The organism is Streptomyces sp. WAC06614 (assembly GCF_003949795.1).
GTDB lineage: Bacteria > Actinomycetota > Actinomycetes > Streptomycetales > Streptomycetaceae > Streptomyces.
Genome location: NZ_RPRY01000012.1, coordinates 1 through 50,860, shown reverse-complemented (window position 1 = coordinate 50,860; position 50,860 = coordinate 1). Strand labels below are relative to the sequence as shown.

Here is a 50,860-nt window from a genome sequence, read left to right as displayed (position 1 = left end):
CCTTCGCGCCGGGTGGGGGCGGCGGAGGAGGAGGGGGAGGAAGCAGTTTCGCGTCGGGCACCGGCACCAGCTTCGCGTCGTCGCCGATCGGGACGGCGAACCACAACGGCCAGGTGACCATCTCCTACGCCGTGCCCTCCCCCGCCTTGACCATCGCCAAGACGCACACCGGGCGTTTCGTCCAAGGCCGGCGGGGTGTCTACACCATCACGGTGGGCAACAGCGGGCCCGGCGCGACGGACGGTTCCCCCGTCACGGTCCACGACAGGCTTCCCCGCGCTCTGAAGGCACGTGACATCACCGGCCGGGGGTGGACGTGCGCCCTGGCCACTCTCACCTGCCACCGCAGCGACGCCCTCCTCCCCAACCGCAGCTACCCGCCCATCACCCTGACCGTCGAAGTCCTCTGCAGCGGCAAGGACCACGACTTCGGCCGGAGTTCCCCCTCCGTCACCCCCGGCGGCGAGAGAGGCGACCGGCGCCGCGTCGTCAACACCGCCGACGTCACCGGGGGCGGCGACAAGGCCACCCACACCGCCGGCGATCCCACCGTCATCAAGCCCGGCCGACACCACTGCGCCGACCCCCGGGCTTGACCCGACACCCTGATGCGGGTGCGGCAGATGGGTCCTAGCGTCTTGAGTGAGGCGGAGCGGCCCCCATACGCCGGTGGCCGACCACCACGCGCTGGGATGGCAGACCTATGGAGGATCGATCTTCCACACCGGGGATCTGCCGGGGACCAACTCCTTCATGGCCCGCACCGCAGACGGCTATGGCCTGGCGGTGCTGACGAACACGCGGAGGAAGGCACCGACCGACCCCGGCAACGTGGAGGAGAACTCCCTCCTCGGCCTGGGTCATCCGATGTGGTCCCTACGCGACCAGGTCGACGCCTGGACCTGAGGGCCGCCGGCCGGCGGGACGCACCGGCCGCACCCGTCCCGCTACATCCCGGGGGCCGGCTTCAGGAGCGCGAACACGGCGCCGGCCGGGTCGGAGGCCCACGCGATCCGGCCGACGTCGGGCACGTCCACCGCCGGCATCAGCACCCCGCCACCGTTCCCCTCGACCACCGAGACGGTCGCGTCCACGTCCGTCACGTGGAAGTACGGCACCCAGCGCGTCACCATCGACGATCCGCCGCCCGCGCCCTCACCCTGCGGCGCCACCCCGCCGAAGGATCCCTCCTCCTGGTCCCCCTCGCCGATGCTCAGCACCCGGTACGTCATCCCGGGAACCTCCCTCTCGATGTACCGCCACCCGAACACCCCGGCGTAGAAGCGGATCGCGGCGACGGGGTCCGGTACGTGGAGCTCCACCCACACCAGGGTGTTCTCCTCGGAGGCCGCCTCCAGCCCACCGGTCCGCGCGGGCTGCCAGGAGGCGAACTGCGCACCCTGCGGATCGGTGAACTGGGCCAGCCAGCCCTCGCCCATGACGTCCATGGGCTCCATCCGCACGCTCCCGCCCCCGGCCCGCACCGCCTCGGTGGTGGCCTGGATGTCGGGGCTCTGGAAGTGCACCATCCACGCCGAGTACGCGCCCTCCTCGGTGAGCGGGCCGAGAGCGGCAACGGTCTTCCCGCCGAGCCGGAAGAAGCCGTACCCGCCCGCCTCGGGGCCTGCGGAGACGAACTCCCAACCGAAGACCGCCCCGTAGAAGGCAGCAGCCGCGCCGGTGTCGGGGCTGCCGAGGTCGAGCCAGTTGGGCGAGCCGGTACGGAAGGCGGTGCCGAGCATGGGTCCTCCAGCGGGTGCGGCGACACGGTCGCTGGTCACCTTGCCCAGTCCCCGCGCGCCTGACGGCCTCCGGTCGCCGGAACCCGGGCGGGTTCACCCGTCCGGGTGCCATGAGTGTCGGCCCGACCGAAAGGTCGCCCATCCGTCTGCCCGTCGGGCACTGCCGAGGCCGGGCTCCGGCCGGTGTGATGGTGTGCGGCATACCGCGTTCGGCGTAATGGGACGGTCCGGGTCGTCCGGCCGTCACGCTGTGCTGCGGGAAACGAAGGGCCACCGCGGATGAACAGACTCGACGGATGAACGGACCCGGCGTACTCACGCCGATCTTCGGCCGGGCCCGGGACGTCCTCGTCACCGAGGGACCGGCCGCTGCACGGATCGTCGTCACCGTGGTCGTCGCCTGGCAGGCGGCCCTGTGGCTGGGGGCCGACCAGCCGCCCGTCTACGCCGCGATCGTCCCGCTCGTCGCCCTGCGTGGCGATCCGCTGAACGCCCTGGCCACCTCCCTCCAGCGCGTGCTGGGCGTCGTCGCGGGCGTGGCGATCGGCATCGCCGTGCTGAACGTCCTGCACCCCTCGACCGCCGCGCTCGCGCTGGTCGTGGCCCTGGGTCTGGTCGTCGGATTGTTCCTGCCGGCCGGCGGCGGTGTGAACGTCCAGGTCCCGGCCTCCTCCCTGCTGGTCTTCGCCAGCACTTCCCCCGACGCCTACGCCCTCCACCGCCTCTGGGAGACCGCAGCCGGCGCGGTCGTGACGATCCTGCTGGCGCCGCTGCTGTGGCCCCCCGACCCCCGGCACGCCCTCACCGTCCTCGTCGAGGAGTCCCGGGCCCACCTCACCCAGGCCCTCATCGGCACCGCCGCGGTCCTCGGCACCGACCCCGGGGCGGCCCGTGACAACCTCACCGCCGTCAGCGGTCACGTCGAAGCCGTTCACGGCCACGCCGTCCTGGCCCGCAAGGCCGAACGCGCCATGCGGTTCAACCCCCTGCGCCGCCGGCAACGCGACACGGTCGCACGCCTGGCCCGCAATGTCGCCACCGCAGACGGACTCACCCCGCACCTGACGACCCTGGCCAGGGAGACCGCCGCGTTCACCGGCCGGGAGGACCTCACCGAGGTGCTCACCGACGCCCGCCACCGGCTGCCCGCACTTGCCGCGTCGACCGCCGAGGCGATCGCGGACACCCTGGACGGGGACCGCCCCTGGCAGGCCCGGACCGCGGCCCGCGAACAGCTCATGGCCTACGCCCGCGCCGACGGCCGCCCCGCGGCCACGGCCCTCCGCCGGCCGTTCCAGCAGATCCTCGACGACCTGGAGCGGCACTCCACGCCGTGAACGGGGCCGTGTCTCCGGGGCGGGACGGGCGGGGTGGGAACGGGCAGGGCGGGTCGCCGCCGACTCAGATGTCGACGTGCGGGTAGGACTCGGTGTACGAGTCGCCCAGCGCGCCGTAGTAGGTGCAGGTGCGGGCCGCGAGGTCGACCTCGTAGTGGAGGACGCCGGCGTTCCAGCAGGCGCTCACGAACTCCGGGTAGCCGGTCCGGCCCGCCTGGTCGGCGCGGATGGCCGCGACGAGGGCTGCCTCGTCCCAGGGGGCGACGTCCACCGCGCCGTCCACAATCGGCGCGGTCTGCGTGGCCACCGGGCCGGCGTCGGTGACGTAGAGGCTCGCACCGGCGGGCACGGTGCAGCGGTACGTGCGCACGCCGGCCTGCCGCAGGGCCTCGGCGAGGTAGGGGAATCCGCCGACCTTCGGCCGGACGGTCGCCGCCCGTTCCTGGGCCGCCCTCAGGTTCTCGATCGCGGTGCTCATCGCATGCTCCTCGGGTGGGATGTGCCTCCCGGCATCTTCGGTAAGATGACACCAGAGTTCCATCTAGACATCATGTTGTCAATCTGGAGGGTGTGGACATGTCCGACGAGATGGCCCTGCTGGTCGCCGACGTCTTCGAGGCCGCCGGGGCGCTGCGCCGGTCCGGGGAGGCCATCGCGGCTGCCGAGGGCCAGACCCAGGCGCGCTGGCAGGTCCTCAGCGTGGTCTCCGAGCAACCCATGACCGTCCCCAGCGCGGCCCGCCGGCTGGGCGTGGCCCGCCAGAACGTCCAGCGCATCGCCAACGACCTCACCCACGACGGCCTGGCCGCCTTCGCCCCCAACCCCGACCACCGCACCTCGCCCCTGCTCAGCTTGACCCCCGAGGGCCACCAGGTCCTGCGGGCCATCACGGCACGGGCAGAGGCGTCCCACCGGCGCATCACCGCCCGGATCGACGAGGCCGACATCACCGCGGCACGAGCCCTGCTGCGCGACCTCACCCGAGCGGTCCGACAGCTCGAACAGGACGGCCCCGCACCGGCCGGGGCGTAGGCGGGCCACGGGGCGGGATTGCCCGCCTCCGGGGGCGGCCGGATACTGGGGCGTGAGGTCACCATGACGCCCTCCCTCACGGACCGGGTGCTCGCCGACTACGCGGACCGCATCCAGCGGCTGCGCAGCGCGTTGCGGCTCGTCTTCGCGGCCCTTCTCGCCGCGGCAGTCTGCGCCGGGGTTCCCCGCAGCCAGTGGCCGCCCCTGCTCGGCATCCTCGCCGTCTACGTCCTGATCGCCCTGGGGAGCATGCTGCTCTGGGTGCGGCGGCCCCCTGTGCGCCACTTCGTCCTCGTGGCCGCGCTGGGAGGGGTCCTGGACGTGGTGACCACGTTCCTGCTCCTGGAGCTGACCAGCCCCGCCTACCTGCTGCTGCTGCTCCTGTTCATCCTCCCGGTGTTCTCCGCCTTCAACCTGCGCCGCACCAACACCCTGGTGGCACTGGGCTGCAACGTGGTCGCCTTCACGCTCGCCGTCGTGTCCGACCCGGTCATGACGCGGACGCTGCCGGCGGCCACGCTCACGGTCCTGATCCTGTGCCACGTGGCGCTGTGCCTGCTGGTCCTGACCATCACGGACATGCAGAGGGCACGGACGTACCGCATCGGCGAGCTGCTGGACAGCCGCTCCCTGTTGCTGCGCCAGGTGATGACCGCGGAGGACGACCAGCGGCGGCGGCTCGCCGAGGCCCTTCACGAGGAGGCCCTGCAGTCCCTGCTCGCGGCCCGGCAGGACCTGCAGGACTTCGGCACGACGGCGGCCGCCGAAGACCTGCGGCGCGCGGACGAGACGCTCCAGGACGTCTCCCTGGCACTGCGCCGGATGACCTCGGAGATGCACCCCGACGTGCTGGAGTCCGCAGGCCTCGCCACCGCCCTGCGCCGACTGCTCGCGTCGGCCGAGGGGCGAGGCCTGACGGTGTCCCATGACGTCGACGAGCACCCCACCGGCTACGACAGGCTGCTGTTCACGGTGGCCCGCGAGCTGGTGGCCAACGTCATGAAGCACGCGGGGGCCTCGCACCTGCACCTGGCTCTGCGGCAGTCACCGCAGCAGGTCACGCTGGAGGTCGTCGACGACGGTTCCGGGTTCGATCCGTCCGTCCTGGAGCAGCGGCTCGCCCAGGGCCACATCGGCGTCGCCTCGCTGCGCGCCCGCGTCGAGGCGGCCGGCGGCACGCTCACCTACCTCCCCACCGAGCGCGGCACCGCGGTGCGGGTGACGCTCCCCGCAGCGACCGGCCCGCAGCAGTGACCCGGGGACGGGTGGTCCACGGCCCGTCCCGGTTCCCGGCGGGGGTCATTCCAGCAGCCCTCGCCGCATGGCCTCGGCGACGGCGGCGGCCCGGTCCGAGACGCCGAGCTTCTCGTACAGGCGCTGGGTGTGCGTCTTGACCGTGCTGGCGCCGATGAAGAGCTCCCCGGCGGTCTGCGGGATGCTCAGGCCGCGCGCGAAGGCCTGGAGGACCTGGCGTTCCCGCTCGGAGAGCACCGGGGCGTCGTGGTCGGCCCGCAGGCGGATCTCCCCGGCCAGGTCGCCCGCCAGCTCGGGCGGGATCACGGTGCGCCCCCGGGCCACGGCGATGACCGCGTCGACGATCTCCGAACGGTTGGCGTCCTTGGGCAGATAGCCCGCGGCGCCCTCCTCGACGGCCTTGAACACCACCGAGCTGTCCGTGTTGGCGGAGAGCATCAGCAGCCGGGTGGGCAGGTGGTCGCGTACGGCGGCGTGCACGACGCCGATGCCGTCGAGCCCGGTGCCCAGGTAGTAGTCGATGACGGTGACGTCGGGAGCGTGCGTGCGGATCATTTCGAGGGCCTCCACGCCGTTCTCCGCCTCGGCCACCACCTCGGCCCTGCCGCTGACGGTGAGGGCACGGACGATCCCGTCGCGATACACGGGGTGATCGTCCACCACCAGCACCCGGACCCTTCCGGAGGTCTCGTCCATGGCCAGTCCTCGCTGCTCGAACCGCCCCCCGGGGCGACCCGGACGTGCCGCAGCCGGCCCGTCCCGCGTCCTCCCTCCCTCCAGGATCGCCCTTCCCCACCGTGTGCGCCTCGGGGTGCGCTGTCCCCCGACGGGTGGCCCGTTCAGGGGACAGACCGACCCTCCGAATGGCCACAAACTCGACATACGGCCGGAACGGCCCGAACTACCTCGAACACCACGTACCAGCACGAAATGCGAGTGGGCCCATGAGCACCAGCACCCAGTGGACCATGAACGCCGTCAAGGAGTTCACGTACGAGATCGTCGAGACGTCGGACCTGTTCGACCCGGCCAACCCGGAGCTCGGCCGGCTGCCGGACGGCGGGGAGTGCCCCGGCACCCGCCTGGTCGTCATGGACGAGACGGTCGCGGAGATCTTCGGCGAACGGATCCGGACCTACTTCGAGCGCAGGCACCTCTCGGTCGAGTACCTCACCCTCCAGGGCGGGGACGCCCACAAGACCTTCGACCAGATGCTGCGCGTCGCCTCCCGCCTCACCGAGATCGGCACCGACCGGGTCCACACCCCGCCCATCGTGATCGGCGGGGGCGTCGTCCAGGACGTCGTCGGCATGGCAGCCAGCCTCTACCGCCGCGGCATCCCCTACGTCCGGGTGCCCACCACCCTGCTGGGCCAGATCGACGGCAGCGTCTCGGCCAAGACGGGAGTGAACTACGAGGGCTGCCGCAACCGGCTCGGCACCTTCGCCCCGCCCCCGAGGACCCTGATCGACTCCACCCTGATCGCCACCCTGCCCGCCCGCCAAATCCGCAGCGGCCTCGGCGAGGCCCTGAAGATGGCGCTGATCAAGGACCGCACGCTGTTCGAGGTGCTGGAGCGGTACGGCGACCACCTCGTCGAGGACCGGCTCCAGGACAGCGGCACCTACCCCGGCGACCAGGGCCCCGGCGAGACCGTCATCCACCGGGCGATCTCGGGCATGGCCGAGGAGCTCCAGAAGAACCTGTGGGAGACCGAGCTGCGCCGGATCGTGGACTACGGGCACACCTTCTCCCCGATCGTGGAGATGAGCGCGCTGCCCGAGCTCTACCACGGGGAAGCCGTGGCCATGGACTGCGTCTTCAGCGCCGTCCTGGCGGCCCGCCGCGGGCTGCTGCCGATGGAGGAGCTGGAGCGGATCGTGGCCACCGTCAACCGGATCGGGCTGGCCCCCTCCCACCCGATGTTCGGGGACGCCCCCACCATGCTGCGCGCCCTGGCGGACACCATGCGCCACCGTGACGGCCACCAGTTCCTGACCCTGCTGGACGGGATCGGCAGGACCGAGTTCGTCGACGACGTCAGCGAGGAGGAGATCACCGAGGCCTCCCGCGTGATGGCCGTACTCGCTCGGGACCCGTACGCGCCCGTGGCCGAGCTGTGCGGTGCCCGCAGCGGCGCCGTTCCCGCCGGGGCCGCCGCCTGAGCCGTGCGGACCGGCACGACGCGACCACCCCGTGCGGCGGCGCACGTCGCCGGCGACGAGCTCCCCTGGGGATCCCCGGGGGAGCTCGTCGCCGTTCCCGGCAGCCGTACGCGCACCGGCGCGCGGGCGCCGCACGGCCGGAGTAGCGTGAAGAGGACCACCGGCCGTGGATCATCCTGCAGAGCCCGGGCGGAAAGGCACAGGTGCCGACATGGCCCCCACCCAGCGGATACACCACATCGGTCTGCTCGTCGCCGACCTGGAGCTGGCGATCGAGCGCTGGTCCCTGGCGACCGGCTACACCTTCAGCGAGATCGGCCGCTACCGGACCGACTTCTACGTGGACCGGAGCAACGAGCAGCCGCACCACCACGACGCGCGGATCGCCTTCTCCAAGGAAGGGCCCCCGCACATCGAACTCATGGAGTTCCACGGCGAGGGCACCCACTCCGCCCGGAACGGCGAAGGCATCCACCACCTGGGGTTCATGGACCATCCCGCGGTCGAGGAGCGCAAACGCGAACTCGCCGGGTCCGGCATGGGGTGCGACGGCATGGCCCTCGACGAGGACGGGAACATCCTGCTCTGGTTCACGCAGAAGGAGGACCTCCACGGCATCCGGCTGGAGTTCGTCAGCCCGGTGCCCCAGCCCATCGTGATGGACGACGGCCGCCCCGCCTACACCGACGGACGCGGCTTCCCCAGCCTGTGGCCGCCCGAGGAGCAGCCGTGAACGCCGCCCGAGGAGCACCCGTGGACGCCCGCCGCACCCTCCGGCCCCACCGTCGCGGGCGGTGAGCGGCCATGGAGTCGACGGGCGCACAGGTGTGGACCGGCCGGAACCAGCTCGAAGCCATGTCGCTGCCGCTGCCGCAGCCCGCCCCCGCAGGCCTGCTCTTGCAGGTCACGGCCAACGGCATCTGCGGGACCGATGTGCACTTCCTGAACCGGGCCCCCACTGCGCCCCTCGTCCTCGGGCACGAGATCGTCGGCCGGATCATCGCCTTCGGTCCCGCCCACGAGCGCCACGACGCGGACGGGATCCCGCTCGCGGAGGGCGACCGGGTGGCCCTGTTCCCGTGGCTGCCCTGCGGCCGGTGCTGGGGCTGCCGACGGTTCGGGCCCGGCGCCACCACCTGCACGGACGCCTTCGTCTACGGGATTCCCCCGGAGGCCATCGGCCTGCCGCCGCTCGCCCCCGCGCCCGCCGGCTCGGACCCGGGGCCGACGCTGACGGGCGGGTTCGGCCGGCACGTGGACGTCCGCCCGGGCACGTACCTGTGGCGGGTCCCGGAGGACATGCCCGACACCGTCGCCTCGTTGCTGGACCCCCTGGCGGTCGCGGTGCGCACGGTGGACGTGACCCGCACGCCCACGGGTACCTGGGACGAGGTGCTCACCCCCGACTCCACCGCGGTCGTCCTCGGGCTGGGGGCGGTGGGCCTGCTCACCGCCATCGTGCTGAGGCAGACCGGGGTCGGCACGATCATCGCCTCGGGCAGCCGTCCGGCCCGGCTGGCAGCCGCCCGAGCCGTGGGCATCGATGTGGTCCTGGACACCCACGCACAGGACGCGGCGGACCGGCGACGGGCGGTGCTCGACCTCACCCGGGGCCGCGGCGCGGACCTGGCGGTCGACGCCACGAACAGCGCGGCGGCGCTCGCCGAGGCCATGGCGCTGGTCCGCCGGCTGGGCACGGTCGTGGAGGTGGGCAACATCGTCCCGGACGGCACCACCGTCCAGGTCGACCCGGCGAGTGACGTGTGTCAGCGCAACCTTCGCCTGCTCGGCATGAGTTTCAACCCGCCGAGGTCGTACGCGGAGGGGATGGCCCTGCTGGCACGCCACGACCTGCCGTTCGACCGCCTGATCTCCGGTACCCGGCCGTTCGACGAGGCCGACGCGGCACTGCGCGACCTGACCGGGGACGTGGTCAAGATCGTCCTCACGGGGTCCTGAGACATGGGCCGCACCGGGCGGGCGGCGCCGGCCGATCGCACGGGCCGCGCGGCTCGTGGATCGGCCGCCCGGCTCCTCATGCTGGCCTCCGCGTGCGGCGCGTTCTTCGGTTTCTCCATCTCCTCGATGAACCAGAGCATCAGCCGGGTCGGTACGGAGATGGCGCTGTCCAGCCTCCATCAGGGGATCGTGGTCAGCGCTCTGGTCGTGGGAGCGGTCGCCGGATGCGTGGCGGCGGGCGCGCTCACCGACCGGCTCGGCCGGCGTCGCGTGCTCGTGCTGTCCGGGGTGCTCGGGGCCGCCGCCTGTGCGGTCTGCGCCGTCGCACCCGACGAGGCGTCCCTGGTCGCGGGCCGTTTCCTCAACGGCATGGCCGTCGGCGCCACCTCGGCGGTCGCACCCGTGCTCCTCGCGGAACTGGCGCCGGCGCGCTCCCGGGGTTCCGTGATCACCACCTATCAGCTGGTCCTGACCGTGGGCGTGCTCGCGGCGCTCGCCCTCGGGGTGGCCTGGGACCCGGGGGGCCACTGGCGGCTGCTGCTCGCCGCGAACGCGGTCCTCCCCGCGGTGCAGGCGGTCTCGGCGGCGCTGGTCCCGCAGGCTCCGGGCGACCTCCTGGCCTCGGGACGGGACACGGCCGCCCGCGCGGTCCTGCGGGCCACCCGGGACGAGGCCGAGGCCGAGGCCGAGTACGCACGTCTCGTCCGGGTGCGCGAGCTGCCCACCGTCGGGGTCCTGCACAGCCTGCACGTACCCGGTACGCGGCTGCCGGTCGCGATCGCGCTCGGCTCCGCTCTGATGAACGCCCTCGTCGGCATCGGTGCCGTCGTCTACTACTCCACCCTGGTCTTCACCGCGGCAGGGGTCGGCGGCTCCTCGGGCGCCCAGGTCGCGAGCATGTCGATCGGTGTCGTCAACGTCGCCATGTCGGTGGTGGCCCTGGGGCTGGTCCGACGCTACGGCAGGCGCTCGCTGCTCACCGTGGGCCTGGTGGGCATGGCCGGGGCGCTGTGCGTGGCCGGGTGGGGCCTGCTGGCGGCGGGCGGCTCGGCGACCGGTGCCGTCACGGTCACCGCGATCCTGCTCTACGTGGCCTGCTTCGCCTTCTCGGCCGGTCCGGTGGCCTGGGTGCTGATGGCGGAGGTGTTGCCGGAGGAGGCCGCAGCCCGAGTCGCCGGAGCGGCCCTCGCGTTGAACTGGGGCGCCAACCTCCTGGTGGCCCTGCTGTTCCCGGTGATCGTGGGGACGCCCGCGGTTCCCGCCCGGGTGGGACTGGTGTTCTTGTTCTTCGCCCTGCTCTGCCTCGCCTTCCTGCTGCTCCTGCGGCGGTTCGTCCCCGAGACCAAGGACCGCTCGCTGGCCGAGGTCCAGGAGGAGCTCCTCCTGCGGGCGCGGCGGTAGGTCAGCCGGGTCGGCCGCCGTCGCCCGGCAGGGGCGCCGACGGGCTGATGAGGCCCGATTCCCTCAGCCGGTCCCACAGGGCGGCCGGAACCCGCTCGTGCAGGGCTGCGGCGTCCTCGGCGACCCGGTCGGGGCGCGAGGCTCCCGGAATGACCGCGACGGCGAGGGGATGGGCGAGCACGAACTGAAGGGCGAGCGCCTTGGTGGTCACGCCGTACTCAGCGGCCGCTTCTCCGATGAGCTGCACACGCTCCAGGACCCGGGGCGGAGCCTCCCGGTACTGGAAGTGGGTCCCTCCCGCGAGGATCCCCGAGTTGTAGGGCGCACCGACCACCATCTGGACCCCTTGTTCCTGAGCCATGGGCAGCAGGCGTTGGAGGGCGTGCGCGTGGTCGAGCAGGGTGTAACACCCTCCCAGGAGGAAGCCGTCCGGCCGGGGCTCTTCGAGCGTGAGCGCGATCTCGATCGGTTCCGTGCGGTTCACGCCGATGCCCCACGCCCCGATGACGCCTTCGTCGCGGAGCCCGTCGAGAACGCGGAACGCCCCGGTCCGCGCCTCTTCCAACTTCTGCAGCCACAGGTCCCCGTAGGCGTCCTGGGCGATGTCGTGCACCCAGACGATGTCTATGCGGTCCACGCGCAGGCGTCTGAGGCTGTCCTCCAGCGACCGCTTCGTGGCGTCGGCCGACCAGTCGTCCACGATCTTGTTCGGGCGGCCGTGCTCGTACGGACCCGTCCGGCGGTGCGCCGCCGGTTCCTCCTCGTCCAACACGACCCGGCCCACCTTGGTGGACAGGACGAAGGAGTCTCGTGGGCGGCCCGAGAGGGCCTCTCCGAGACGGATCTCGGAGAGCCCTGCCCCGTAGAGAGGAGCCGAGTCGTAGTAGCGAATTCCCGTGTCCCACGCCGCCTGCAGGGTGTCCTGCGCATCCTCTTCCGAGATTTTTCGAAAGAGGTTGCCCAGCGGTCCGGTGCCGAAGCCCAAGGGAGTGCGGATGATATTGGCGAGGCTCATGATTGTTCCTCAATTGCCGAACCCGAGCAGAAGGAAAATCAGCGCGCCGACCGGTCCTTTCCCATGCTAGGCCCCTCACGCCCGGATGCGCGGCGCGCTCACGCTCCGGCGATCATCCGGTCCGCGGCCCGCAGGGCCATGGCCATGCTGGTCAACGTCGGATTGCTGGCGGTTGCCGTGGGGATCACGCCGTTTCCGCCGAGGTAGAGGTTCCCGAAACCCCACACCCGGCAGTCCGTGTCGACGACGCTGGTCTGCGGGTCCTCACCCATGCGCACCGTCCCGGCGATGTGCAGGGGCAGGCCGGGGGTGGGGAAGCGCGGCTCCGCTCCTGGGAGGAAGCCCCCCAGGGCCAGAGCGGCACGGAGCATCTCCGCCATCATCAGGTGCAGGCGGGCGCCGTCCTCGCTGCTGTAGGCGAAGTCGAAGGTCGGCTGCGGCATGTCGTGCACGTCCGTGTAGGTGTCCGAGAAGGTCACGCGGTTCTCGGGCCGGGGGCCGACCAGTCCGAACCACCTCAGGTCCACGATCAGGCGTCCGTCCACGTGCGGCGGGATGTCGCCGTACTGGAAGGAGTCCCGGTTGATCTGAGCGTGCCACGGGCGGTCCTCGGTGAGGGGGATCCACACGTTCGGGTCCGGGTCGTCCTCCGGGATGGGCAGTGCGTCGTCGGGGAAGCGTTCGCGGTAGGCGCGCAGGAGGCCGCTGAACTGCTCCGCGGTGGCCGCCCGGTCGATCAGCTTCTGAAGCAACATCACCTGGCAGAAGGTCGTGGGATGTTCGGTGAGGTACCGGCCCAGCGCCGGCGGACGGATCCCCGAGGCCCACAGCAGTTGGGGGGTGAGCACGGCACCCGCCGCCACCACGTACGTGTCGGCCTCCACGCGCACCTCCCGGGTGCGGGCCAGGTCACGGACCTCGGCGTGGGCGATGCGCGATCCGGTGCTGTCCTGGACGAGCCGGGTGCACAGGTGGTGCGGCAGCAGGGTGAACCGCTCCTCCCCACCGTCCGCGAGGCTGCCGAGCACGGTGTCGGTACCGGCCCAGCGGACCATCCGCGGGTTGTCCGCGCGGCGCTTCACGGCCAGCGGCAGGCCTTGCACCTCGTACCCCTCCGGAAGCTCCGGGAACACCTCGCGCAGTGCGTCGATGATCAGGCGCTGGCGCATCGACCCGTCGAACTCGTGCCGGCTCACCCCGAGGATCTCCTCACCCTCCGCGTAGTACCGCTCCCAGTCCGCGTCGGGTATGCCCCGGTAGCGCTCCACCACGGGGTGGTGACGCGGGCAGGAACAGGTCCAGTGGGTGGCCATCCCCCCGACGGCGTAGCAGGCCGCGGCGGCCGGGATGTTGCGATAGGGATCCTGATCCGGATTCTCGGCGTTGCGGGCACTGCTCCTGTTGGTCCCGAGTTCGGCGACGGCCGACGGGTCGACGCCGAGCTCCGCCCGTCCGCTGGAAGGGACCGACAACAGGTGCAGGTGTCCCCGGATGACCGGCGCGAACAGGTTGGGGTCACGTTGGTAGATGTACGCGTTCTTCAGGTTCTCCCCGGGGCGCGCCGAGAGCTGCGCGCCCGTTTCCACCATGAGGACGGTGCGGCCCGCGGCCACGAGCCTGCGGGCGAACGTCGCACCCAAAGGACCTGATCCCACTATCAGAACATCGGCTCGATACGTCTCCGGCATGGTGCCTCATTCGTCAGGCCGCGGGTCCCCGGGCCCGCACGAACGCTGCTGTGCAATCGATCGACCCGTCCATCGTAGTCCGCGACGGCCCGGTACGCCGGGCCGCGCCCTTCCCGAGGGACGACGGTGGCGGGACGGTGAGGGCCGCCGTGGTGGCAAAGCTCGCGATCTCCCGGCGTAGAGGGACACTGGGAAGAGTCCTGGGGGCGGACCCAGCACGTACCGGAGGTACCGGGATGAACCCGCACACGGCCGCAGCGGCAGCCGGGGCAGCAGGCAGCGGCGGGGACAGGACGACCTGGCAGGCGGGGAAGGCCCGGAACTGGGCCGGTAACGTCTCGTTCTCGGCCTCCACCGTGCACCGGCCGCAGAGCGTCGCCGAGCTCTCCACCGTCGTCGCCGGTCACCGGCGGGTCAAGGCGGTCGGTTCCGGCTACTCGTTCAGTACCGTCGCCGACACCGAGGGCGCGCTGGTCCGCCTCGACCGCATGCCGAAGGTGATCGAGATCGACGCCGACCGCAGCCGGGTGCGCGTGGCCGCCGGCATCACCTTCGCCGAGCTCGCCCCGGAGCTCCACCGACTGGGGTTCGCCCTGCAGAACCTCGGTTCCCTGCCCCACATCACCGTCGCGGGAGCCTGCGCCACCGGTACGCACGGCTCGGGGAACGCGAACCCGTCGATCGCGGCCGGCGTGCGCGAGGTGGAACTCGTGACCGCCGACGGGTCGCTCGCCCGGCTCGACCGTTCCTCACCCGGATTCGGCGGCGCGGTGGTCTCGCTCGGCGCCCTGGGCGTGGCCACCCACCTGACGCTGGACCTCGTACCGGCCTACGACGTGGAGCAGTACGTCTGGGAGGGGCTTCAGTGGGAGGACCTCCTGCGCGAGGTCGAGGCCGTCACGGCGTGCGCCCACAGCGTCAGCGTGTTCACCGACTGGCACCGTGGGCACAGCGTCTGGGTCAAGCGCCGGGTCCACGATCCGCTGCCGGACCTGGCCTTCACCGGGGCCCGGCCGGCGAGCGGACCGCGGCACCCCCTCGCGGGCCTGCCCGCGGAGAACTGCTCGCCGCAGGAGGGCGTGCCCGGGCCCTGGTGGGAACGGCTTCCCCACTTCCGCGCGGACCGGCTGCCCAGCACGGGGAACGAGCTCCAGTCCGAGTACTTCGTGCCCCTCGGCCGAGCCCGTGAGGCCCTGAGCGCCGTCCACGCGTTGCGCGACCGGATCGGGCCCGTGCTCCAGCTGTCCGAGCTGCGGACCCAGGCTGCGGACGAGGCCTGGATCGGCCCGGGACACGGTCGCGACAGCCTCGCCGTCCACTTCACCTGGCGGCTCGACGTGCCGGGCGTCCTCCAGGTGCTCCCCGCCGTCGAAGCCGCTCTCGCGCCCTTCGCGCCACGCCCCCACTGGGGCAAACTCTTCACCGTCGCGCCGGAGGCGCTCGCGGCCCGCTACCCCCGGTGGGAGGACTTCCGGGCCCTGCGCACCGCCCTCGACCCCGAAGGCACCTTCCGCAATCCGCTCACCGACCGCTACTTCGGGTGACCGCCCCGTGGCCCCCTGAAGGGGGCCGGGCGGGGTGCAGCGGGCGGCCGAGGGGGCGAGGGGCCGCACCCCATGGGCAGCCTCAAGAGGCACCTTTCCCCTGCCGGTTCATGTTGGGATCAATCTGACGTTACAGGTCGGAAGGATCACACATGACAGCAGATGGCAAAAACCTCATATGCGGCCCGGCGGCCCACCACGTCCCGAGGGTGGGCGGCGCATGACCGTCGACCCGTTGATCGAGCTGCGTGACGTCAACAAGCACTACGGGGACCTGCACGTCCTGCAGGACGTCAACCTCACCGTCGGCCGCGGCGAGGTCGTGGTGATCATCGGCCCGTCCGGCTCCGGGAAGTCGACGCTGTGCCGGACGATCAACCGGCTGGAGACCGTCGAGTCGGGCACCATCCTCCTCGACGGCAAGCCCCTGCCCGCCGAGGGCAAGGAGCTGGCCCGGCTGCGCGCCGAGGTCGGGATGGTCTTCCAGTCCTTCAACCTCTTCGCGCACAGGACCGTCCTCGCCAACGTCTCGCTCGCCCAGGTCAAGGTGCGCGGTCGGGGGCGCGAGGAGGCGGACGGGCGTTCCCGGGAACTCCTGGAGCGGGTCGGCCTCGCCCGCCACGCGGACAAGTTCCCCGCCCAGCTCTCCGGTGGCCAGCAGCAGCGCGTGGCCATCGCCCGCGCCCTGGCCATGAACCCCAAGGCGCTGCTCTTCGACGAGCCCACCTCCGCCCTCGACCCCGAGATGATCAACGAGGTGCTGGAGGTCATGCGGCAACTCGCCGCCGAGGGGATGACCATGGTGGTGGTCACCCACGAGATGGGCTTCGCCCGCTCCGCCGCGAACCGCGTCGTGTTCATGGCGGACGGCAGGATCGTCGAGGACCGCACGCCGGAAGAGTTCTTCACTGCGCCCGAGAGCACCCGGGCGAAGGACTTCCTCTCCAAGATCCTGAAGCACTGAGGGCCGGCCGATGAAGCAACCCCGCGTCGTACTCCTCGTCCTCACGCTCACCCTCGCACTCGCCGCCACCGCCGTCACCGCCGTCACCACCGGCTTCGGCAGGTCCGGGAGCCCGCCGGTCAAGGGCCCGCAACCCGAGGACCTGCCCGTCTACCAGGTCGCCACCGATTTCCACCTGCCCGACTCCCCCACCTGGGAGGAGGCGAAGCGCCGCGGCCACCTGGTGGTCGGCGTCAAGGAGGACCAGCCGTACCTGGGCGAGAAGGACCCCGCCAGCGGCCGGTACTCCGGTTTCGACATCGAGATCGCCAAGATGATGGCCGCCTCGCTCGGCTTCGGCCCCACGGCGGTCGAGTTCCGCACGATCGCCTCCGCCAACCGCGAGACGGCTCTGCAGAACGGCCAGATCGACTACTACGTCGGCACCTACACCATCAACGACAACCGCAAGAAGCAGGTCGGCTTCGCCGGGCCGTACTTCATGGCCGGACAGTCCCTGCTCGTCCGCAAGGGCGAGAAGGACATCGAGGGGCCCGGCGACCTGGCCGGCAAGAAGGTCTGCTCCGCCGCCGGCTCCACCCCCTACCAGCGGCTCCAGAAGGAGTTCCCGAAGGCCGTCCTCGTCGCCTACGACACGTACTCGATCTGCGTGGACAACCTGCTCACGTACCAGGTCGACGCCGTCTCCACCGACGATCCGATCCTGCTCGGCTACGCGGCCAAGGTCCCCGAAGAACTCAAGGTCGTGGGCGCACCGTTCTCCGAGGAGCCCTACGGCATCGGCGTGCCCCGCGGGGACACCGCCCTGCGCCTCGCCCTCGACGACGCCCTCGCCGCGCACGAGAAGAACGGCGACTGGAAGAAGGCCTACGACGCCACGCTCGGGCTGTCCGGCAACCCGGCCCCGCAACCGCCCGCCATCGACCGCTACCCGGCGAACTGAGGGGAGGCACACCGTCATGGACGTACTCACCCACAACTTCTCGCTCTACGGCGCGGGATTCCTCGGCACCGTCGAGCTCACGGTCTACGCCTCGGCCCTCGCCCTGGTCCTCGGATTCCTGATGGCCGCCTTCCGCGTCGCCCCCATCGGCTCCCTCCGCGTCCTCGGCACGGTCTGGGTCACGGTGCTGCGCAACACCCCGCTCACCCTGCTCTTCTTCGCCGTCCTGCTGGGCCTGCCCCGCTTCGGAGTGGTCCTGCCCTTCCAGGTGTTCGCGGTCCTCGCCCTGGGCTGCTACACCTCCGCCTTCATCTGCGAGGCCCTGCGCGCGGGCATCAACACCGTGCCCAAGGGCCAGGGCGAGGCGGCGCGCAGCCTCGGCATGACCTTCACCCAGACCCTCGGCTCGGTGGTCCTGCCGCAGGCCTTCCGCTCCGTCATCCCGCCCGTCGGGTCCACGCTGATCGCCCTCGCGAAGAACTCCGCCATCGCGGGCGCCTTCAGCGTCACCGAGCTGCTGGGCACCTACAAGACCCTCAACGAGCTCGGCCACGACATCGTCTGGACCTTCGTCTGGATCGCGGTCGGCTACCTGATCATCACCCTGTCCATCAGCGCGCTGTTCCACGCGCTGGAGAAGCGTTACGGAGTCGCCCGATGACCGCACACGCGCTCCACGGGGACCCGGAGTCCACCGTCCTGTACGACCTGCCCGGCCCGCGGGCCCGGCGCCGCCACCTCCTCTACGGGCTCGTCTCCACGGCGCTGCTCCTCGGGCTGCTCGGCTGGGGAATCCACCTCCTCGTCGCCACCGGCCAGTTCAGCGCGGCCAAGTGGAGCCGTTCACCTACCAGGGCATCCAGGAGCTGCTGCTCAAGGGACTGGGCAACACCCTCAAGGCCTTCCTCTACGCCGCGGTGCTCTCGCTGGCGCTCGGCGCGGTCCTGGCCACGGGCAGGCTCTCGGTGCACCGGCCGGTGCGCCGGCTGGCGACGGCGTGCGTGGAGTTCTTCCGTGCCATGCCGGTGCTGGTGATGATCTTCTTCATCTTCGTGGCCCTCAAGGTGCAGCCGCTGCCCGCCCTGGTCGCGGGCCTGACCCTGTACAACGGCTCGGTGCTGGCAGAGGTCTTCCGCACCGGCATCAACGCCGTGGACCGGGGCCAGCGCGAGGCCGCGTACGCGCTCGGCATGCGCAAGACCCAGGTGATGACGTTCGTACTGGCCCCGCAGGCGGTCCGGGCGATGCTGCCCACGATCATCAGCCAGCTGGTGGTCGCCCTGAAGGACACCTCACTGGGCTACCTGATCACGTACGAGGAGTTCCTGCACGCGGGCAAACTGATCGCCTCGAACCTCGACTACGACCTGCCGTTCATCCCGGTCGTCATGATCATCGCCCCGATCTACATCGGCCTGTGCATGCTGCTCTCCTGGTTCGCCGCCTGGGTGGCCAGGCGGGAGCGGCGCAGCGTCAAGACCGGGGCGGTGGACGTGGGGCCGCCCGAGCCGGGAGTCGTGCTGCCAGGACGGAGGTGACGACGACGTACGGATCACACCCGAGGAACGATTGAGGAACGGGCGGAAATTCAACGCCCGACCGCCCGGCCTCTTGGGGCATACGAAAGTCTGCACCGCGGCGAGCCGGAAGAGGCTGGACCGGCCCGATGGTGGAGCGCATCCTTGTCCGAAACCGGCACAAGGCTTTCGGGCAGGAGGGCCCCATGGCTTTCACATGGATATCAGAAGGCACCGATCTTGCGTTCCTGCGAGTCTCGGATCCCCCGGTGGACGACCTGGAGACGTTTCTCAACGCCGATCGAGCGACATGGATCGACCTCTTCGAGAGGTGGCACGGGCACACGTACAAGAAGCCGCCGCTCGACGATGTCAAGCGGTGGAACGATCTGATCAAAAACAAAACGTACGGCGTCGCCGATGACAAGGTCGACGAGCTGTCCCATCGCCTCACCCTCGGCTTCCATACGACCGTCGTGGAACTCCGAAATTGGCTGGAGAAGGAAGAGGGTGAGGCGCGCAAAGAACTGGCGGCCGAAGAGAAGCTGCGCCATGAGCAGGGGGCGAGGACCGACACCGCCCAAGGGGCCACGGGCGTGACGGAAGAACAGGTGAAGGAAAGGCTGCGGATCCGCGCGGGCGTGGCCATCGCCAGAGACCGCTCAAGGGAATGGGAGAGCGAGGGTCCCCGGGGGCTCCGGGAGGACATGTCCGATGTGACTCCGGCCCGCATGGAAGCGGTGATGACCGCCTTCACGACATCGGTCAAACCTCAGTGCGCGGAGGCCTACAAGCATTATCGGACGGAGGAAACGGCGAAGCTTCCCTGCGTCGTGGAGTTCGAGGCGGCCTACTCGGAGCTCCACAGCGCCGAGGGCTGGCTTCGGGAAGCCTGTCACCGCATGCGCCGGCCGTTGGGCGAGCAGCAGCCCGGAGCGGCACTCCGGGTGAAACAGGCCGCGGAAGAGGAGTTGTTCAAGGCCTGGGTGGCCTACACGGAGGCGTGCAGCGGCGTCGGAGCGGCCCTGGTCGGACTCGCGGAGGGCTTCATCCAGTGGGCGAAGGACGACACGGAGAACAAGATCCGGGCGAACTTCGCCACCGAGCACCGCAAGACCACGACGGCGATGGTCGGGGCCAAGCTCGCGCTGGCCACGACGGCCGCGTTGGTCGGATGCCTCAGTCTGGCGAGCGGCCCGGCGGTCCTGACCGCTCTCGCCGCGCTGGGGGTGGGCATGGAGTACCTCGACGGCCTCGTCACCGGGGCGGTCACCAAGGCCGACGCTGCGGACGACTCGACGGTGGACCGGCTCGCGGGGCGGAAGTTCGAGGGCGCGGGATCCGAGGGGAACCTGGACGCGATCACCACGACCGCCAATGCCGCCCGGCAGGCCCAAACGGTGGCAGGACCAGGGCTGCGCTGGCTCGAGGCGGCCACGGGTTTCCCGACCGCCCCTGAGTCGGCACTGGTCGGGGACTTCGCTCAGGTGGGGAAGCTCTTGGTCGACGTGCACCGGATCGTCAACCCCCAGATCCTCAAGGACACGCCCGAGCGCGCGGCACTCCTGGAAGCGCTGCACCGCGCGCGCACGAGCCTCGAGGGTGCCGCACCCGCAGGGGGAAAGGTGGACGTCTTCACCTTCGATCTCGCGACCGGCATCGCGACGATCACGGTGAACGGTGTGCGCGGAACCCTCCAGAACGGCCGTTTCAGCCCGGACGACCGGGCACGCCGGAGTTTCGAAGCGGCGCTGGCCGACTGGACACGCACGATCACCGGCCCCGTCAACGTGCCCGCCCCCAGGGGCACGAAATTCGGCGGCCAGCGGGTCGTGCGGTTCACCCTGCAACCCGTGGACGGCGAAGGTCCCGTGGACGCCGCGAACGTGGCGTCGTCCATCCACTCCCACACGGAGGAGGAGCTCGGGTTCCGGTGCCGGGCGATCGCATCGGGCTTCGGCCTGCCCAAGCAGTGGGGCACGGACCGCTGGGAAATCGAATTCTTCCTCAGCCATGAAGGGGACATCAACCTCGAAGAACCCAAGTTCGAATTCAAATACATGATCCACTATCCGGACCATGACCAGGGCTCGGGAATCATCGCGCGCACCGGAGCAGACATTGAACGGCTGTACCGACTGCGCCAGGAGGACAGCGAACTCAATTTCATCCCACTCCTCCGGGAATGCCTCGGTGGGCCTGCGAGGAATTTCGTCCTGGATGCCTCCCAGGGTCTCCTGGAATGCGACGGGAGCATCGTTCTGGAGATGGGCCTTGCGTTTCAGGACGTACTGGCGAACCAGAAGGAGGTGTGGGACACCCTTCAGCGTTTCGAGTCCGGAGTGGCCGGCCCCGACGCGTGGGAAGAGCGCTCGCCGGCCGTTCATTTCCTGCTCTGGTCCTGGGAAGAGGCCGTACGGGCCTATCACGACGTCCTTGAATGCGGCGCGTTCGAAGTCGAGGCATTTCGTCGCTTCCTCACGTACACCCGGAGCCTCACCGGAGAAAGCAGCAGCCGATTTACCTGTTTTGTGACGGCCGACGCCGAATTGCACGACCGGCTGATGAAGATGATGGATCTGTATTGGGTCGCGCTGCGGGGAGACAATGTGGACGACGAAGGCGCCCAACTGCGGGTGCAGCAGATCCGCACTCTCCTGGAGAGTGGCCACATGCCTGCCTTCTGACCTCCGTACCCCGCGCCGCCTCGCCCCCCGGACCAGACCTTCGTCCGGGCCTAGGAGGGGACCGCCCGTCGGTCGGGCAGGTGCCAGCGGTACGGCGCCACGAGGGTGTCGATGCTGTCCGGTCCCCAGCTCCCGGGTGCGTACGGTTCCACCGCCGGTGGCGCGGCGAGCAGCGGGGCCGCCACCTCCCAGAGCCGCTCGATCCCGTCGGACCGCGTGAACAGGGACTGGTTGCCGCGCATGGCCTCCAGCAGGAGGTGTTCGTACCCCTCCAGGAAGTTCTGCGCGGCGAACGAGGTGCCGTAGCGGAAGACCATGTCGCCGTCGGCCAGCTGCATCGACGGCCCCGGCTCCTTGACCAGGAAGCGGGCGGTGAGCGAGCCGGGGTCGTCGAAGTCGATGACGAGCTCGTTGCCACGGCCGCCCGCGGCCGCCCGCGTGTCCAGCGGGAACATCCGCAGGACGGGCTCGCGCAGGCCGAGCGTGACCAGGTGCCGTCCCTCGGCCAGGGCCTTCCCCGTGCGCAGGTGGAACGGGACGCCCGCCCAGCGCCAGTTGTCGATCTCGACCCGCAGCGCGGCGAAGGTCTCGGTGTCCGACGCCGGGTCCACGCCCTGTTCGTCGCGGTAGCCGGTGTACTGGCCTCGCACGACGTGCGCGGGGTCCAGCGGGCGCATGCTGCGGAAGACCTTGACCTGCTCGTCGCGGAGCGCGTCCGCCTCCAGGGCGACCGGCGGTTCCATCGCGATGAACCCGAGCAACTGGAACAGGTGGGTGACGACCATGTCCCGGAAGGTGCCGGTGCCTTCGAAGAAGCGGGCGCGGCCCTGGATGTCGATGTGCTCGGGGACGTCGATCTGGACGTGGCTGATGTGTTCGCGGTTCCACAGGGGTTCGAAGAAGCCGTTGGCGAAGCGCAGGGCCAGGACGTTGTCGACGGCCTCCTTCCCGAGGAAGTGGTCGATCCGGAACACCCGTGACTCGTCGAAGACGGCGTGGATGGCGGCGTTCAGCTCACGGGCGGACGCGAGGTCGGCGCCGAAGGGCTTCTCGACGATGACCCTGCCGTTCCCGGCGAGCCCGGTGGAACCGAGCAGATCGATCATCGAGGTGAACGCCACGGGCGGCACGGCGAGGTGGAAGAGCCGGCGCGGCTCGCCCCCGAGGGCCGCCTCCGCCTCCCGCACCGCGGCCAGCAAGGGGTCGGCAGCCCCGGTGTCGGCCGCGCCGAACGACAGGGCGGCTTCGAACGCCTCCCACGCCGGGCCTTCGGGCCGCGAGCGCCCGAACTGCGCCACGGCCTGCTGCGCGTGGCGCCGGAACTCCTGATCGGTGAGGGCCTCGGCCGCCGGAGCGGTGCCGACGATGCGGTAGCGGCGCGGCATCAACCCCGCCCGCGCCAGGTGGAACAGCCCCGGCAGCAGCTTGCGCCTGGCCAGGTCGCCCGTAGCACCGAACAGAACGATGACGTGGTCCGCGGGGGACTCGGCGGGCTGGACCATCGGGCCTCCTCACTCTCCGCGCCACGGCGCTGCACGGCACGGCCGACCGCGGTGCCGGCTCCGCCACCGTGGCGGGGCGCCGTGGGTCCTCAGCATTCCACTTCGTGCACGCCCTGCCGGACCGGCGCACCGGAGGCCTTCGCGGCGCTACCCCCGGGTAACGTCGCGGCCACCGTCGGGCACGGCAGAGGCGCCGGCCCGACGGTGGCCACGTGACGGGCGGATCCGGTGACCGGACGGCGGGCGGGTGGTGAAACCCAGGGCGGGGACTGCGCTGCGCGGGTCTACTCACAGATTGGTTACTGCCGGGTTCTCACGCCCCGGAGAGCGTTTGCCGCATCAGCCGTGCACGCTCCTCATGTCACGGTCGGTCCGTGCCCTTGCGCTGTCCTGTGTCACCGATTGGCTTATCGCGTCGAGCCTACGGAAGTCCCTGTGCGGGGCCCAGACACCGACCGGCCGGCCCGGCGGCGGATCGCCTCTCCCCCGATCGGCCTCCCCCGACCGGGGGAGGGCGGGGTCCCGGAGAGGAGAGTCGCCCGTTCGGTGACATACCGGGACAATCATGAGTACGGCCCTTTGCTGACGTCCACGGGCAGGAGTCCACCATGACCAGCACACCGACGGTTCCCACCGTGCTCCTGAACTCCGGCGCGATGATGCCGACGATCGGTCTGGGGACGTACGAGATCCCCGACGCGGACGTCCCGGACGTGGTCCGCCGGGCGGCCCGGATCGGCTACCGCCTCATCGACACCGCGGCGAGGTACGGCAACGAGCGGGGCGTCGGCGAAGGCGTCAGGACCGCCGAGGTGCCGCGGGAGGAGTTCTTCGTCGTGTCCAAGGTCCGCGGCGGCGACCAAGGCTACGACGCGACGCTGCACGCCTTGGAGGAGAGCCTGCGGCGCATGGGGCTGGACCATCTGGACCTCTACCTCATCCACTGGCCGCTGCCCCGGCAGGACCTGTACGTGGACACCTGGCGTGCGATGGCGCGGCTGGCCGCCGAGGGTCGGGTCAGGTCGATCGGGGTGTCGAACTTCACCCCGGCCCACCTGGACCGTCTGGAGCAGGAGACCGGCGTCGTGCCCGCCGTCAACCAGGTCCAGATCAACCCGCGCCTCCCCCAGACCGCATGGCAGGAGTACGCCGCGACGAAGGGCATCGTGCTGCAGTCGTGGGGGCCGCTCGGCCACGGCGGTTCGTTGCTGACCGAACCCGTGGTCCACAGCGTCGCCGAACGGCACGGGAGGACCCCCGGACAGGCCGTGCTGCGCTGGCACCTCGACAACGGGCTGGTACCGATCCCCAAGACGGTGCGCCCCGTGCGCCTCGCGGAGAACTTCGCCGTCTTCGACTTCCGGCTGACGGCCGACGACCACGCGTCCCTCGACACCCTGGCCGGTACCCAGACCGCCATGGACCCGGACGTGCACGAGGAGTTCTGAGGGCGAGGGCCGTCCGGAGGACGTGGCGGTGACGCCGCACAGGTCCGATTTACCCCCTTCTTAGCGACAAGTACGGATACTGTCCGCAATCGAACCTGCGCCCGGACCCGTACGAGGTCCGCCGAGAAGCGAACGGAGAAGCGGACCCGCAATGGGTGAACCTCCCGGTCCCTGCCGTGCCACGTCCTGCCCGCCCACCTTCGGGGTCCCCGCGTGCGGGGTGGGGGTGGCACGGTGACCGAGTTGTTGCTGCTGCTCCTCGCCCTCGCGCTGACGATGGCGTGCGCGGTGTTCGTGGCCGCCGAGTTCTCCCTGACCACCGTCGAGCGCGGTGAGCTGGAACGGGCCGCCGCGGCCGGAGAGCGCGGCGCGGACAGCGCGCTGAAGGCCGCGAAACGGCTCACCTTCCAGCTGTCGGGCGCCCAGTTGGGCATCACGGTCACCTCGCTGGTGATCGGCATGCTGGCCGAGCCTTCGGTGTCCGCACTGCTGCGCGGCCCGCTGGGCGCACTGGGCCTGCCCGAGGGCGCCGTGTCCACCACGGCGACCCTGCTGGGCGTGGTGCTGTCCACCGTCGTGCTGATGGTGGTCGGTGAACTGGTGCCGAAGAACTGGGCGATCTCGCATCCCCTGGGCGTGGCCAAGGTCGTGGCCGGTCCCCAGCGTGCCTTCACGGCCGTGTTCGCGCCGCTGATCCGGCATCTCAACGACACGGCCAACCGGCTGGTGCGCCGGCTCGGGCTGGAGCCGGCCGAGGAGCTGACCTCCGCCCGTACCCCGGAGGAACTGGTCGCGCTGGCCCGGCACTCGGCACGCGAGGGAGCGATCGAGGCGGATTCCGCGGAACTGTTCGTCAAGACCCTGCACCTGGCCGAGCTGACCGCGGAGAACGTGATGACCCCGCGGGTGGACGTCCGGGCCCTGGGGAGTGGCGCCACGGCCCAGGACGCCGCGGACCTGACGCTGGCCACCGGCATCTCCCGCTTCCCCGTCCACCGCGACAGCCTGGACGAGGTCGTCGGCACCGTCCACGTGCGGGACGTCCTGGCCCTGGAGGAGCAGGACCGGGAGGCGACACCGGTGACCGATCTGATGACGGGGGCGCTGCTGGTCCCGCACTCCCTGCCCGTGGACACCCTGCTCGGTCGGCTCCGCGAGGCCCGCACCATGGCCGTGGTCGTCGACGAGTACGGCGGCACCGCCGGAGTCGTCACGGTGGAGGACATCGTCGAGGAGGTCGTCGGCGAGGTCCGCGACGAGCACGATCCCCTGGAGGTCCCCGACCTGGTGCCGGCCCCGGAGGAGAACGGACGCAGGGTGTGGGAGGCCGACGGCAGCGTGCGTCTCGACGAGCTGGAGGAGATCGGCTTCACCGTCCCCGAGGGCCCGTACGAGACCCTGGCCGGCCTGATCGCCACCCGCCTGGAACGCATTCCCGCCGAGGGTGACCGGGTCAGCGTCGACGGCTGGGAGGTCACGGTCCTGGACGTCGAGCACCACCGTGCCGACCGGGCGGCGATCCTGGCCCCCGCCGGCCCGGACCGCACCGACCGCACCGACCGCACCGACCGCACCGACCGCACCGAGGAGGAGAGCCGATGACGACCCTCCAGTTGCTGATCGGCGCTCTGACGCTGGTCACGAACGCCTTCTTCGTCGGGGCCGAGTTCGCCCTGCTCTCCGTACGCCGCAGCCAGATCGAGCCCGCGGCCCTGAAGGGCAACCGGCGGGCCAGGACCGCCCTGTGGGGTCTGGAACACCTCTCCGCGGCGATGGCCACCGCGCAGCTCGGCATCACCGTGTCCTCCCTGCTGCTCGGCGCCGTCGCCGAGCCCGCCATCGCCCAGCTGCTGGAAGCGCCGTTCGCGGCGATCGGCGTACCGGGGGCGCTGGTCCACCCGATCGCCTTCGTGATCGCGCTGACGCTGGCGACGTACCTGCACATGCTGCTCGGCGAGATGATCCCCAAGAACATCGCGCTCGCCGCGCCGGCACCGACCGCGCTGCTCCTCGGCCCGCCGCTGGTGGCCATGACCCGGACGCTGCGCCCGGTGGTGTTCGGCATCAACGCCGTCGCCGACGCACTGCTGCGCCTGCTGAAGGTGGAGCCCAAGGGCGAGGTCGCCTCGGTGTTCACCGACGACGAACTCGCCCGTCTGGTCAGGGAGTCCCAGGACGCCGGCCTGCTCGGCCCCCAGGACGGCGAACGCCTCCAGGACGCGCTCGATCTCGGCACCCGTAGGGTCGCCGAGATCATGATCCCGCGCACCGAGTTCGTCACCGTGGGCCAGGGTGTCACTCCGCGTCAGCTGGAACGCACCGCGGCGGAGCACGGCTTCTCCCGGCTGGTGGTCACCGGACCCGACGGGGCCGTCCTGGGATTCCTCCACATCAAGGACGCCCTGGCCGCCACCGACCGCGCCGCCGCCTTCGCGCCCGCCGCCCTGCGCACGGTGACCGAGGTGACGGTGGACACTCCGCTCGACGACGCCATGACGGCCCTGCGCGCCGCCGGCACCCACCTCGCCGCCGTCACCGGGCCCGAGGGCACCGTCGTCGGCTTCGTCACGATGGAGGACGTGCTGGAGGAACTCGTCGGCGAGGCCGTCTGAGCGGACCGCCCGCGCCGTTCGGCGGGAGTCGCTCGACGGCGGCCCTTCCGGCGGGACTACGCCCACCGTCCCTGCACGGTCCGGCCGTCCGGAGGAGCCCGGACGGCCGGTTCGCGGTCCGCCCGAATCGGGGCCACCGGGCCCTTCGAGAGCCGGGGCGCCGCTTGATACTCCTTCGGGCCATGAACACAATCACTCGCCGGCAAGCCCTCAGGACCACGGCCGGCGCCTTAGCCGTCCTCGGCCTCACCGCCACCGTCACGGCCACGGCCACCCACGCGAGCGCCTCGCCCCGCACGGCCGCCGCGCGCTCGGCGGCGAACGAGGTCGACGAGGTCTACCTGGGCCGCCGCATCCAGATCACCTGGGCCGCAGGCGGCTCCCACGGGGGGCACCACGGGGGTGCGGACATGCCCACCGTCCGCATAGACGGCCGTGAGCTGCACGTGATGCGCAACGTCGACGGCACCTGGATCAGCGTGATCACCCACTACGAGCCCTGCGCCGACCCGCTCTCCGTGGCCCGCGCCGCCGTGCGCGAGCTCCAGGGCGCCGATCTCGCTCCGTTCGCCCCCATGGGGGGCAACGCATGATCGTCCGCAAGAACCAGGCAGCGCTGAACGGCAACGAGAAGCGCGCCTTCACCAACGCGGTGGTCGAACTGAAGCGGAGCGGTGTCTACGACCGCTTCGTCACCACGCACAACTCCTTCGTCATGAACGACACCGACACCAGCGACCGGTACGCGCACCGCTCCCCCTCGTTCCTGCCCTGGCACCGCCGGTTCCTCCTGGAGTTCGAGGGGGCGTTGCAGCAGGTGGACCCCTCGGTCAGCCTCCCGTACTGGGACTGGACCGTCGACCGGACCCCCCGCTCCTCCCTCTGGGCCCCGGACTTCCTCGGCGGCAACGGCCGGGCCCGCGACGGGCAGGTGACGGACGGCCCGTTCGCCTACGCGGGCGGCAAATTCCCGATCAACGTGCGGGTGGACGGACGGGCGTTCCTCCGCCGGGCGCTCGGCGCCGAGGTGGCCGAACTGCCGACCAGGGCCGAGGTGGACTCCGTGCTCGCCATGCCGGTGTACGACATGGCTCCCTGGAACAGTGCCTCGGACGGCTTCCGCAACCACCTGGAGGGGTGGCGCGGGGTCAACTTGCACAACCGGGTGCACGTGTGGGTCGGCGGTCAGATGACCAGCGGGGCCTCGCCCAACGATCCGGTCTTCTGGATGCACCACGCCTTCGTGGACAAGCTCTGGGCGGAGTGGCAGGCGCTCCACCCGGGGTCCCCCTACCTGCCGGCGGCGGGCACGGCGAACGTGGTGGACCTGCGCGACACCATGCGGCCGTGGAACGACGTGACACCGGCCGACATGCTCGACCACCGCGCGTTCTACGCCTTCGACACCGATCCGGTGGCGGCCGGACGACGGTGACGGCCGGGGAGGTGGCCGTGTCCCGGGTCACGACCGGGGCGCCGGCCACCTCCACGCCGTGGCACATCGGTGCGCAGGGTGCACGCCGGAAGAAGGGGGAGCCGGGGCACGTGCCCGATCGGAGGACGTTCCGGCGGAGGCCGGGACGCCACCGGGTGAGGCAGGGTCCCACCCCGACGACCGACCGACGGCCGTGTCGGGGGCCGGGAGTCCGACGGCAGACTGGCTGGCGTGTTCCGTAGGCCGGGGAACACGTGGCTCGTCGGAGCCGCGTGCCGGCCACGCTCTTCAGGGGCCCGTACGCCCGAGGCGTGCACGCCCCGACCCCACCGAATGGGTAGCCCATGGTCACGATCACCAAGACCCCCGCGCCGGACGACGGGCCGGTCTCCGAGAAGACCTTCTTCGGACACCCCCGCGGGCTGGCCACGCTCTTCCTCACCGAGATGTGGGAGCGGTTCAGCTTCTACGGCATGCGAGCGCTCCTCCCGCTCTACCTGATCGCCGGCGGGCCCGCGGCCGCGGCCGGGTCCCAGGGCAACGGCCTGGCGATGAGCGAGTCCACCACCCTGGCCATCACCTCTCTGTACATGGCCTTGGTGTACCTGCCCTGCATGGTGGGCGGCTGGCTGGGCGACCGGCTGTGGGGGCCGCGACGCACCGTGATCGTCGCCGGATGCGTGATCGTCGCCGGCCACCTGCTGCTGGCCGTACCGGGCCTGCCGCCGTTCTTCGCCGGGCTGGCGCTCGTCGCGATCGGCTCGGGCCTGCTCAAGGCCAACATCTCCACGATGGTCGGCCACCTCTACCAGGGGCCGGACGATCCCCGCCGCGACGGCGGTTTCACGATCTTCTACATGGGGATCAACCTCGGCGGCCTGCTGGCCCCGCTGATCATCGGCACCATCGGGCAGCAGGTCTCCTGGCACCTGGGCTTCGCGCTCGCCGCCGCGGGCATGGCCCTCGGGCTCGTGCAGTTCGTGGTGGGGACGCGCCATCTGGGCGGCGGGCGCGACGTCGTGCCCGAACCCGTGGGACGGGCCGAGCTGCGCACCGTGCTGCGCACGTCCGGTCTCTGGCTGGCCGCGGCAGCGGTCGTCAGCACCGCTCTGGTGCTGTCCGGCCACTTCACGATGGACATGGCGCTGGCGGCACTGGCCCTGGCGGGCATCGCGATCCCGGTGGTCGTGCTGGTACGGATCAAGCGGGACAAGGACCTGGACGCGGGCGAGCAGTCCCGGATGAGCGCCTACGTGTGGTTCTTCGTGGCCGCCGCCGTCTTCTGGATGATCTACGACCAGGGTGCCTCCACCATGGCCGTCTTCGGCGCGAAGAACACCAGCGGGGAGCTGTTCGGTTTCGGGTTCCCGAGTTCCTGGCTGCAGTCCGCGAACCCGGTCTTCATCATGGCCCTGGGCCCGGTGTTCGCCTGGGTGTGGCTGTGGCTGGCGCGCCGCCGGCAGGAACCGACGACCACGGTGAAGTTCGCCATGGGTCTGTGGCTGATCGGTGTCTCGTTCCTGGTGTTCGTCGTACCGATGGCCATGTCCGGAGGCGGCGCCGAGGTCAGCCCGATGTGGCTGGTGTCCATCTACCTCATCCAGACCATCGGCGAGCTGTGCCTGTCGCCGGTCGGGCTGTCGGTGACCACGAAAATGGCTCCGCTGAAGTACGCGAGCCAGACGATGGGCATCTGGTTCCTGGCGGTGACGGCCGGTGACAGCGTGGCTTCGCTGCTGGTGCTGTCCGGGGTGAAGCTGGGCACCACCCCGGTGGTGGGTGTGGAGGGCGCCCTGGCCGTCCTCGCCGGCCTGGTCCTCTTCCTCCAGCGCAAGCGGGTCGAGTCGCTGGGGGCCGGGCCCGCCGGGCCCGGTCGGTCCTCCGCGCCCGGGTCGGGCGGCATGGCGACCGGCGTGTCGTGAGCCGGTCGGGCCGGGCCTGCGGACCCCCTCAGCCTTCCGGGATCGGATGCAGCCAGCCGCGGGTCGCCGCCTGGATGCCGGCCTGGAAGCGGGTGTCCGCGTCCAGTTCGCCGAGGAGCTGGTTGATCCGCCGGCGGGCGGTGTGGACGTGGACGCCCAGGCGCCGCGCGATGGACTCGTCCTTCAGCCCGGCGGCGAGCAGCCCCAGCAGCTCCCGCTGACCCGGGGTCAGCGGGCTGCCGGCGTCGCCGACCGGCGTGGCACGTCCCCACAGCGACTCGAACAGGGGCAGGACGGTCCGGCGCAGCAGGCGCTCGCCGAACACCAGGGCCGGCCCCGTGACGTCGGTGGAGCCCGAGACGGGCAGGAGGCAGGTGCGCCGGTCGACCAGGAGCAGGCTCGTGGGGAGGCGGGGTCCGGTCCGTACCTGTAGGCCGAGTTCGGTCAGGACGGTCAACACCTTCGCCTTGTCGGGGAAGTCCGTGCCCGTGCGGTCGGTGACGGTCCGCACGGTGACGCCCCGGGCCAGCAGCCCGCGGACGTGGCGGCACCCCGCCGCCGCGACCTCTCCGGCCCCCTCCCTCCCCCGGCCGTGCGGCAGCCGGTCGAGCACCAGCACCTCCTTCTCCGCGGCGCCGAGCATGCGGTCCACGCGCGCCGCGACGTCCTCGGTGCTGACGAGCGTCTCGATCTGCGGCGGCGCCGGCGGGCGGGACGGGACGGGGCGCGGCCCGCGCCGGAGGAGGTCGGAGTAGACGCGCAGGGATTCCAGAACGGCGGACTCCTGCCGCAGGAGTTGCTCACGGCGCTGGATGATCCTGCCCAGCGCCGCGGCGGGGTCGCCGATCCCCTTGCGGGCCACCGTCCCGCTGTCGTCCTGCGGGGGCTCCGGGCCCGGCTCGTACGGGTCGGTATCGATCATGCCGCGGATTCTCACGGCCTTCACGGCGTGCACACAAGTGTGCATGTCCATTTCTGAGCCGGCCCCGGATCTGGCGCCCGGACCGTCAGCGGCGCTTGCATGGCGGCTGCTCACCGCAACCGTCCAGGCACTCATGGTGAAGGAGACCCGTTGCCCAGGTTCACAGCACCCTCGTCGGCGTCTGCCGAAGTCGTGCAACAGGTATGGCGCAAACGTCTCGCTCCGGCCGGCGCACTCGCCGTCCTGCTGGCCGTGGCGACGGCCCTGCAGGGATCGGCGGCGTGGGCCGTCGGTACCGTCGGCGGCCCCGTGAACGCCCGGCCCGGCCGGGACACCGCCACTCCGGTCCTCGTCGAGGGGATACGCGAGTCCGTCGACGCCAAGGCCGCCCCGGCCGACGCGGCGCGCGAGCACCTCGCGTCGAACAAGAGCCGGTACAAGATCCCCCGGGCCGGCAGCGATCTGACGCCGGTGGCGACGTCCTCGGGACCGACGGCCGAGACGGTCCGGCTGCAGCAGAAGCACCGCGGGGTCGAGGTGCTGGGCGGCCAGTACGTGGTGCGCATGGAGAAGCAGAACGACAAGCGCGTGGTCACCGGTACCTCGGGGCACTACTTCACCGCCCTCACCACCGACGTGACCCCCGAGATCGACGAAGGACTCGCCGTGCGGCGCGCGGTCTCGGCCACCTACCGCCGGCTCGCCGGAGCCCTCGACAAGAGCCAGGCGCCGCGCGAGGAGAACGGCGGCTCGCCCGCCGCCACCGGTCTCACCGGTGAGTCGAAGGGCCTGGTGGTGCTCCCCAAGGGCGCAGGTGTCCTCGCCTACCGCGTCACCGTGCAGGGCACCACGCCCGGCAGCACGGAGCCGGTCGTGCACGAGGTGTACGTCGACGCCCACGCGGGCTACCCGGTGCTCCAGTACAGCGCCGTGAAGACGATGGCGGCTCCGCAAGCACCGGGTGCGGCGCGGGCGGCCGACGGAGCGACGGCCGGCTCCCCGCCGGAGGCCGCGCCGGGGCTGTTCCCCGAAAGCGGTTCCGGTACCCGGCTGAACGGTGCCGCGGCCACGCTGGACATCGCCTACGACCAGCCCGCCGGAGCGTTCGTCCTGGCCGACGCCGCCCGGATGCGCGGCTCCAGCAAGGGGCTGCTGGCCACCTGGGACGCCCGCGGCCGGTCGGTCTCGGAGGCCTCCGGCCGGTGGCCGAGCGGAATCAAGATGTTCTCCTCCCCGACCTCCGCGTTCGGCGCCGCCGCGACCGATTCGGGTGCCGTCGACGCCCACTGGAACGCCGGCCAGGTCTACGACTACTACAAGAAGAACCACGGGCGGGACAGCCTCGACGGCAACGGCACGGCCGTCAACTCGCTCGTCGGCGTCACCTACTACGGCCTGCCCTACGTCAACGCGTTCTGGGACGGCACCAAGATGGTGTACGGCAGCGGGAACGCAGAGTACAAGCCGCTGTCCGCAGACACCGACGTGGTCGGCCACGAGATGACCCACGGGGTGATCGAGCACTCGGCGAACCTCGTCTACGCCGGCCAGTCGGGTGCCCTGAACGAGGCCCTCGCCGACTACTTCGGCAACGCGATCGACGTCACCGCCAACGGCACGCCGATGAGCGACCCCACGGCGGGACTGATCGGCGAGGACCTCTGCCGCACCAAGGCCGCCGCCGACTGCGCCCTGCGCAACCTCAACGACGGTGCCACGACGTCCAAGAACTTCCTGGGCGTGTCGTTCGCGACCGACAACGGTGGCGTGCACCTGAACTCGACGATCTTCTCCGGCGCGCTGTGGGACATGCGCGAGGACCTCGGCGGCACGCTGGCCGACAAGATCGTCTACAAGGCCGTCACCGAGTACATGACGCCGATCGACGGGTTCACCGAGGCCCGGGAGGCGGTGCTCGCGGCCGCCAGGGCGCTGGGCGCCACCGCCGCCCAGCAGAACACGGTCAAGCGGTCGTTCAACGCCCACGGCATCGTCCCCGGCTGGGAGCAGGCCCTCGGCCTGGACACCGACAGCCTCTTCGGGACGCTCAACACCACCGATTCGGGCGTCGGCGCGGGCGGCGGCTGGTGGGCCGTCTCGAAGTCGAACGACGACGGCTCCGAGCCCTACTCCGTCTACGCCGGCCGGCTGGACGGACAGGGCGCCCCCAAGGTGATCAGCCCCAACGACGGCAGGTACCACACCTCTCCTGCGACGGACGGCAGGACGGTCGTCTGGACCGCCTACGGCCGCACGTCGGTCGACGTCCTGTCCCGTCCCGTCGCGGGGGGTCCGGTCAAGACGCTGTACAGCTCGACGACCGGCGTCTCCGGTCTGCGGGTGGACAAGGGCGTGGTCGTGTTCGAGGAGTACGACATCCTCGGGGGACGGCACGTCGCCTACCAGCGCCCGGCCGACAGGACGCCGGTCTTCACCGACGGACGCAGGCGGGACACCCTCACCGGTCTCCCCTCCCTCCACGGCGACAAGATCGCCTACGCCAAGCTCTACCCCCAGGACGGGACCTACCGGCTGGGAGTGGAGGTCCTCGACCTGGCCTCCGGCAAGTCCGTGATGGCGGAACGGCTGGAGGAGCCGGTGAGCCTCGGCCAGACCGCCGTCAACGACAAGAACGTGTTCTGGCTGGCCGACACCAACCGGAGCGACGCCGGGCAGCTGACGATCATGAGCGCCGCCCTGGACGGTACGGGAGCGTACGCCGTCAGCAGCGAGTACAAGCCGGGCGCGCTCATCGCGTCCGACCTGACCGTCTCGCAGGACGCCCTGACGGTCGTGGGCTGGACGCCCGACACCCGGTACCGCAACGAGTCGCTGCCCAAGCTCTGGCAGCTGTCCACCGACGGCTCCCGTCGGGACCGCGTCTCCTGCAACCGCGGTGAGCAGAACTACCCCGCGGCGGGCTCCGGCCGCCAGGTCGCCTGGCTCGACTCGACCACCGGCTCCACCGAGCTGGTCGTCCGCGACCGGCCGGCCGGGAACTGCTGACGACAGGGCACGAGGGGCGGGGACGGCGACCTCCTTCGCCGTCCCCGCCCCGCAGGCATGCTCCCGCCGGGGGGCGGGGCGGGCGCGGACGGAGACGGCCCGGGTCGCTGGGCGGGAAGGTTCCCGGACGGCCCGGCCTCAGCACACCGGGCGCAGCGCCTCGGCCAGTCTCCGTAGTTCCTCGGCGGTGGCCGGGTCACCCGACTCCTCGATGCAGAGCGCCATGTCGCACAAAGCGCGGCACAGCTCCTCGTCACCGGGGTGGCGAAGGTCTTCTGCACGGGAGCGGGCGCGGCCGGCGTCACGTCCTGGTTCTGGGGTCACTTGTGGCACGAGACGAAACTAGGCGCGCGGCGAGGCCCGGGTCATCATCCGTTCGGCGGAGCGGGGGGAGTACGGGGAAGGCACCCCTGGGCGTGGGCGCCTCCCCCTTCGGCCACGGCGCGGGGGGCCTCGCCGTCCGGGCGTACCCCGGGGAGTGCCGGCGCCGGCCCCCGGCGGGAGCCGGTTCCGTTGCGGGCGGTCCGAGGGCCGGCCGAGGGCCGGACGAAGGCGCAGCACACCAGGCCGAGCAGCAGCGCGGCCACGGGGAAGGCCAGGGCCGCCCGGGTGGCGGAGGTGGCGGTGGCACCGAAGTGGGCCTGGAGCAGGGCCCCGGTGACGGCGGTGCCGAAGGCCCCGCCGAGCTGGCGGCTGGTGTTGAAGACCCCGGACGCGGCGCCGACGAGCGACGGGTCCAGACCTCGGGTGGCGATGCCCGCGAGGGGCGCGGAGGCCAGTCCGATGCCGATGCCGGCCGCGAGCAGGGGCAGCATCAGCAGCCCTAGGGCGACGCTCGGGTGCAGCAGCCAGGTCAGCGCGCCGGTGCCCGCCGTGAGCAGGAGGAAGCCGGCCGCTGCGAGGGCACGCGGGCTGGTGGTGGCGGACCACGTGCCCGCTGTGCGTGCGCACAGCGACGCCAGGACGAACATCGGGACGGTGGCCGCGCCCGCCGCGAACGGGCTGTACCCGAGGCCGCTCTGCAGGTAGAGCATCAGGGGCAGGAAGAGGCCGCCCATGGCCAGGCCCAGGGCCGCGACGCCCGCGGCGCCGGCCGAGAAGTCCCGATGGCGGAACAGCCGCAGGGGCAGCAGCGGTTGAGCGGTGTTGCGCCACTGCGACCACAGGAACACCCCCAGGCACAGGGCCGCGAACACGAGCACCGAGGGAATGGTGACCGGTCCGGCGACGGTGCCCCAGTCGTACGCCTCGCCGCTCTGCACCCCGAACAGCAGGGCCGCCAGTCCCAGACCGCTGAGCGCGATGCCCCACGGGTCCAGCCTCCCGCCCGTGCCCGGCCGCCGTTCGGGCAGCAGACGCTGGACGGCGATCCACCCGGCGGTCCCGATCGGCAGGTTGACCAGGAAGATGCCGCGCCAGCCGGTCCAGGCGACCAGCAGCCCGCCGACCACCGCCCCCGCGGCCATGGCCGCGCCGCCCACCGCGCCCCAGACCCCCAGGGCGCGGCCGCGCTGCTCGGCCGGGAACAGGTGGACGATCAGCGCCATGGTCTGCGGTCCGACCAGCGCCGCGCCCAGCCCTTGGACGGCCCGGCCGGCGATGAGCACCCCGGTGGTCGGGGCCAGCGCGCAGGCCAGCGAGGCCAGGACGAAGACCGCCAGTCCGGTCAGGAGCATGCGCCGGGGGCCGTAGCGGTCGCCGAGCCGGCCGGCGAGGACCAGGGGGACGGCGTAGCAGAGGGCGTACGCGCTGGTGACCCAGACCGCCGCGTCGAGGGACGCCCCCAAGGACTGGCGGATGTCGGGGACGGCCACGGTCACGATGGTGGCGTCCAGGCAGATCATGAAGAAGCCGAGGCAGAGGACCCACAGCGTCGCCCGGGAGGCCGTGGCCGAGCCGGCGGCCGGGGGTTCGTGCAGCAGGCTCGGCACTCTCGCTCCCCACTTCCTTGTCCTCTCGGTCCGCCACGGCCATGCTCGCGTCCCCGTTCCGGGTGCGGGAACCACCGATCGACCCCCACGGCGGGGGAGCTTGCGGAGGTAAGGGCAACGACGTGGCACCGCGGGGACCTCACCACGGCCCTGCCGGTCCCGGCGCGCCCGTGACGGGTCCTACGGGTCGGCGGTCACGGTGGCCGCGGTGACCGCGTCGCGGCGGGCGAGGCGGCGCACCGTCACCGCCGAGCCGGCCAGCACGGCCAGGGTCAGTACCTCGCCCCCCAGGCCCCGTGCGGTGAGGAGCTCGGCCGCGGACGCGATCACGGCGGTGGCCGGGAGGGTCAGCAGCCAGAAGCAGCTCATCACGGCGAGGCGCCGCCATTGGACCCCTGCGCCCGTACGTCCCGCTCCGGTCCCGGCGACCGCGCCCGTCACCACGTGGGTCGTGGACAGCGGGAAGCCGAGCCGGGAGGAGGCCAGGACGACCGCGGCGGACGCCGTCTGGGCGGCAAAACCCTGCTCGGGCCGGACCTCGGTGACGCCACGGCCCAGGGTCCGGATGATGCGCCAGCCCCCGCAGTACGTGCCCACCGCCATGGCGGTCGCCGAGGCCGCGACCACCCACAGCGGAGGGGCCGATCCGGCCGGCAGGAGGTGCGCGGTGACGAGGGTGAGGGTGATCACGCCCATGGTCTTCTGGGCGTCATTGGTGCCGTGGGCCAGGGAGAGCATCCCGGCGGAGGCGATCTGTCCGGCCCGGTAGCCCCGGGCCCGGCTGCGCTCGGTGGTCCGGGCCGCCGCCCGGACGGTGATCCGGGTCGCGACCCAGGCTGCGGCGCCCGCGACGAACGGTGAGAGGGCCATCGGGACCAGCACGGTGGCGAGGACCGCGCCGGCGTTCACGCCGTGCGGCCCCACCGAGGTCACCGTGGCTCCGACGAGGCCGCCCACCAGCGCGTGCGTGGAGCTGGAGGGGATGCCCCGCCACCAGGTGAGCAGGTTCCACACGATCGCGCCGGCGAGGGCCGCGAGGACGACGTCCGGCCGTACCCCGTCCGAGGCGCGGAGAAGACCGCCGGAGAGGGTCTGCGCGATCGTGACGGAGAGGGTGGCGCCGATCAGGTTGCAGACGGCGGACAGGACGACGGCCGCGCGGGGGCCGAGCGCACCGGTGGTGATCGTGGTGGCGACCGCATTCGCGGCGTCGTGGAAACCGTTCGTCACGTCGAACAGCAGAGCCACCACGAGCACGGCACCGACGACGATGACGAGATCAGTTGGAATGCCCACGTCTGTCGACCCTAGGCGAGAATCCTGGGGCCGATGCCGGACTGCCGCACATCAGGGCCGGTCGGCGGACGGCGCCCGGGCACGCCACCCGGCGGAGCGGTGGAGCGGCGACCCACCGCCCGATCCCCCGATCGACGGGCGGCCCGGACCAGGGGTCACGACAGGACACTCAGGTCACCGCGCCGCAGACTGTCGAGTTCCGCACTCATGTCGCGGTGTTCCTTCACGGCTTCACTCAATTCCGTGACGCCTTCGACGCTGTGGCCGAGGAGAATCGCGCCCTCCAACCGCCCATCGACTACGACGAGCTTCGTATAGCGCTTTTCCATTCGGTCCTCGTGCACCATTATTTCTTCACCCGGCATCCCGGAGCTCTCGATGCGACCGCAGGAAAGAACGTCTATTCCTGCCACCTTCAAAACGGCCACAGGCACCGCCCCGGCAAACTTGCGCACGCCTCCGGCTATCACCTCTCCCGCCACTTCGGCCTGTTCCACGGCCGTGGGCCACAGCCCGAATATCTTTCCATCGAATTCCGCAGCATCCCCTACGGCGTAGATCGATGGATCGCTCGCGCACATCGAGTCGTCCACGACCACGCCCCGGGCCACCTCGAGACCGGCTTCCTGCGCGAGCCTGACGTCCGGCAGGATTCCCGCAGCGATCAGCATCATCTCGGCCGGCACTGAACGGCCGTCCTCGAGGAGGACCCGTTCCAGTCGTCCGTCACCCAGCAGTCGCAGACACGTCGCATTCACCAGTACGGTCAGCCCGAGCCCTTCGAGGTACGCCTGCAGCAACTGGGCGGCGCGCAGGTCGAGCTGGCGGCGCAGAAGTCGTTCGCCCCGCTCGAGGACCGTCACGTCAAGGCCGATCTTCGACAGGGCGACCGCGGCCTCGAGACCGAGGAGCCCACCGCCGGCCACGGCCGCCCTGTCGCATCCGTTCTTCTGGGAGTACTCGCGGATCGAGAACGCATCACCGGCGCTGCGCAGCGTGAACGACCCCGGGATCCCGTACCCCTCGAGTGTGGGGACGAAAGCCTGCGCCCCGGTCGCGAGCACGAGTCGGTCGTATGCCAGCACCTCACCGGTGCCCAGAGCGACGGTCCGCTCCTCACGGTCGATACGCACGGCCCGTGTGTTCAGCCAGGCGGTGATATGGCGATCCTCGTACCACGAATCGGGAAGAAGCGTCAAACCAGACATGGCGGAGCGTCCGTAGATGATGCGCGATATTCCCATCCGGTTGTACAGCGGATACGGCTCGGCCGCGATCACGTCTATCGAGCAGGTCGGGTGGCGGCGGCGAAGATGGTCCGCCGTGGTGATCCCGGCGATCCCGTTTCCCAAGATCACGACGCTCTTGACAGATGCGTCACACACGAAGTCTTCGACGCGCCGAACCCTTCGAGAGCTGTCTTCGTCGGGCTCGATGCTCATCGTGACCGGACCCTTGAGCCGCGCACTGCACGCCATGCGGGTGGTGTCGGCGAGCCCGAGACGGTCGAGCGTGCCCCTTTCTTCACGACTCACTTCGGAGAGGTTCTCCATACCCTCGACGATGCAAATCGGATCGGCACCGCACACGCCCATTCGGCAGCCTGCTTCAAGCTTGATGCCGGAACCCTCCACCACCTCCAGCAGTGGCTGATTGAGTTTGGCAAGGATGCGCGTCCCGTGGGGTTCGATCGTCACTTCCGCTGTCTCCTGCTGTGCACCTGCGATGGCGGTCAGAGCCCCCGCTCCGCCGAAGCGAACCGACTCCGTCGACGGCGCCTCATCCGTGAGGAACACTGATTCCTTCCTCACCGAACGCCAGACGAAGGATGCGGCAAACGCAAAAGCTGCCAGGCGTATGATCCAGATCGAGAAATGATCGGGATCGCCGAAGACGGATCCGGCAAGCACCCGGGAGGCCCACCAGTAGAAGAGGACGATCGCAGCCGCCGCATACAGGGCCGTCAGCTTGGCGTCCGACATCACCCGCATGGTGCGCAGGACCATGAAGAGCCCCACGCTGGCGGCCAGTGCCAGAAGGAAGCGGGCATAGACTTCGACCGCAGAAGCCCCCGAGGGGCTCGTGAAATAGGCCAGAACAACCCCCGGAAACACGCCTGCAAATATCAGCCTCAATCCGGCCCAGCGCTCGTCCTCGTCATTGACATCGGCCAGCCACGCTATTTTCGGATTGAAATCGTAGCAGTTCTTGGTGCACCCCACACAGGGTCTGCAGTGCGAGTTCGGGACAGTTGCCAGCGGGGTCTGCCCGTACAGCCGCTGCACCGGCAGCATGGGGCAGACGGAAGAGCACCAGCCGCTCTTCCCCTTCAGCACCACACCCCCGACCAGCGCCCCGACAAAAGCAACCCCTATGCCGGCAGCCGTAGCCGGGCCATTGTCGTCGAAAATGAGCGGGCGCGACGCGACGGCAGCCAGGAAGAGGGCCATACCGACGGCCGGTGCGTAGTTCTTCCACCAGGCCGGCGCGGTGCGGGAGAAGCTGAGGCCGGCGCGTCGGGGAACTTGGTTGACCGCCGCAGCCGGACAGAGATTGCGCCACAGTCCGGGCACCAAGAGCCATACGAGAGGGAGGCACGGCACGACGATCCCCCACCACACCCTCAGCCCCCACCGCGGCTCCACCAGCAGGGCCACGACGAGGGCCACCAGACCTGCCACCGAAGCAAGGCGGCCCACGTCCCAGAGCCATCGGGGTACTCGGGTCGGCATGTGCAGGTAGCTCGGGAATGCCGTGCTCATCTCATGCACTCCCGCTCTGGTTGATGAGTTCGGTGGCCGACCGCAGACGCATCGCCAGGACCCGTGCGATGGCGATGAGAACCCTCCGACCCAACTCGGGTTCGTGCGCCGCCAGGACCTCGAACGCCTCCATGCTGAGGCGCAGCGCCTCGCATTCGCTCAGCGCCACCAGACTCAGGGACCTCGGACCACCGTCGATGAACGAGACCTCACCGAGAACCGATGGCGCGTCGATTTCCTTGAAGGGCGACTTCTGGCCCGGCAGGACCACCCCGACGAGGCCCTTTGTCAGAAGGTACAACGACTGATCACCGGCGCCTGCTTCCATGAGAGCGCTGCCCGGGGAATATCGCCGCGCCTCGGAGTACTTGGCAAGTCTGGCCCAGTCCGAGTCCGGAAGGTCCGCCAGAAAACGCACGTCACCATATTTTTCGCGGGCGGTCGATTCTCCATAGTCGAAGTATCGCGAGGAAATATTACGCATGCTTTTTCCTGACGCCGGAGAGGGAGGATCGAGATGACGTCCGACCTCCTCTTTTTCGCAGGAGAATTTTCCCCCAATTCGATTCTCCACCCAGCCCGGCCGGATCGCTACTTCGGCCTGGATCGTTCGCCTGCCCGTCTGCGTGGGCGAGGAGCACGAACCGTCCCCGGACCGTGCGGTGGGCGCCTCACCACTGTCGGCACACCTCGGCGGACGTGGGGCAGCAGCCCGGCCGTCCACCGGTCGAGTTCGAACGGATCACGAGCGACGCGTGCCGACCGCATTCACCGGCACCGGATCGTGTAAGGAGGTCTCAGCCATTCCCACCGCGCCCGCACCGACGAGAAGCACCGGAGGCCGCCATGTCCGCCGCGCCCGTCCTGAACCCTGCGACCGTCCAGGAACTGGTCGATTCGCTCGATGCCGAGTTTGCGGTGCAACTGATCGACACGTTCTTGACGGATTCACCTGACCTGGTCTCGGACATTCACGACGGCCTCCGCGACGGAGACGTGGAACGCGTGCGCCGCGCCGCCCATACGCTCAAGTCCCACAGCTGGACGTTCGGGCTGGAGCAGCTGGCCCCGCTCTGCCAGGACCTGGAGAACCTTGCCGCCGCCGGCAGGCTGACCGACGCCGATCCTCTCGCCCACCGTGTCGACATCGCTTACCCGCCGGCCCGCGATGCCTTGGAGGCCGCCCGAGCGGACCTTTCCCGCGGCCTGCCGTCAGCCTGACCCGATGCGAGCCCGTGGCTCCGGCTCATTCGGATCCCGGGTCAGCGGTACCGCCGCCGGGAGGGAGACCGCGTTCTCGATAGCGTCCCAAGGCACTGCGAAGGTCGTTCAACCGAACAGGCTTGCTCAGGTAGTCGTCCATCCCGGCGGCGATGCAGAGTTCCCGGTCCCCTTTCATGGCATTCGCCGTCATGGCAATGATGTAGGGCCGGTCACCGCCGTACTCTCGATGGATTCGGCGCGAGGCTTCCAGGCCGTCCATCTCCGGCATGTGCACATCCATGAACACGACGTCGTACCGGTGGCGCTGCATGCACTCCAGTACCTTCAGCCCGTTGTCCGCAACGTCCGCCGCATACCCGATCTTTTCCAGCATGCGCAAGGCGAGCTGTTGGTTGACCATGTTGTCCTCCGCCAGGAGGACGTGGAGATCGTCCGTGGGTTTCTCGGGCTCCTCAGCAGCGGAGGAGGAGAGGGAGGACGGTGCGGTTTCTGCATCGCGTCGAATCAGCGCAGCCAGGAGGGTGTTGTAGAGCTGCGAAGCCCTGATCGGCTTGCTGAGGCAGGATACGAAATGCTGAGCATCCGCCTCCTTCGCTCCGCTGACAGAGGTCAGCAGCACCAACGGAAGACTGCCCTCGTCCCGGTGTCGTCTGATGTGCAGGGCCAGCTCGACGCCGTCCATCTTCGGCATCTGGAAGTCGAGTATGCCGATGTCGAAGGGGTCTGCGCCCGCTATCCACTTCAGCGCCTCCGCCGGGGAACCCGTGGTACGGACGATCATCCCCCAGGATTCGGCCTGGCGCGTGAGGATCATACGGTTCGTGGCATTGTCGTCGACGGCGAGGAGGCGTTTTCCTCGTAGCCCGTCATTCACCCCTGCCGGTACACGGACCGTCCGGCTCGTCACGGCCTCGGCGCGAATCGTGCAGTGAAAGGTGGAGCCGACGCCCTCTACGCTCTCGGCCCACATGCGACCCCCCATGAGACCCGCGAGCCGGTTGCTGATGGCCAGCCCCAGGCCCGTGCCACCGTAACGGCGAGTCGTCGACTGGTCGACCTGGCTGAAGGATCGGAACAGCTTGTCCATCCGATCCGGAGGTATGCCGATACCGGTGTCGCGCACGGTGAAATGGAGGCATCCGTCACTCGGTGCGGCAGTCAGGACCACCTCGCCGGCATCGGTGAATTTCAGCGCGTTTCCCAGCAGGTTGATGATGATCTGACGGAGGCGGACCTCGTCGCCCACTATGGCTTCAGGGGTGCCCGGATCGATCACGCAGGCGAGCTCGAGGCCTTTTTCTTCCGCCCTTCTCGCCAACGTCTCGCAGGCGGACTCCAGGCATTCGCGCAGATCGAACTCCCTTTGTTCAAGTTCGAGCTTCCCGGCCTCGATCTTCGAAAAGTCCAGGATGTCCTCGATGATGACCAGCAGACTGTCACCGCTCTTGGCAATGGTCTGCGCGAACGTGCGTTGATCATCGGTGAGATCCGTGTCGAGCAGTAGTTCGGTCATGCCGATGACGGCATTCATCGGTGTACGAATTTCGTGGCTCATGGAGGCCAGGAACGCGCTCTTCGCCTGGCTGGCCGACTCCGCGAGATCCCTGGCCCGCTCCAACCCCCTGCCTGCGCGCACCCGCTCGGCGACCCATCCGATCTGAGTACCGATGTCCGCGATCATGTGCAGTATTTCGTCTGCGGGCTGTTCCGTGTCGCGGGAAAGGAATTCCAGCACGCCGATCGCTTCGCCATGGGTCTGGATGGGTAGCCACGTCGCTGTGCGCAGTCCCAGGCTCCGGTCCGGATCCCGGCGGAGGTGGTCCGGGCCCGCCTCGATGTCGGGGACCCAGATCGGCCGCCGCTCCAGCAGGACCCGCCCGGGTACGCCCACGCCCGGCAGGAACGTGAGCTCCTCGCTTCGGCGACGGAACTCGAGTGTCGCATCGCCCCCTTCGTCGTGCCATATCCGCGCCGAGGCCAGTACGGGGGGTGATGCGTCCGCGGCGAGGAGATAGGCGTGCCCGATCGTCCAGCCCGTGGTTTCGCAGACTCTGCGGAGGGCGATCGCCAGGACGTCCTCGACGGAGCTCGCCTGATTGGCGGCGGCCGTGATTTCACGAAGAAGCTCCGCCGTACGAAGCAGACTTTCGATCCGCTCTTTTTCCTCTTCGACCTGTTGATTGCGTGACCGCAGTTCTTCGAAGAGGCGCGAATTCTCTATCGCGATCATCGCCTGATCGGCGAACGTTTCCAGGAGGTGGATCTGGTGGTCGGTGAACGGGCGAGGCTCGTGCCGCCACAGCTGCAGGGCGCCGAAGGGGGACCCTGCACGGAAGATGGGAACCGCGAGCAAGGAACGGAACCCGGACAGCCGTGCCGCCTCATGGTCGAAATCAGGGTCTTCCAGGGCGTCAGGGATATGGATGGTCCGATGCTCGAGAGCGACCCGCCCGACAAGGCTTCCCCGCCCCGGCTCCGGTGGATACAGGTCGAACCTGGCGATGAACCCCTGATCGGCGCGACAGAGCTGGATGGCGCTGTTCACCACGGTCTTGAGGATCTCGGGGAGGCTGGCACCCGATCTGCTGATCACCTTGAGGATCTCGCCCGTCGAGGCCTGCTGCTCCAGCGCCTCGCTGAGCGTCAGCTCCGGCTCGTGGTCGTCCCAGGGCCCCGCGGCGGCAGCTCCGGGTCCCGTGCGGCCCCCCGTACCTCGGTGCTTGTCCACAACGGCACCCTGTCCTGATCATGCGTGAGCGGAGTTCTCGCCCCGTCACGTGGACATCGTCGCCAGCGGTTCAGCCTCACGTTCAGGCGTCGACCTGGACGTACTCGATGTGCTTCCGGACGGTTTCGACCAGGTCGGGGGTCGGCGTCAGGCCGTGCACCCCCGCATGCTCGGCGACCTGCTCCATGAGTTTCTCCTCGCTGTCCGCGATCATGACGTGCGTGCAGCCGGACATCGGGATCACCTTGGGGCATTCGAGCTTGAGTTGGGTCGGCATTTCGACCTCCCCTTTCTCACCGATGGACGGAGCCGGCCTGGAATTGTGGCCGTAAGGGCCAATAATTATACCGGTCCTCGTGCGACGACGGCATGTGCTACCGCCCTGGACGCCGGCGGCCCGTAGTATCCGTCTTCGGGCAGCAGAGGGAGGTACCTCGTGGCGGGCAAGGCAGTCGTCCTGGTCGCGGACGATGACGCGGTGACCCGGATACTGCTGTCCCGGCTCGTCGAGCAGGAGGGGAACGAGGTCGTCACCGCGGCGACCGGGCGCGAGGCGTGCGATCTCCTCGCAAGCGTCCCCGTCGACATCGTACTGCTCGATATCGAGATGCCGGATCTGGACGGCTTCGACGTCCTGCGTTTCGTGCGGAACAATCCGAACACGAATGATCTCCCTGTGGTCATGGTGTCCGCGCTCGAAGACCTGGAAAATGTGGTCCGCGCGATCGAGATGGGTGCGGACGACTATCTCTCGAAGCCGGTGAACAGAACGCTGTTGCGCGCCCGCCTGAATTCCAGCCTGAACCGCAAGCGGCTGAAGGACCTGGAGCACCGCCGGGTCCGCGACCGGTTCGCCCGGTTCGTTCCCGAGCCGGTCGTGGACGAGATGCTGGCCGATCTCGACGCCGGCCTGCGCCTGGGCGGCGAGCGACGGTTCGTCACCGTGATGTTCAGTGACCTCCGAGGATTCACCTCATGGGCCGAGACCCGCCCGCCCGATCTGGTCATCGAGGTACTGAACCGATACCTCGGGGCGATGAGCGACGTGATCCTCGACCACGGCGGCACCCTGGTCTCTTACCTGGGCGACGGCATCATGGCGGTCTTCGGAGCACCGCTGGAGCAGTCCGACCACGCAGAATCCGCAGCCAGAGCGGCCCGTGCGATGGTGATGACCGCCCTGTCGGGCTTCAACGCCTGGCTGTCCGACCGGGGCGTCGGGGGCCCGTTCCGCATGGGCATCGGGCTGAACAGCGGTCCCGTGATGTCGGGAACGGTGGGATCCGAGCGCCGCCTCGAGTACGCCGCCGTGGGCGACACCACCAACACCGCCTCACGGCTGGAACAGCTCACCAAAGAGCTCGGGCACAGCATTCTGCTGGCCGACTCGACGCGACGACTTCTGCCTGACGACGTGTACGGCTTGATCCCGGTCGGCGCGGTGGCGTTGCGCGGGCGGATCGAGCCGGTCGAGGTGTTCGCCCTGGGATCCTCCTGAGCGCGACGCCGCGACCAGCCCCGGGCCCCTCACCACTGCTGCACGATGTGCCGCCCGAAAGGGCATCAGGGGCACATCGACTCTTCTATAGGCTGACCGGACCCTGCCTGGACAACTCATCGCTCCCACCGGGGACATGGCAGGCCTGAATCGCCTTGGAACGAAGGACGTCGTCTTGACCGACCATGCAGGATTAGAGCACCCCCTGCCCGAGCTCCCTCCTGATCTCGTTCATCAGGTCATGGAGAGGCTGCCGCTCGAGGACCGGGGCCGCTGGGCGCGGACCGAGAAGGGCATGCACGGGTTCCCGGCATCTCAGCTGCCGCGCACACCCGCCGGGCAGCTGCAGGGCCTCAGCAGCCGGACCGACCTCCCCTACCGCACCATCTACACCCAGAGCGAACTGACGGCGTCCCTCGCGGAGCGCGGTGTCCTCCGCTTCGCGCCCGGAGGGGGCGGTGAGGCGGAGCACCTGACCCTCGACCGCAGCGCCGCTCGCGGACCGGTCCACCTGTACGGGGGACTCGACCGCGAACCCCTGGCCGTGTTGGACGACGGTGCGGTCGACGCCCTCGACGGAGCTGTCATCACCCTCATGAACGGAGGCAACGTCAGCCTCAGGGACGGTGCCACCGTGACGCAGATGAACGGCGGGTACTGCACCGTCATGCACGGCGGGACCGTCGTCGACGTCATCGCCGGGACCGTGCACTGCCAGAGCGGCGGGGTCATCAGCAACAAGCGGAACAAGAGCCTGTCGAACGTCACGGACGGAACCGTCGAGCACTTGTACGACGGGGATGCCGTTCTGGAAGGACAGTCGTCCTGTTCCGTCGTGCACGACGGCAGCCTGTGGGCCTGGGGCGGCACCACCGTGGGCGAGGTGATCGGCGGGGACGTCCACCTCCGCGACACCAGTCACCTCCTGTCCGTCCGCGGCGGACACATCATCTCCGCCAGCACCACCCCGATCGCCCACGTGTCCGGTGGACATGCCGACCTCCAGGCAGGAGCCTGCGTCCGGGCCGTCGACGGCGGAAGCGTCCACGCCTTCCCGGGATCCGCAGTCCACTCGGCCACCGGCGGCGTCATCGTGGTCGACGACCAAGCCGTGCTGCACCACGCGGCGGGCAACGCCGTGGTCTACGCCCGAGCCGGCTCCACCGTCACCGTCGACGGTGACGCGCAGGTCCAGGCCGATCACGGCTCCACCGTCATCGTCCATGGCAACGCGCGTGTCCATGCCCACGGCCAGGCGACCGTCGTCGCCCACGGGGGCACCGTCCACCTGTACGGCACCCAGGTGGACCTCACCGACCACGGCGCCACCGTCGTCCAGGAAACCTGAGCCGGCCCTGCGGGTGCTGCTCCTTCGCCCGTGCGGCGGCGAGCCTCTTGCGCTCCTGCTCCGCCCAGGCGTCCGAGTCGATGCGCTTGCGGTAGACCTGGGCCGGCTCCGCCGCGCCCAGGTGCACCGTCCACAGCCACAGCAGGGCGGACAGCACGAAGAAGAAGCACGCCACTGCCAGGTAGGAGCCGATCTCCTCGGACTCCGGAACGCCTTCCTCGTGCAGAAAGTCCGGGACGCCGGAGACGAGCGTCTTCACCCACCACGCGAGCGCGGCGTTGAACAGGGCGAAGGAGATCCAGTACGCGACGCGCACGCTCTTCGCGGGGCCGCTCAGTTCGCCCAGGAGCAGCAGGCGCCGCAGTGAGACCGGTCGTGCCCGGTGGTCCTCCTCCGCTTCCGCCCTGGCACGGCGCACCGAGGCGTAGCAGTCGTCCAGCCAGCGGCCCGGTTCCGGGTCCGGCGGTGGCGCCGGGCCGGCGGTCGGCATCCGCTCCCTGGCCTGGATCCAGCCGGCGATGAACTGGACCTCCAGTTGGGCCTTCTCCAGCCGGCGGCGGTAGTGGTGATCGGCGCTGCGCGCCTCGCGGCGGTCCCGGATGAGGAGGCTGGCCCCACCCACCAGGCCGCTGATCACGGGCACGAAGAAGGGGGCGAACTGCACCAAGGTGTCCATGACAGCCACCGCGCGCGCCTCCTCACTCCCCCAGCATCGCACCACGGTCGCCCGCGGCACCGATGAACGCCCCCGCTGTTCAGTGCTGTTCCTCGCCGGTCTGCGCCGGGGACGGCAGGCCCCAGACGTGGGTCGGCGTGGCGATGGTGGTGACGGCCTTCGCCACCTGGGTGCTCAGCGAGCCACCGCGGTCGATGTCGGAGGTGACCAGGACGACGAGGACGGCCCCGCCGCCGTCGCGTGCCCTCGCGGGCAGCCCTGCGGCGACCGTTTCGTAGCCGGGCAGCTCACCGTTGTGCCCGAGCCAGCCGTCGACCTCGGCGATGCCCAGACCGTAGGAGACCCCGGGAAGGCCGATCGGCCGGGTGCGCAGCCGCGCGGCCTGCGTCGCGGGTTCCAGCAGTGAGCCGCCGATCAGGGCCGGGACCCAGGTGTGCAGGTCCTCCAGGTCGGAAGTCATCGCCCCGGCGGCCCAGGCCCAGGACGGGTTCCAGTCGGTGGCGTCGGTGACGGCGCCGCGGGGGGCGAAGGTCGTGTAGCCGTGGGCGTGGGGGGAGGGGAAAGCGGCGTCGGTGGGCAGGGCGGTGGAGGACAGGTCCAGCCGGTCGAACACCTGCTTCCGCAGGTAGTCGGACAGCGACTGTCCCGACACCTTCTCCACCAGCAGGCCGAGCAGCACCGTGTTGGTGTTGCTGTACTGCCATCTCGTGCCCGGCGGGAAGTTCGGCGGGTGCGCGAAGGCGCGCTCCAGCAGTTGGCGCGGGGTGTACGACCGGTGCGGGTCGGCGCGCAGCGAGGCGAGGAGCTTCGGATCGTTGGTGTAGTCGTAGAGCCCGCTGCGCATGGCGGCGAGCTGGCGCACGGTGATGCGGTCACCGCCGGGGACCCCGCCGACGTACTTCGCGATCGGATCGTCGAGGCGGACCCGGCCGCGGTCGACGAGCTGGAGGACTCCGGTGACGGTGAAGGTCTTCGTGACGCTGCCGATCCGCGTGCGCATGTCGACCTCGAGCGGGGTGCGGGTCCGGGTGTCGGCGACGCCGAAGGACTTCACGTACTGTCCGCGTCCCGGCAGCCACAGGCCGACGGTCACCCCGGGGACGCCCGTTCTCCGCATCACCGCCTGGATGGCGGCGTCGAGCTGCCGTACGGTGCCGGGGTCGAGCTGCGACCGTACGGAGCCGGCCGTGGCGCTGGAGGTGACCGTCCCGTCGGGTGGCGCGGGGGCGCCCACGGCGCCGCCTGCGAGCAGGAGCAGCAGGGCGGCGGCGCCGGCGGACACCACGCCGGGCCGACGGGCCGGACGGGCGGAACGGAGGATGGGCATGGCAGTCACCTCTGGTCCCCGAGACCCCGAGTGCCGTCCGTCCCAGCGTAGACCGTGCCCGTCCCGGTCTCCCTTCCGTCGGGGTCACTCGGTCCGGACGTCCACGACGGTTCACGGGATGATCTTCAGGAGCATCCGATCCGCGCGACGCGGTCGTCCTCGGACCCGCACCGGGACGGCCGGCGACGGGCAGGCGGTCAGGGTCGCGGGTCCGAGGGGCGGGGCGCGGTGGTGGCGATCAGGTGGTCGACGACATCGGTGAGGTGGCCCCGGCGGTGATGGGCCGCGCGCTGGGCCTCGGCGCGGCTGCCCTCGGTGCGGAGGCGGGACCAGAGGGTGTGGACGAGGGCGGAGTCGCCGTGGTCGTGCAGGGCGGGTCGTAGCCGGGCGAGCAGCCGGTCGACCTGGGCGGCGGCGGGGGTGAGGCGGCCGGTGTCAGGGTCGACGGCGAGGCCGGTGATGCCGTCGCGGGCCGCGTGCCAGCAGGCGGCCCTCAGGAGTTCGGGAGACGGCCGCGGAGGCCGTTCCCCGGCCCGGACGGCAGTCAGGGCGGTCGCGGTCAGGGCTCTGACGATGCCGGCCAGCAGGACGGTGTCGTCCGGCGTGGCCGTCGCATCGGCGGCCCGGAACTCCAGGGTGGGCAGGTGGTGGGACGGCCGGATGTCCCAGTAGAGGCCGCCGCGGTCCAGGACGGTGCCGGTGGCCAGGAAGCCGGCGACGAGGTCCTCGAAGTGGGAGGAGGACTCGAAGTACGGCGGCGGGCCCGAGACCGGCCAACGCCCCCAGGTGGTGGTGCGCCAGCTCGCGTACCCGGTGTCCCGCCCCGCCCAGTACGGCGAGTTGGCCGACAGGGCGACGAGGACGGGGGTACCGGAGGAGACGATGCGCAGCCCCTGGCGCGCGGCGGCCTGCGCCAGGGCGTGCCGGGTGCTGCGGATCTGGTCGGCGAGGTCGGCGAGTCGGGTGTGGGGGTCGGTACGGGTCTCGACCTGGTACCGCGTGAGCTCCGGCCCGACACGGTCACCGAGGTCCGGGGCGGCTTCGGCGACGACCTTCTCGGCCTCGGCACGCAGCTCACGGGTGACGGGGTCGACGAGGAGGAACTCCTCCTCGACCCCGACGGTGAGCGGGCCGAGCGGGGCGGCGGTGTGCGGTGTCCGGCCGGGCCCAGGGTCGGATGCGGGTGCGGGTGCGCCGGCCGGCGTGTGCCCTGCATGCGTCATGGCGGCCATGCTGACACGGGCGCCGGGCCCGGGGCAGCAGGCGTAACGGGCCATGGCCCGGACCTGCCCGGTCGTACGCGGCACGCGCCGGCGGAGCGCCCGGCCCGGCCGAACCGGGCCCAGCGGGTCAGCAGCGGGCGAGGGTGCCGCCGTCGAGGGTCGACTTGTCGCCGAACACCCAGCCTTCGGTGTTCGTGCCGGCGATCCGGGCGTAGATCCACTTGTTGGCATGGGCGTTGGTCACGTAGCAGTGGTAGTAGATCTTGGTGCCCGACTTGACCTCGGTCACGTAGGAGCACTCCGCGTACGGTCCGGTGTAGAGGTGGGTGCCCTGGGACGTCTTGCCGTAGCCGTCGCTGCGGTTCGAGTGGGCCCAGCCGGTGCATGCCGTCGAGACCGGCGTGGGCTCCTTCACCGTGGAGCCGGGTGCCGGCTTGGGAGAGGCGGCCGGGGGGCCGGACGGTTTGTCGGACGCGGTGGGGGGCGTCGTGCCGGGGACGGCGCCGTGGTTCTCGTCCTTCGACGGGGTGCGGGACGCTGCCTCGCCGGGGCCGAGGGAGGACAGGTTGCCCGGGGAGAGCGGGTCGGTGGTCGTCGTCGACGTGGGGAGGGTCGTCGTCGGCCCGCCTGCGGCCCGGTCGACGCCTCGCGTGTCCATGAGCGCGTAGACGATTCCGCCCGAGGTGAGGACGGTGGCGGCGGCCACCGTCCTCACCTCGGGCGGAATCGTCTACGCGCTCATGGACACGCGA

40 protein-coding genes and 2 pseudogenes are annotated in these 50,860 nt (G+C 70.6%); 25 read left to right on the top strand and 17 right to left on the bottom strand.

Translation table 11 applies throughout. The features are described 5' to 3' along the window. Both EF918_RS03295 and EF918_RS03290 read left to right on the top strand, forming a co-directional pair. Positions 1–596 (top strand): annotated as a pseudogene (locus tag EF918_RS03295) (DUF11 domain-containing protein); the annotation flags it as partial. 73 nt (positions 597–669) lie between these two features. Beyond that, positions 670–906, top strand: a complete 237-nt coding sequence (locus tag EF918_RS03290) for a hypothetical protein (RefSeq protein WP_185921578.1) — start codon at positions 670–672, stop codon at positions 904–906. Between the two features lie 41 nt (positions 907–947). On the opposite strand, the gene EF918_RS03285 is transcribed toward EF918_RS03290, so the two are convergent. Next, complete coding sequence (locus EF918_RS03285) at positions 948–1,742, bottom strand: VOC family protein (protein WP_125640288.1); 795 nt, start codon at positions 1,740–1,742, stop codon at positions 948–950. Between the two features lie 296 nt (positions 1,743–2,038). Here EF918_RS03285 and EF918_RS03280 point away from each other — a divergent pair, with 296 nt between their 5' ends. Then, the gene (locus EF918_RS03280) at positions 2,039–3,079 is read left to right on the top strand and encodes an aromatic acid exporter family protein (RefSeq protein WP_125640284.1); all 1,041 of its coding nucleotides are present in this window, start codon (positions 2,039–2,041) and stop codon (positions 3,077–3,079) included. Between the two features lie 64 nt (positions 3,080–3,143). Here the strand turns inward: EF918_RS03280 and EF918_RS03275 are convergent, their stop codons facing one another. Beyond that, positions 3,144–3,557, bottom strand: a complete 414-nt coding sequence (locus EF918_RS03275) for a DUF1398 family protein (RefSeq protein WP_125640281.1) — start codon at positions 3,555–3,557, stop codon at positions 3,144–3,146. 98 nt (positions 3,558–3,655) lie between these two features. Here EF918_RS03275 and EF918_RS03270 point away from each other — a divergent pair, with 98 nt between their 5' ends. Both EF918_RS03270 and EF918_RS03265 read left to right on the top strand, forming a co-directional pair. Beyond that, positions 3,656–4,111, top strand: a complete 456-nt coding sequence (locus tag EF918_RS03270; RefSeq protein ID WP_125640278.1) for a MarR family winged helix-turn-helix transcriptional regulator — start codon at positions 3,656–3,658, stop codon at positions 4,109–4,111. A gap of 63 nt (positions 4,112–4,174) precedes the next feature. Beyond that, a complete protein-coding gene (locus tag EF918_RS03265) occupies positions 4,175–5,365 on the top strand; it encodes a sensor histidine kinase (RefSeq protein WP_125640275.1) in 1,191 nt (396 codons plus the stop codon). Between the two features lie 45 nt (positions 5,366–5,410). Here EF918_RS03265 and EF918_RS03260 read toward each other — a convergent pair whose 3' ends face one another. Beyond that, positions 5,411–6,061, bottom strand: coding sequence for a response regulator transcription factor (locus EF918_RS03260; RefSeq protein ID WP_125640272.1), 651 nt, complete (start codon positions 6,059–6,061; stop codon positions 5,411–5,413). A 248-nt stretch (positions 6,062–6,309) separates the two neighbouring features. On the opposite strand from EF918_RS03260, the gene EF918_RS03255 reads away from it, so the two are divergent. From EF918_RS03255 to EF918_RS03240, 4 genes are all read left to right on the top strand, one after another. Further along, positions 6,310–7,530 (top strand): sedoheptulose 7-phosphate cyclase, encoded by a 1,221-nt coding sequence (locus EF918_RS03255; protein WP_125640270.1) that lies wholly within the window; start codon positions 6,310–6,312, stop codon positions 7,528–7,530. 211 nt (positions 7,531–7,741) lie between these two features. Further along, entirely contained in the window at positions 7,742–8,263 is a 522-nt protein-coding gene (locus EF918_RS03250) for a VOC family protein (protein ID WP_125640266.1), read from the top strand. Positions 8,264–8,334: 71 nt separating this feature from the next. Then, positions 8,335–9,489, top strand: a complete 1,155-nt coding sequence (locus tag EF918_RS03245) for a zinc-binding dehydrogenase (protein WP_125640263.1) — start codon at positions 8,335–8,337, stop codon at positions 9,487–9,489. Positions 9,490–9,492: 3 nt separating this feature from the next. Further along, a complete protein-coding gene (locus EF918_RS03240) occupies positions 9,493–10,890 on the top strand; it encodes a sugar porter family MFS transporter (protein WP_125640260.1) in 1,398 nt (465 codons plus the stop codon). Position 10,891: 1 nt separating this feature from the next. Here the strand turns inward: EF918_RS03240 and EF918_RS03235 are convergent, their stop codons facing one another. Further along, positions 10,892–11,905 (bottom strand): aldo/keto reductase, encoded by a 1,014-nt coding sequence (locus EF918_RS03235; RefSeq protein ID WP_125640257.1) that lies wholly within the window; start codon positions 11,903–11,905, stop codon positions 10,892–10,894. Positions 11,906–12,003: 98 nt separating this feature from the next. Beyond that, complete coding sequence (locus tag EF918_RS03230; RefSeq protein ID WP_125640254.1) at positions 12,004–13,593, bottom strand: pyranose oxidase; 1,590 nt, start codon at positions 13,591–13,593, stop codon at positions 12,004–12,006. Positions 13,594–13,829: 236 nt separating this feature from the next. Here EF918_RS03230 and EF918_RS03225 point away from each other — a divergent pair, with 236 nt between their 5' ends. The 6 genes and pseudogenes from EF918_RS03225 (at position 13,830) to EF918_RS03200 (ending at position 21,248) form a co-directional block, all read left to right on the top strand. Next, complete coding sequence (locus tag EF918_RS03225; RefSeq protein ID WP_125640251.1) at positions 13,830–15,137, top strand: FAD-binding protein; 1,308 nt, start codon at positions 13,830–13,832, stop codon at positions 15,135–15,137. 220 nt (positions 15,138–15,357) lie between these two features. Next, positions 15,358–16,101, top strand: coding sequence for an amino acid ABC transporter ATP-binding protein (locus tag EF918_RS03220; protein WP_125640248.1), 744 nt, complete (start codon positions 15,358–15,360; stop codon positions 16,099–16,101). Positions 16,102–16,111: 10 nt separating this feature from the next. After that, on the top strand, positions 16,112–17,044 hold the full coding sequence (locus EF918_RS03215) for a glutamate ABC transporter substrate-binding protein (protein WP_125640244.1): 933 nt from the start codon (positions 16,112–16,114) through the stop codon (positions 17,042–17,044). A 16-nt stretch (positions 17,045–17,060) separates the two neighbouring features. After that, the gene (locus EF918_RS03210) at positions 17,061–17,705 is read left to right on the top strand and encodes an amino acid ABC transporter permease (protein WP_125640241.1); all 645 of its coding nucleotides are present in this window, start codon (positions 17,061–17,063) and stop codon (positions 17,703–17,705) included. Continuing rightward, a pseudogene (locus tag EF918_RS03205) lies at positions 17,702–18,582 on the top strand (amino acid ABC transporter permease). Before EF918_RS03210 ends, EF918_RS03205 begins: the two are co-directional and overlap by 4 nt. A gap of 248 nt (positions 18,583–18,830) precedes the next feature. Next, the gene (locus tag EF918_RS03200) at positions 18,831–21,248 is read left to right on the top strand and encodes a hypothetical protein (RefSeq protein WP_125640238.1); all 2,418 of its coding nucleotides are present in this window, start codon (positions 18,831–18,833) and stop codon (positions 21,246–21,248) included. A gap of 50 nt (positions 21,249–21,298) precedes the next feature. Here EF918_RS03200 and zwf read toward each other — a convergent pair whose 3' ends face one another. After that, positions 21,299–22,750 carry a glucose-6-phosphate dehydrogenase gene (gene zwf, locus EF918_RS03195; protein ID WP_125640235.1) on the bottom strand — a complete coding sequence of 484 codons (1,452 nt, stop codon included), beginning with the start codon at positions 22,748–22,750 and terminating at the stop codon, positions 21,299–21,301. A gap of 608 nt (positions 22,751–23,358) precedes the next feature. Here zwf and EF918_RS03190 point away from each other — a divergent pair. From EF918_RS03190 to EF918_RS03165, 6 genes are all read left to right on the top strand, one after another. Further along, on the top strand, positions 23,359–24,198 hold the full coding sequence (locus tag EF918_RS03190) for an aldo/keto reductase (RefSeq protein WP_125640232.1): 840 nt from the start codon (positions 23,359–23,361) through the stop codon (positions 24,196–24,198). Between the two features lie 234 nt (positions 24,199–24,432). After that, the gene (locus EF918_RS03185) at positions 24,433–25,800 is read left to right on the top strand and encodes a hemolysin family protein (protein WP_125640229.1); all 1,368 of its coding nucleotides are present in this window, start codon (positions 24,433–24,435) and stop codon (positions 25,798–25,800) included. Next, positions 25,797–26,810, top strand: coding sequence for a hemolysin family protein (locus tag EF918_RS03180; protein ID WP_125640226.1), 1,014 nt, complete (start codon positions 25,797–25,799; stop codon positions 26,808–26,810). Before EF918_RS03185 ends, EF918_RS03180 begins: the two co-directional genes overlap by 4 nt. A gap of 182 nt (positions 26,811–26,992) precedes the next feature. Then, the gene (locus EF918_RS03175; protein ID WP_125640223.1) at positions 26,993–27,403 is read left to right on the top strand and encodes a tyrosinase family oxidase copper chaperone; all 411 of its coding nucleotides are present in this window, start codon (positions 26,993–26,995) and stop codon (positions 27,401–27,403) included. Next, positions 27,400–28,245, top strand: coding sequence for a tyrosinase family protein (locus tag EF918_RS03170; RefSeq protein WP_125640220.1), 846 nt, complete (start codon positions 27,400–27,402; stop codon positions 28,243–28,245). Before EF918_RS03175 ends, EF918_RS03170 begins: the two co-directional genes overlap by 4 nt. Before the next feature lie 344 nt (positions 28,246–28,589). Next, positions 28,590–30,167, top strand: coding sequence for a peptide MFS transporter (locus tag EF918_RS03165; protein WP_125640217.1), 1,578 nt, complete (start codon positions 28,590–28,592; stop codon positions 30,165–30,167). A 28-nt stretch (positions 30,168–30,195) separates the two neighbouring features. On the opposite strand, the gene EF918_RS03160 is transcribed toward EF918_RS03165, so the two are convergent. Next, positions 30,196–31,089, bottom strand: coding sequence for a hypothetical protein (locus tag EF918_RS03160; RefSeq protein WP_125640213.1), 894 nt, complete (start codon positions 31,087–31,089; stop codon positions 30,196–30,198). A gap of 192 nt (positions 31,090–31,281) precedes the next feature. On the opposite strand from EF918_RS03160, the gene EF918_RS03155 reads away from it, so the two are divergent. Continuing rightward, positions 31,282–34,095: a M4 family metallopeptidase gene (locus tag EF918_RS03155; protein WP_260609733.1), complete on the top strand. Its 2,814-nt coding sequence runs from the start codon at positions 31,282–31,284 to the stop codon at positions 34,093–34,095. A 368-nt stretch (positions 34,096–34,463) separates the two neighbouring features. On the opposite strand, the gene EF918_RS03145 is transcribed toward EF918_RS03155, so the two are convergent. The 4 genes from EF918_RS03145 to EF918_RS03130 form a co-directional block, all read right to left on the bottom strand. Beyond that, positions 34,464–36,026, bottom strand: coding sequence for an MFS transporter (locus EF918_RS03145; protein ID WP_125640204.1), 1,563 nt, complete (start codon positions 36,024–36,026; stop codon positions 34,464–34,466). 180 nt (positions 36,027–36,206) lie between these two features. Then, a complete protein-coding gene (locus EF918_RS03140; RefSeq protein WP_125640201.1) occupies positions 36,207–37,322 on the bottom strand; it encodes an inorganic phosphate transporter in 1,116 nt (371 codons plus the stop codon). 155 nt (positions 37,323–37,477) lie between these two features. Next, entirely contained in the window at positions 37,478–40,084 is a 2,607-nt protein-coding gene (locus EF918_RS03135) for an FAD-dependent oxidoreductase (protein WP_125640198.1), read from the bottom strand. A 1-nt stretch (position 40,085) separates the two neighbouring features. After that, positions 40,086–40,568: a Crp/Fnr family transcriptional regulator gene (locus EF918_RS03130; protein WP_125640195.1), complete on the bottom strand. Its 483-nt coding sequence runs from the start codon at positions 40,566–40,568 to the stop codon at positions 40,086–40,088. Positions 40,569–40,930: 362 nt separating this feature from the next. Between EF918_RS03130 and EF918_RS03125 the strand changes: the two genes are divergently transcribed. Further along, a complete protein-coding gene (locus EF918_RS03125) occupies positions 40,931–41,305 on the top strand; it encodes an Hpt domain-containing protein (protein WP_125640192.1) in 375 nt (124 codons plus the stop codon). A gap of 25 nt (positions 41,306–41,330) precedes the next feature. Here the strand turns inward: EF918_RS03125 and EF918_RS03120 are convergent, their stop codons facing one another. Further along, on the bottom strand, positions 41,331–44,036 hold the full coding sequence (locus EF918_RS03120; protein ID WP_125640189.1) for a response regulator: 2,706 nt from the start codon (positions 44,034–44,036) through the stop codon (positions 41,331–41,333). A gap of 82 nt (positions 44,037–44,118) precedes the next feature. Further along, the gene (locus EF918_RS03115) at positions 44,119–44,313 is read right to left on the bottom strand and encodes a DUF1059 domain-containing protein (protein ID WP_125640186.1); all 195 of its coding nucleotides are present in this window, start codon (positions 44,311–44,313) and stop codon (positions 44,119–44,121) included. Between the two features lie 159 nt (positions 44,314–44,472). Between EF918_RS03115 and EF918_RS03110 the strand changes: the two genes are divergently transcribed. Then, positions 44,473–45,534, top strand: coding sequence for an adenylate/guanylate cyclase domain-containing protein (locus EF918_RS03110; protein WP_125640183.1), 1,062 nt, complete (start codon positions 44,473–44,475; stop codon positions 45,532–45,534). 241 nt (positions 45,535–45,775) lie between these two features. Beyond that, complete coding sequence (locus tag EF918_RS03105; protein WP_125640180.1) at positions 45,776–46,882, top strand: hypothetical protein; 1,107 nt, start codon at positions 45,776–45,778, stop codon at positions 46,880–46,882. Here EF918_RS03105 and EF918_RS03100 read toward each other — a convergent pair. The 4 genes from EF918_RS03100 to EF918_RS36725 all read right to left on the bottom strand — a co-directional run bounded on the left by EF918_RS03100 (position 46,845) and on the right by EF918_RS36725 (position 50,814). Then, complete coding sequence (locus EF918_RS03100; protein WP_125640177.1) at positions 46,845–47,567, bottom strand: hypothetical protein; 723 nt, start codon at positions 47,565–47,567, stop codon at positions 46,845–46,847. The genes EF918_RS03105 and EF918_RS03100 overlap by 38 nt on opposite strands. Before the next feature lie 70 nt (positions 47,568–47,637). Further along, positions 47,638–48,885, bottom strand: coding sequence for a serine hydrolase (locus EF918_RS03095; RefSeq protein ID WP_125640174.1), 1,248 nt, complete (start codon positions 48,883–48,885; stop codon positions 47,638–47,640). Between the two features lie 197 nt (positions 48,886–49,082). Then, positions 49,083–50,108, bottom strand: a complete 1,026-nt coding sequence (locus EF918_RS03090; RefSeq protein ID WP_125640171.1) for a glutamate-cysteine ligase family protein — start codon at positions 50,106–50,108, stop codon at positions 49,083–49,085. Positions 50,109–50,235: 127 nt separating this feature from the next. Continuing rightward, on the bottom strand, positions 50,236–50,814 hold the full coding sequence (locus EF918_RS36725) for a hypothetical protein (RefSeq protein WP_185921576.1): 579 nt from the start codon (positions 50,812–50,814) through the stop codon (positions 50,236–50,238). Positions 50,815–50,860 lie beyond the last annotated feature (46 nt).

Coding starts and splice junctions, on each gene's coding strand:
- EF918_RS03285 (WP_125640288.1), bottom strand. CDS start 1,742: ATGCTCGGCACCGCCTTCCGTACCGGCTCGCCCAACTGGCTCGACCTC.
- EF918_RS03280 (WP_125640284.1), top strand. CDS start 2,039: ATGAACGGACCCGGCGTACTCACGCCGATCTTCGGCCGGGCCCGGGAC.
- EF918_RS03275 (WP_125640281.1), bottom strand. CDS start 3,557: ATGAGCACCGCGATCGAGAACCTGAGGGCGGCCCAGGAACGGGCGGCG.
- EF918_RS03270 (WP_125640278.1), top strand. CDS start 3,656: ATGTCCGACGAGATGGCCCTGCTGGTCGCCGACGTCTTCGAGGCCGCC.
- EF918_RS03265 (WP_125640275.1), top strand. CDS start 4,175: ATGACGCCCTCCCTCACGGACCGGGTGCTCGCCGACTACGCGGACCGC.
- EF918_RS03260 (WP_125640272.1), bottom strand. CDS start 6,061: ATGGACGAGACCTCCGGAAGGGTCCGGGTGCTGGTGGTGGACGATCAC.
- EF918_RS03255 (WP_125640270.1), top strand. CDS start 6,310: ATGAGCACCAGCACCCAGTGGACCATGAACGCCGTCAAGGAGTTCACG.
- EF918_RS03250 (WP_125640266.1), top strand. CDS start 7,742: ATGGCCCCCACCCAGCGGATACACCACATCGGTCTGCTCGTCGCCGAC.
- EF918_RS03245 (WP_125640263.1), top strand. CDS start 8,335: ATGGAGTCGACGGGCGCACAGGTGTGGACCGGCCGGAACCAGCTCGAA.
- EF918_RS03240 (WP_125640260.1), top strand. CDS start 9,493: ATGGGCCGCACCGGGCGGGCGGCGCCGGCCGATCGCACGGGCCGCGCG.
- EF918_RS03235 (WP_125640257.1), bottom strand. CDS start 11,905: ATGAGCCTCGCCAATATCATCCGCACTCCCTTGGGCTTCGGCACCGGA.
- EF918_RS03230 (WP_125640254.1), bottom strand. CDS start 13,593: ATGCCGGAGACGTATCGAGCCGATGTTCTGATAGTGGGATCAGGTCCT.
- EF918_RS03225 (WP_125640251.1), top strand. CDS start 13,830: ATGAACCCGCACACGGCCGCAGCGGCAGCCGGGGCAGCAGGCAGCGGC.
- EF918_RS03220 (WP_125640248.1), top strand. CDS start 15,358: ATGACCGTCGACCCGTTGATCGAGCTGCGTGACGTCAACAAGCACTAC.
- EF918_RS03215 (WP_125640244.1), top strand. CDS start 16,112: ATGAAGCAACCCCGCGTCGTACTCCTCGTCCTCACGCTCACCCTCGCA.
- EF918_RS03210 (WP_125640241.1), top strand. CDS start 17,061: ATGGACGTACTCACCCACAACTTCTCGCTCTACGGCGCGGGATTCCTC.
- zwf (WP_125640235.1), bottom strand. CDS start 22,750: ATGGTCCAGCCCGCCGAGTCCCCCGCGGACCACGTCATCGTTCTGTTC.
- EF918_RS03190 (WP_125640232.1), top strand. CDS start 23,359: ATGACCAGCACACCGACGGTTCCCACCGTGCTCCTGAACTCCGGCGCG.
- EF918_RS03180 (WP_125640226.1), top strand. CDS start 25,797: ATGACGACCCTCCAGTTGCTGATCGGCGCTCTGACGCTGGTCACGAAC.
- EF918_RS03175 (WP_125640223.1), top strand. CDS start 26,993: ATGAACACAATCACTCGCCGGCAAGCCCTCAGGACCACGGCCGGCGCC.
- EF918_RS03170 (WP_125640220.1), top strand. CDS start 27,400: ATGATCGTCCGCAAGAACCAGGCAGCGCTGAACGGCAACGAGAAGCGC.
- EF918_RS03165 (WP_125640217.1), top strand. CDS start 28,590: ATGGTCACGATCACCAAGACCCCCGCGCCGGACGACGGGCCGGTCTCC.
- EF918_RS03160 (WP_125640213.1), bottom strand. CDS start 31,089: ATGATCGATACCGACCCGTACGAGCCGGGCCCGGAGCCCCCGCAGGAC.
- EF918_RS03135 (WP_125640198.1), bottom strand. CDS start 40,084: ATGAGCACGGCATTCCCGAGCTACCTGCACATGCCGACCCGAGTACCC.
- EF918_RS03130 (WP_125640195.1), bottom strand. CDS start 40,568: ATGCGTAATATTTCCTCGCGATACTTCGACTATGGAGAATCGACCGCC.
- EF918_RS03125 (WP_125640192.1), top strand. CDS start 40,931: ATGTCCGCCGCGCCCGTCCTGAACCCTGCGACCGTCCAGGAACTGGTC.
- EF918_RS03115 (WP_125640186.1), bottom strand. CDS start 44,313: ATGCCGACCCAACTCAAGCTCGAATGCCCCAAGGTGATCCCGATGTCC.
- EF918_RS03105 (WP_125640180.1), top strand. CDS start 45,776: ATGGAGAGGCTGCCGCTCGAGGACCGGGGCCGCTGGGCGCGGACCGAG.
- EF918_RS03095 (WP_125640174.1), bottom strand. CDS start 48,885: ATGCCCATCCTCCGTTCCGCCCGTCCGGCCCGTCGGCCCGGCGTGGTG.
- EF918_RS03090 (WP_125640171.1), bottom strand. CDS start 50,108: ATGACGCATGCAGGGCACACGCCGGCCGGCGCACCCGCACCCGCATCC.